This is a genomic window from Mangrovibacter phragmitis (assembly GCF_001655675.1).
GTDB lineage: Bacteria > Pseudomonadota > Gammaproteobacteria > Enterobacterales > Enterobacteriaceae > Mangrovibacter > Mangrovibacter phragmitis.
The window spans coordinates 229462-287132 of sequence record NZ_LYRP01000043.1; the positions used below are offsets into that span (position 1 = coordinate 229462).

At 52.1% G+C, this 57671-nt stretch carries 46 protein-coding genes, 1 tRNA gene and 1 other annotated feature (2 of these 48 only partly in view); of the genes, 24 read left to right on the top strand and 23 right to left on the bottom strand.

Annotation, left to right across the window (positions count from 1 at the left end; all coding sequences use genetic code 11):
• Positions 1 to 114 carry the 5' portion of a pyrimidine utilization protein A gene (gene rutA / locus A9B99_RS18700; RefSeq protein WP_064600130.1) on the bottom strand. 978 nt of this gene lie to the left of the window's left edge, so the window shows 114 of its 1092 coding nt (coding positions 1-114); it begins with the start codon at positions 112 to 114; the stop codon falls past the left edge of the window.
• Positions 115 to 400: 286 nt separating this feature from the next.
• On the opposite strand from rutA, the gene rutR reads away from it, so the two are divergent.
• Together rutR and A9B99_RS18710 are read left to right on the top strand one after the other, a co-directional pair.
• The gene (rutR, locus tag A9B99_RS18705; RefSeq protein ID WP_064600133.1) at positions 401 to 1039 is read left to right on the top strand and encodes an HTH-type transcriptional regulator RutR; all 639 of its coding nucleotides are present in this window, start codon (positions 401 to 403) and stop codon (positions 1037 to 1039) included.
• A gap of 403 nt (positions 1040 to 1442) precedes the next feature.
• Complete coding sequence (locus tag A9B99_RS18710) at positions 1443 to 4049, top strand: bifunctional diguanylate cyclase/phosphodiesterase (RefSeq protein WP_064600135.1); 2607 nt, start codon at positions 1443 to 1445, stop codon at positions 4047 to 4049.
• A 125-nt stretch (positions 4050 to 4174) separates the two neighbouring features.
• On the opposite strand, the gene A9B99_RS18715 is transcribed toward A9B99_RS18710, so the two are convergent.
• The 10 genes from A9B99_RS18715 to hisL form a co-directional block, all read right to left on the bottom strand.
• On the bottom strand, positions 4175 to 6175 hold the full coding sequence (locus A9B99_RS18715; protein ID WP_064600138.1) for a methyl-accepting chemotaxis protein: 2001 nt from the start codon (positions 6173 to 6175) through the stop codon (positions 4175 to 4177).
• A 933-nt stretch (positions 6176 to 7108) separates the two neighbouring features.
• Entirely contained in the window at positions 7109 to 7720 is a 612-nt protein-coding gene (gene hisIE, locus A9B99_RS18725) for a bifunctional phosphoribosyl-AMP cyclohydrolase/phosphoribosyl-ATP diphosphatase HisIE (protein ID WP_036107974.1), read from the bottom strand.
• Positions 7714 to 8490, bottom strand: a complete 777-nt coding sequence (hisF, locus tag A9B99_RS18730) for an imidazole glycerol phosphate synthase subunit HisF (protein ID WP_064600142.1) — start codon at positions 8488 to 8490, stop codon at positions 7714 to 7716. Before hisF ends, hisIE begins: the two co-directional genes overlap by 7 nt.
• Positions 8472 to 9209 (bottom strand): 1-(5-phosphoribosyl)-5-[(5-phosphoribosylamino)methylideneamino]imidazole-4-carboxamide isomerase, encoded by a 738-nt coding sequence (gene hisA / locus A9B99_RS18735; RefSeq protein WP_064600144.1) that lies wholly within the window; start codon positions 9207 to 9209, stop codon positions 8472 to 8474. The genes hisF and hisA overlap by 19 nt, the downstream gene beginning before the upstream one ends.
• A gap of 5 nt (positions 9210 to 9214) precedes the next feature.
• A complete protein-coding gene (gene hisH, locus A9B99_RS18740) occupies positions 9215 to 9805 on the bottom strand; it encodes an imidazole glycerol phosphate synthase subunit HisH (RefSeq protein WP_036107980.1) in 591 nt (196 codons plus the stop codon).
• Entirely contained in the window at positions 9805 to 10872 is a 1068-nt protein-coding gene (gene hisB / locus A9B99_RS18745) for a bifunctional histidinol-phosphatase/imidazoleglycerol-phosphate dehydratase HisB (protein WP_064600147.1), read from the bottom strand. The genes hisH and hisB overlap by 1 nt, the downstream gene beginning before the upstream one ends.
• 2 nt (positions 10873 to 10874) lie before the next feature.
• The gene (gene hisC, locus A9B99_RS18750; RefSeq protein ID WP_064600150.1) at positions 10875 to 11960 is read right to left on the bottom strand and encodes a histidinol-phosphate transaminase; all 1086 of its coding nucleotides are present in this window, start codon (positions 11958 to 11960) and stop codon (positions 10875 to 10877) included.
• 10 nt (positions 11961 to 11970) lie between these two features.
• Entirely contained in the window at positions 11971 to 13287 is a 1317-nt protein-coding gene (gene hisD, locus A9B99_RS18755) for a histidinol dehydrogenase (RefSeq protein ID WP_064600297.1), read from the bottom strand.
• A 5-nt stretch (positions 13288 to 13292) separates the two neighbouring features.
• Positions 13293 to 14192, bottom strand: coding sequence for an ATP phosphoribosyltransferase (hisG, locus tag A9B99_RS18760; RefSeq protein ID WP_064600154.1), 900 nt, complete (start codon positions 14190 to 14192; stop codon positions 13293 to 13295).
• A gap of 45 nt (positions 14193 to 14237) precedes the next feature.
• Positions 14238 to 14362: a sequence feature (His leader region), on the bottom strand.
• Positions 14338 to 14388, bottom strand: a complete 51-nt coding sequence (gene hisL, locus A9B99_RS23950) for a his operon leader peptide (RefSeq protein WP_110025554.1) — start codon at positions 14386 to 14388, stop codon at positions 14338 to 14340. Its footprint overlaps the feature before it by 25 nt.
• A 341-nt stretch (positions 14389 to 14729) precedes the next feature.
• Between hisL and A9B99_RS18765 the strand changes: the two genes are divergently transcribed.
• Positions 14730 to 15554, top strand: a complete 825-nt coding sequence (locus tag A9B99_RS18765) for an SDR family oxidoreductase (protein WP_064600158.1) — start codon at positions 14730 to 14732, stop codon at positions 15552 to 15554.
• A 359-nt stretch (positions 15555 to 15913) separates the two neighbouring features.
• Positions 15914 to 17263, top strand: coding sequence for an APC family permease (locus tag A9B99_RS18770; RefSeq protein ID WP_064600160.1), 1350 nt, complete (start codon positions 15914 to 15916; stop codon positions 17261 to 17263).
• A gap of 88 nt (positions 17264 to 17351) precedes the next feature.
• Here the strand turns inward: A9B99_RS18770 and sbcB are convergent, their stop codons facing one another.
• A complete protein-coding gene (sbcB, locus tag A9B99_RS18775; RefSeq protein WP_064600163.1) occupies positions 17352 to 18776 on the bottom strand; it encodes an exodeoxyribonuclease I in 1425 nt (474 codons plus the stop codon).
• A gap of 393 nt (positions 18777 to 19169) precedes the next feature.
• On the opposite strand from sbcB, the gene A9B99_RS18780 reads away from it, so the two are divergent.
• The 8 genes from A9B99_RS18780 (at position 19170) to A9B99_RS18815 (ending at position 27842) form a co-directional block, all read left to right on the top strand.
• Positions 19170 to 19871 carry a hypothetical protein gene (locus tag A9B99_RS18780; protein WP_156519098.1) on the top strand — a complete coding sequence of 234 codons (702 nt, stop codon included), beginning with the start codon at positions 19170 to 19172 and terminating at the stop codon, positions 19869 to 19871.
• A gap of 23 nt (positions 19872 to 19894) precedes the next feature.
• Positions 19895 to 20386 carry a CS1 type fimbrial major subunit gene (locus A9B99_RS18785; protein ID WP_064600168.1) on the top strand — a complete coding sequence of 164 codons (492 nt, stop codon included), beginning with the start codon at positions 19895 to 19897 and terminating at the stop codon, positions 20384 to 20386.
• A gap of 81 nt (positions 20387 to 20467) precedes the next feature.
• Positions 20468 to 22972, top strand: a complete 2505-nt coding sequence (locus A9B99_RS18790) for a TcfC E-set like domain-containing protein (protein ID WP_197499297.1) — start codon at positions 20468 to 20470, stop codon at positions 22970 to 22972.
• Positions 22969 to 24078: a CfaE/CblD family pilus tip adhesin gene (locus tag A9B99_RS18795; RefSeq protein WP_064600173.1), complete on the top strand. Its 1110-nt coding sequence runs from the start codon at positions 22969 to 22971 to the stop codon at positions 24076 to 24078. Before A9B99_RS18790 ends, A9B99_RS18795 begins: the two co-directional genes overlap by 4 nt.
• Positions 24079 to 24183: 105 nt before the next feature.
• Positions 24184 to 25365 (top strand): serine-type D-Ala-D-Ala carboxypeptidase DacD, encoded by a 1182-nt coding sequence (gene dacD, locus A9B99_RS18800; protein ID WP_064600176.1) that lies wholly within the window; start codon positions 24184 to 24186, stop codon positions 25363 to 25365.
• Positions 25366 to 25570: 205 nt separating this feature from the next.
• Complete coding sequence (gene sbmC / locus A9B99_RS18805) at positions 25571 to 26053, top strand: DNA gyrase inhibitor SbmC (protein ID WP_064600178.1); 483 nt, start codon at positions 25571 to 25573, stop codon at positions 26051 to 26053.
• A gap of 221 nt (positions 26054 to 26274) precedes the next feature.
• Complete coding sequence (locus A9B99_RS18810) at positions 26275 to 27333, top strand: FUSC family protein (RefSeq protein ID WP_064600184.1); 1059 nt, start codon at positions 26275 to 26277, stop codon at positions 27331 to 27333.
• Between the two features lie 176 nt (positions 27334 to 27509).
• A complete protein-coding gene (locus A9B99_RS18815; protein ID WP_064600188.1) occupies positions 27510 to 27842 on the top strand; it encodes a DUF496 family protein in 333 nt (110 codons plus the stop codon).
• Positions 27843 to 27990: 148 nt separating this feature from the next.
• Here the strand turns inward: A9B99_RS18815 and putA are convergent, their stop codons facing one another.
• A complete protein-coding gene (gene putA / locus A9B99_RS18820; protein ID WP_064600194.1) occupies positions 27991 to 31953 on the bottom strand; it encodes a trifunctional transcriptional regulator/proline dehydrogenase/L-glutamate gamma-semialdehyde dehydrogenase in 3963 nt (1320 codons plus the stop codon).
• Positions 31954 to 32371: 418 nt separating this feature from the next.
• On the opposite strand from putA, the gene putP reads away from it, so the two are divergent.
• The 5 genes from putP (at position 32372) to phoH (ending at position 38822) form a co-directional block, all read left to right on the top strand.
• On the top strand, positions 32372 to 33883 hold the full coding sequence (gene putP / locus A9B99_RS18825) for a sodium/proline symporter PutP (protein ID WP_064600196.1): 1512 nt from the start codon (positions 32372 to 32374) through the stop codon (positions 33881 to 33883).
• A 290-nt stretch (positions 33884 to 34173) separates the two neighbouring features.
• Positions 34174 to 35007, top strand: coding sequence for an iron uptake transporter permease EfeU (efeU, locus tag A9B99_RS18835; protein WP_064600202.1), 834 nt, complete (start codon positions 34174 to 34176; stop codon positions 35005 to 35007).
• Positions 35008 to 35048: 41 nt separating this feature from the next.
• A complete protein-coding gene (gene efeO / locus A9B99_RS18840) occupies positions 35049 to 36170 on the top strand; it encodes an iron uptake system protein EfeO (RefSeq protein ID WP_064600207.1) in 1122 nt (373 codons plus the stop codon).
• A gap of 2 nt (positions 36171 to 36172) precedes the next feature.
• Entirely contained in the window at positions 36173 to 37459 is a 1287-nt protein-coding gene (gene efeB / locus A9B99_RS18845) for an iron uptake transporter deferrochelatase/peroxidase subunit (protein ID WP_064600209.1), read from the top strand.
• 574 nt (positions 37460 to 38033) lie between these two features.
• A complete protein-coding gene (phoH, locus tag A9B99_RS18850) occupies positions 38034 to 38822 on the top strand; it encodes a phosphate starvation-inducible protein PhoH (protein ID WP_064600213.1) in 789 nt (262 codons plus the stop codon).
• Positions 38823 to 38921: 99 nt separating this feature from the next.
• On the opposite strand, the gene A9B99_RS18855 is transcribed toward phoH, so the two are convergent.
• From A9B99_RS18855 to lsrA, 8 genes are all read right to left on the bottom strand, one after another.
• Positions 38922 to 39830, bottom strand: coding sequence for an SDR family oxidoreductase (locus A9B99_RS18855; RefSeq protein WP_064600216.1), 909 nt, complete (start codon positions 39828 to 39830; stop codon positions 38922 to 38924).
• A 141-nt stretch (positions 39831 to 39971) separates the two neighbouring features.
• Positions 39972 to 40706, bottom strand: a complete 735-nt coding sequence (locus A9B99_RS18860; protein WP_064600219.1) for a beta/alpha barrel domain-containing protein — start codon at positions 40704 to 40706, stop codon at positions 39972 to 39974.
• A 10-nt stretch (positions 40707 to 40716) separates the two neighbouring features.
• Positions 40717 to 41007 (bottom strand): (4S)-4-hydroxy-5-phosphonooxypentane-2,3-dione isomerase, encoded by a 291-nt coding sequence (gene lsrG, locus A9B99_RS18865; protein WP_064600222.1) that lies wholly within the window; start codon positions 41005 to 41007, stop codon positions 40717 to 40719.
• Positions 41008 to 41068: 61 nt separating this feature from the next.
• Entirely contained in the window at positions 41069 to 41944 is an 876-nt protein-coding gene (gene lsrF, locus A9B99_RS18870; RefSeq protein ID WP_064600225.1) for a 3-hydroxy-5-phosphonooxypentane-2,4-dione thiolase, read from the bottom strand.
• Positions 41945 to 42001: 57 nt separating this feature from the next.
• Entirely contained in the window at positions 42002 to 43024 is a 1023-nt protein-coding gene (gene lsrB, locus A9B99_RS18875; protein ID WP_064600228.1) for an autoinducer 2 ABC transporter substrate-binding protein LsrB, read from the bottom strand.
• Between the two features lie 52 nt (positions 43025 to 43076).
• Positions 43077 to 44075 carry an autoinducer 2 ABC transporter permease LsrD gene (gene lsrD / locus A9B99_RS18880; protein ID WP_064600230.1) on the bottom strand — a complete coding sequence of 333 codons (999 nt, stop codon included), beginning with the start codon at positions 44073 to 44075 and terminating at the stop codon, positions 43077 to 43079.
• Positions 44075 to 45124: an autoinducer 2 ABC transporter permease LsrC gene (gene lsrC, locus A9B99_RS18885; RefSeq protein WP_064600233.1), complete on the bottom strand. Its 1050-nt coding sequence runs from the start codon at positions 45122 to 45124 to the stop codon at positions 44075 to 44077. The genes lsrD and lsrC overlap by 1 nt, the downstream gene beginning before the upstream one ends.
• A complete protein-coding gene (gene lsrA / locus A9B99_RS18890; protein WP_064600236.1) occupies positions 45118 to 46692 on the bottom strand; it encodes an autoinducer 2 ABC transporter ATP-binding protein LsrA in 1575 nt (524 codons plus the stop codon). The genes lsrC and lsrA overlap by 7 nt, the downstream gene beginning before the upstream one ends.
• Before the next feature lie 254 nt (positions 46693 to 46946).
• On the opposite strand from lsrA, the gene lsrR reads away from it, so the two are divergent.
• The 3 genes from lsrR (at position 46947) to A9B99_RS18905 (ending at position 49944) form a co-directional block, all read left to right on the top strand.
• Positions 46947 to 47906 (top strand): transcriptional regulator LsrR, encoded by a 960-nt coding sequence (gene lsrR, locus A9B99_RS18895; protein WP_064600239.1) that lies wholly within the window; start codon positions 46947 to 46949, stop codon positions 47904 to 47906.
• Positions 47907 to 47984: 78 nt separating this feature from the next.
• Entirely contained in the window at positions 47985 to 49577 is a 1593-nt protein-coding gene (lsrK, locus tag A9B99_RS18900; RefSeq protein ID WP_064600241.1) for an autoinducer-2 kinase, read from the top strand.
• Between the two features lie 16 nt (positions 49578 to 49593).
• Positions 49594 to 49944 carry a cupin domain-containing protein gene (locus A9B99_RS18905; protein ID WP_064600244.1) on the top strand — a complete coding sequence of 117 codons (351 nt, stop codon included), beginning with the start codon at positions 49594 to 49596 and terminating at the stop codon, positions 49942 to 49944.
• 502 nt (positions 49945 to 50446) lie between these two features.
• On the opposite strand, the gene A9B99_RS18910 is transcribed toward A9B99_RS18905, so the two are convergent.
• A tRNA-Ser gene (locus tag A9B99_RS18910) sits at positions 50447 to 50534 on the bottom strand.
• Positions 50535 to 50838: 304 nt separating this feature from the next.
• Positions 50839 to 51009, bottom strand: a complete 171-nt coding sequence (locus A9B99_RS23955; protein WP_156519100.1) for a hypothetical protein — start codon at positions 51007 to 51009, stop codon at positions 50839 to 50841.
• A 370-nt stretch (positions 51010 to 51379) separates the two neighbouring features.
• Between A9B99_RS23955 and A9B99_RS18915 the strand changes: the two genes are divergently transcribed.
• From A9B99_RS18915 to A9B99_RS18925, 4 genes are all read left to right on the top strand, one after another.
• A complete protein-coding gene (locus A9B99_RS18915; RefSeq protein ID WP_064600248.1) occupies positions 51380 to 51874 on the top strand; it encodes a DUF2569 domain-containing protein in 495 nt (164 codons plus the stop codon).
• A gap of 184 nt (positions 51875 to 52058) precedes the next feature.
• The gene (locus A9B99_RS24530; protein ID WP_231889215.1) at positions 52059 to 52295 is read left to right on the top strand and encodes a surface-adhesin E family protein; all 237 of its coding nucleotides are present in this window, start codon (positions 52059 to 52061) and stop codon (positions 52293 to 52295) included.
• 362 nt (positions 52296 to 52657) lie between these two features.
• On the top strand, positions 52658 to 54328 hold the full coding sequence (locus A9B99_RS18920; protein WP_156519104.1) for a ShlB/FhaC/HecB family hemolysin secretion/activation protein: 1671 nt from the start codon (positions 52658 to 52660) through the stop codon (positions 54326 to 54328).
• 11 nt (positions 54329 to 54339) lie between these two features.
• Positions 54340 to 57671: part of a hemagglutinin repeat-containing protein coding region (locus A9B99_RS18925; RefSeq protein ID WP_064600253.1), annotated on the top strand (this coding region is incomplete at its 3' end). Its footprint extends 5277 nt past the window's final position; the window shows 3332 of its 8609 annotated nt.

Here is a 57671-nt window from a genome sequence, read left to right on the forward strand (position 1 = left end):
CTCTGCTTTTTGCACAATCGCTTTATTCAGCTCAAACGTTGGCATGTACTGTGGCGCATTGGTTGAAATCAGCCAGCCGTTGTTACCGATAGGAATGAATACACCGATTTTCATCACGAACCTCGCACGTCTTGGTTGAGTAAATGCATGGGCCTGGCATCCTGCCGGCATTTCCTGTCACCACGCTGTAGCGAAAATGTTGCAATTGTGATGCCAAAAATAAAAAGTATTTATTATTAAACAGTTAATAAATAACGCAAAAAAAGTAAGGTTAAAAAAGTGGACTATTTGGTCAAAAATGGTGCACAAAAAAGCACCATCAGAGCGCAGGCCCTTCAAGCTTGTCGAGTGGTGAAGCGGATTTTGTTATGCTGTCTGCATCCATGCAGGGAGAGTAAATATGGCCGGTGAAACGGTAAAAACGACAGGGCGGCGCTCCCGGGCGGTCGCCGCGAAAAAGCAGGCCATTCTGGCCGCCGGGTTAGCCCTTTTTTCTCAATATGGTATTCACGGCACCAGCCTTGACCAGGTGGCAGAACAGGCCGGTGTTTCCAAAACGAATATGCTCTATTACTACCCGTCTAAAGAAGCATTGTATGTGGCTGTGCTTAAAGACATTCTGGAAATCTGGCTGGCACCTTTCAAGTCCTTCAGCGCCGACCAGGAACCGCTGGTGGCAATTGGTGATTATATTCGCAGAAAGCTGGAGGTCTCACGCGATTACCCTCAGGCCTCCCGCTTGTTTTGCCTGGAAATGCTACAGGGTGCTCCTTTATTAATGGCCGAGTTGTCTGGTGATTTAAAACAGCTGGTGGATGAAAAATCCGCGATTATTGCCGACTGGGTTGCCAGTGGAAAACTGGCTCCTGTTGACCCGCATCACCTGGTCTTTATGATTTGGGCCACCACCCAACACTATGCCGATTTCGCCACACAAATAGAGGCGGTAACCGGAAAAAATCTCAGAGACCCACAATTTTTTGCCGAGACTGTGGCAAGTGTCCAGCGCATGATTACCGAAGGCATTCGGGTGCGTTGATGGTCAGGGGGCAGGCAAGCCCGTAGCAACAGGGCTTACCTGCCTGTGTTTCACTGTATACAGAGAGCGACGTTTTACCCTGCGCCTGTTCCAAACCAGACACCGCGCAGTTGCATCAGTTTTTTCAGCGGTGCCCCATTCAGTTATTACTCCACCGTGTGTGTTTCAGTGTATTTTCCCCCTGTTATTAACCATGTGAGCTATCTTTAGTTTTATTCCTGTGGGATATCTGAGGACTGTGACGCATTGCCTAAAGTAACAGCAGTTCGTGCCGATACCTTCAATACCTTTCGGTGCATCCCTCTTGAGCCGTAAATCCAGGTTGCAGCAATGGGTGAATAAAAACCGATGATAACAGTCCGGATGAAGGACGGTTTTGCTTCAAGACGAAAGGGCTGATGCCATGTACGAAAAAACACACAATGCCGGGTCGAATGGGCAGGGTGTTACGCCAGCATTGAGCCAGTTGCAAGCGCTTGATGACGTACTTGCCATTGCTGAGTTCGATGGCAATGGATGCGTGCGCCAGGTGAATGATAATTTATTAAATCTGTTTGGCTACCAGGCCGCGGAGGTAATTGGACGCCACCACAGCGAATTCTGCCTGCCTGATTTTGCCCGCCACCCACGCTACCTTGTGCTGTGGCAGGACTTGATGCGCGGTATTTCTGGCTCAGGCGTGATAATTGCGTTTCACAAAACAGGCCGTCTTATCTGGGTTGATGTGACATGGGTGCCTGTCGCCGATATGAGCGGCAAGATAACGAGTGTGTTGGCGCTGGTTCGCCCGGCAACCGACCAGACCCGCCACGATTTTGAACAACCCGCTCTGATGTACCAACAATTCCAGGTAGCTGAAGTCATTCACACTGCAGTGATGGTGAGTGATGGTGACGGCTATATCCGTTATGTCAGTAAAGGCTTCACACAGTTGCTGGGTTGGGAAATTAACGGGCTTAATGGTATTAACCCGGTTGAGTTGTTGTTGAGTGGGATTGATGAGTCTGCCCGCCAGGCGGTTATTCGTGAACTGAGCGCCGGAGAGCCTCTGGAAGGTGAATACCTGATTCAGGACAAAAACCAGCACAGGCACTGGGTGAGGCTGGTTTGTTACCCGATAGTCAATACCCATACCCGACAAGTGTCGCACCAGGTGTGGATGGTGCACAGTGTCACACACAGTAAGATTTATGAAACGCTGCAGCAGCAGGTGCTCGAAGCGTTGGTACAGGAGCGCCCGCTGGTGGATGTGCTTGAGTTGATTTGTAACGAAGTCGAGCGTATCGCCCCGGATATTACTGCTACCATTCTTGAACTGGATAACCATGGGCGCCTGTTCCCTCTGGCAGGCCCCGGGATGGCAAAATCTTTCTCACGCCAGTTAGAAGGGTTACAGATTGGTCCTGACGTGGGTTCCTGTGGCTCTGCTGCCTGGTTTAATCATCCCGTGCTTGTTACTGATATCGCAACAGATCCTCGCTGGGAGCCGTTTCGCGACCAAATTTTGCCGTTGGGTTATATCGGTTGCTGGTCGACGCCTGTTTGTAACAACCAGGGCAAAGTGATTGGTACCTTTGCCTTCTATTTCCGCCAGCCGCTAACAGAACGCATCTCGCTGCTGCACCAGTATCTGATTGATGTCTCGACCCACTTATGTTCACTGGCGTTGACTCGTGAGCATGCGCGCCAGCGTATCAGTCAGTTGGCGTTTTACGATAGCCTGACCGGGTTGCCAAACCGCAGTTTGTTACAGGCCAAACTGGACCAGGAAGTCGAAGCGGCAGCACATCGTAACGAAGCGGTTGCCGTGCTCTTTATTGACCTTGACCGCTTTAAGCAGATTAATGACTCATACAGCCATCAGTTAGGTGATGATGTCCTGGTACAGGTCGCGCAGCGCCTGCAATGTGCATTACGTGTAACGGACATTGCAGGCCGCCTTTCCGGTGATGAATTTTTGGTGGTGATGCCACAGTGCGACAAAAACCAGGTTCAGGAAGCGGTCTCCCGTTTACAGGCGGTGCTACATGAGCCGCTGGAATTGTCAGGTACATCGCTGTCAGTCACGGCGACTGTGGGTATCGCCATGTTTCCGAACGATGGTAAAACAGTGGATGAGCTGATTCAGCATGCCGACCTGGCAATGTCTCAGGCCAAAAGTTGTGGCCGCGGACAGTGGGCATTTTTCAGCAACGACATGGGGCAAACAGCGCAGGAACGTATGAGGCTGGAAAGTGCTTTGCGCCAGGCAGTAAAGCAAGGCGGGTTGCAGCTCTATTACCAGCCACAAATTACGCTACATGATAACAGTATATATGGCGTTGAAGCCCTGGCCCGCTGGTATCACCCTGAGTTTGGTATGGTGCCGCCTTCGCGTTTTATTCCTCTGGCGCAGGAGTGTGGGTTGATTGCTGAGTTAGGCATATGGGCGATGGATACAGCCTGCGCACAACTCGCCGAGTGGCAGACTCAGGGCATTCCCATACCAGCGGTGTCGGTTAATCTCTCTTCCACCAGCTTTCATGACCTGTCATTGCCAGATACCGTGGCGAAGATCCTCGAAAAACATGGTCTGGAGCCTCATCACCTTACGCTGGAACTGACAGAAAGTGTCTTACTGGACAGCAACGTCAATACCGTGACATGCCTGAATGAGGTCAATGCGCTGGGGGTTCGCTTATCAATGGATGATTTTGGTACTGGCTATTCCAGCCTGAGTTATTTGCGCCGGTTACCGTTCAGTGAGTTGAAACTGGACCGCAGCTTTGTGGCTGACCTGGAAAATGATGAAATCGCCTGCTCACTCAGTAAAGCAATTATGGGCATAGGGGAAAGCCTGCACCTGACTGTGGTTGCTGAAGGGGTGGAAACCTGTGAGCAGTTTAACCGTCTGCGTGACCAGGGTTACCCGGTAGTACAAGGGTATTTGCTGGCCCGGCCAATGGCACCGCAGTCATTGCTCGCCTGGCTGGATGAACGCCAGGTGATAGCCAGTTTACAGGGTAATTAATCTGTACATTCCGGGAGTTTTCGTGCCCGGAAAAAAATAAAGGAGCCTGGTAACTGGCCCTCTTGATATTTAGTGTGTGGCTATGCCGTACAGTTTATGGCACTTCCTTGTGCCATTCATGTGGATTAGACCGGCACAGGCAGAGCAGACACCTGTACAGACCTTACCTGAGGAACGGGGGATTCAGGTCCCCGTTCACTCACACGAAATACAGCAATTTCGCTGGCGAGTTCCTGTGCTTCCTGGCGTAACAGTGCGGTGTTATGGGCTGTCTGGTTAATCGTGGCCAGGTTTTCTGCTACGGTCTGTTCCATTTGAGTGACAGCCCGGGTAACTTCATCAATCCCTTTGCTTTGTTCATCACCAGCAACACGTATTTCCGCCATAATGTTTTTCACCTGGTCAACATCATTGACCAGTTGCGCCAGTTGTTTTCCGGCGTTATCGATAAACTGGCTTCCAGCTAACACATGGTTGTTAGAATCATCAATCAGGGCTTTTATTTCATGAGACGCAGTGGCACTGCGTTGAGCCAGTAACCGCACTTCTCCCGCCACAACGGCAAAGCCGCGCCCTTGTTCCCCCGCACGGGCGGCTTCCACCGAGGCGTTCAGTGCCAGAATGTTAGTCTGGAAGGTAATGTCATCAATAACACGCAGGATCTCACCCACCCGGCCGGAAGCCTGACGAATGTTATTCATGGAGCTGATAACCTGCTTCATTACCTGGTCATTTTGCTGTGCGGTACCCGCTGTTTTTTCGGCCAGTTGGTCGGCAATACGCACATTGTCGGCATTCTGGCGCACGGTGGCATTCAGTTGCTCCATTGCGGCCGCACTTTCTTCCAGAGCAGCGGCCTGGCCGGCGATTTTATCCGCCAGCCCACTGTTGTTGTCTGCCAGTGAGGTCGCCCCCCGGGCGACAATTTCGCTGGTGCTTTGGGCGCTACGTACCACACTGGCGATTTTATCGGCAAACTGGTTAAAGGAGTGTGCAATCCCCGCTAATTCATCTTCACCGTTATCGTCGAGCCGACGGGTCAGGTCGCCATCGCCGTGAGCAATTTCGTATAATGCCTGCTGTGTGGCATTCAGCCTGCGTGTAATAGTTTTACTGATTACCCAGAACCCCAGCATCAGCACAGCCAGAACGGGAACCAGGATAAACAAAATGCCGTGAGTGATGGTGGCGGCCAGACCCGATACTCTGGCATCGGGGGTGACCAGGCCGATTACCCAGCCAGTCCCCTTCATGCGAAACAGGCTGACCTGCGCATGTTCCCCCAGTAATGGGTCTTTCAGGTCGGTCACGGCGGTAACACTGGTGTCATTGTGAAACTGGTTAACGGCGTTATTTACCGGTGCGAGCCAGGGTTGTTTTTCCGCCAGTTGCGCCAGCGACATCAACTGTTTTTCGTGTGCGGCAGGCGAAAAAATAAGTTGTTTGGTGGCGTCCAGTACAAAGGTATAACCGCCGGTCACCGTACCGCTTTTTTGCAGGTAGGCACCGAGATTATCAAGCTGGACGTCAATGGTGGCGACCCCGGCAAACTGGCCTGCTGCATTATGGTAAGGCACACTGCAGGTAACCATATTCACGCCAGAGACCGGGTCCTGGTATACTTCAGACCAGGTACACTGGTTACCCGGTGCGCTTTTCACCGCGGTGTACCAGCTTTCGTTATGGTAATCCGCAGTGGAAGGGTCGTTATAGCCATTGGAAAAGGTCAACTTACCGTCACTTCCCCGTGCCCAGAAAAAGCTGTGCCGGGCCTCACCTTCGCTGAAGGCATTTGGCTCAGGCCAGATACCGCCCCCCGCAATGGTGTCGTTTTGCTGGGCATCTATCATTCCCGGCAATACGTCTTTGTAGAGCGCATCCTGGTGGGGAAGTTGTTCCGCCATGCGGGCCATACTGATAGCCTGGCCTTCAATTTTTTTCAGTTGCTGGTCAATATTGGCGGTCAGGTTATTTCCCGCCTGGAGAATCAGTTCGTTGCTGGCATCAATGATTCGTGGCTGGGCGAACCACTGCATGGTGAAATACACAATCAGGACTGTGACGGCCAGAATGATGACACCACCGGAAAGCAACTTCCCGGATAAACGCGCCGGAATTAATCGCATACAGACTCCTTAACACTCAAATAGAACACTTGCGCACAGCGGCCAGGGGCCAGAAACGGCTAATGCGCTTCTGTGCCGGTGGGAGCCAGAAAGTTATGCAGGGTAGTGATGCTGGTTTTTTTATTGAATCCTGAAACTGCTATCGGCAATGGCGCAGTAAATCTGAGGGTTATATTTGAGGTATAAGTATTTACTATGGAAGTGGTTCGGGGCTTATAGATAACGGGTGGCTTGTGGCCCGGGAGTCACCGGGCTTTTGGGCTTAGCTTAGTAATAGTAGAATTTAAGCTGTCTGAATAATTTTCTTTGGCACCAGAGCTCGTTGAATAAAACTATCGCCACCATGATGCTATAGAAGGCTAACACACTAAAAATCCAGGAGGCAGGCATATTGCCATTTTCAGTCCCCGCAAAAAAGATAAAGTGGAATACGTTACAGGCGAGGTAAAACGGACTGTATAACGAAACGACTCGCTTAGTGCCTCCTGCCCGGTGAATGACTCAATATCTGTTTCAATGGTGATACGTTTAAACAGCAGTAAATACCGGTTGAGCGTACCTGACTGAATTTGTTGGTGCTTCTGGGATGTGTGCGCCACCTGATCTTTCCCTGATAATTGCGCTCATGAATGTTGGGAAGAGTAAGGCAGGAAGAAAATGGGGTAAACACGCTATTTCTATAGTTGTTTATCAGGAAAAATAATAAGTTTTCCCGCAAACCTGCAAGGAGGTGTGCTGCCAGGGGGGGCGTATTTTTAATACCAAATGCTGGCACTGAATAATTATAGCGGCGCATTTTAGTGTTTATTATGTTGTTAACAGTATGATTAACACCAACACCTGGGTTCAGTACGTTTTTTGCTGCGCGGTATATTAAGCCAAATAAAACGCCGCAGTTACGGCGTTTTATGGGAGCATGGAAAACAGCAGGAATTATTTATGCCGTGATTTCAGGTTATCAATCACCGTGCCTAAATCCAGTTCCTGATCCTGCAACAGAACCAGTAAATGGTACATCAGGTCAGATGCCTCATTCGTCAGTTCATGTTTATCATGCACGGTGGCGGCCAGTGCGGTTTCCACACCTTCTTCACCCACTTTCTGGGCAATGCGTTTGGTGCCGCTGGCATAAAGTTTTGCCGTGTAAGAACTGGCCGGGTCCGCGTGTTTGCGCTCTGCCAGCAGGCTTTCCAGTTCGTACAGGAAATGCCACTGATGGTGGGTATCACCAAAACAACTGGAAGTCCCTTTGTGGCAGGTGGGGCCAATGGGGTTAGCCATTACCAGCAGGGTGTCGTTGTCGCAGTCAGCGGTAATACTGACCACATTGAGAAAATGGCCGGAGGTTTCGCCTTTGGTCCACAACCGTTGTTTGGTGCGTGACCAGAAAGTCACTTTGCCATTTTGCTCTGTTTGCGCCAGAGCTTCCTGATTCATATAACCCAGCATCAGGACTTCACCGGATACGGCGTGCTGCACGATAACCGGTAACAGGCCATCGGTTTTTTCCCAGTCCAGTTGCGCACGTTGTTGTTCTGTTAACACACTCGAATCTCCACACCTTGCTGCGCCAGATACGCTTTCAGTTCACCAATATTGATTAACTGCTTATGAAACACGGAGGCGGCGAGCGCACCATCCACGTTAGCGTCACGAAATGCCTCGAGGAAATGTTCCATTGTGCCAGCACCGCCAGAAGCAATCAGCGGAACATGGCAGACCTCACGCACTTTTTTCAACTGAACCAGGTCATAGCCATTACGCACACCATCCTGATTCATCATATTCAGGACTATTTCGCCGGCACCGCGTTGTTGCACTTCCTGCACCCAGTCAAGCGTTTCCCATTGGGTGACGCGGGTACGGCTTTCATCGCCAGTATACTGGTTAACATGGTATTTCCCGGTTTCACTGTCAAACCAGGTGTCAACACCTACTACAATACACTGAACGCCAAAGCGGTCTGCCAGGCGAGTGATCAGCGTCGGGTCTGCCAGTGCCGGGGAGTTAATCGAAATTTTATCCGCCCCGAACGACAGAATCCGTGCCGCGTCTTCCAACGACTTAATGCCGCCAGCCACACAAAATGGAATGTCGATGACTTCTGCAACTTTGGCTACCCAGCTTTTATCGACCACACGGCCATCACTGGATGCGGTGATATCATAAAAAACCAGCTCATCTGCGCCTTCGGCTGCATAGCGCTGGGCCAGGGGGACAATATCGCCAATAATTTCATGGTTGCGGAACTGCACACCTTTTACAACCTGGCCGTCTCGTACGTCCAGGCAGGGTATTATCCGTTTTGCCAGCATTCGATTGCCTCCGTTACGGTAAATTTACCTTCCAGCAGGGCGCGGCCAACAATCACACCTTCCACACCACTGCCGCGCAAAGCGGCGATATCTGCCAGGCCGCCAATGCCGCCAGAGGCCTGAAAGGCCACCTGGGGGTAATGTGCGCACACATCACGGTACAGGCCGACATTAGAACCTGCCAGGGTACCGTCACGGGAAATATCAGTGCACAGTACATGTTTCAGGCCAAAAGGCAGAAAGCGCTCGACAACATTCTCCAGAGACTGGCCGGTGGTTTCCTGCCAGCCACTGACCGCAACCTGCTTGTTACCCTGGCCGTCAATGCGCACATCCAGAGCCAGCACCAGCGCATCAGCGCCGAATTTAGTGAACCATTGCTCAACCGTTTCTGGGGATTTTACGGCGGTTGAGCCTACCACTACCCGGGTTGCGCCAGCGTCCAGCAGGGCGGCTACGTCGTCTTCGCTGCGCACACCACCACCAACCTGAACCGGAACATCAACACCTGCCAGCAGGTTTTGCAGTAAAGGAATCTGGCGTTTTGCCGGGTCTTTCGCGCCGGTTAAATCAACCAGGTGCAACACTTGCGCACCCATACCCGCGTAAGCCTGCAGGCGGGGCAGTGGATCGCTGCCGTAGTCGCGCTGCTGCCCGTAATCGCCCTGATGCAGGCGAACCACTTTGCCATCAATTAAATCCAGTGCGGGAATAATCATCTCGCTTACATCTCCAGAAAGTTTTTCAGCAACTGCGCACCGGCGGAACCAGAACGTTCGGGGTGAAACTGCACGCCGAAGAAGTTGTCTTTTTGCACGGCGGCGGTGAAGGCTTCGCCGTAACTGCATTGTGCAATGGTGTTGGCGCATACGGGCATCGCATAACTGTGAACAAAATAAAACCAGGCACCCGGTTCGATGCCACGAAACAGACGGTCACCGGCTTTAGGGTAAACCTTGTTCCAGCCCATGTGAGGCAAGGGCAAGCCAGCATCCTTCATTTTAAGTACCGGCTGGTCAACCAGCCCCAGGGTTTCCACGCCGTTATTTTCATCACTGGCGGTACCGAGTAGCTGCATACCCAGGCAAACCCCCAGCAAGGGTTGAGTGGCGGTTTTCACCAGTTCCACCAGGTCGCGTTCACGTAACTGATCCATGGCAGCCTGAGCCGTGCCCACGCCGGGCAGGATCAGTTTATCCGCCTGGCGGATAACATCTGCATCTTTACTGATGGCTGGCTCATAACCCAGGCGTTGTACCGCAGAGCGTACAGACGACAGGTTGGCACACCCGGTATCAATAATGACGACATTCATTACAACACTCCTTTTGACGAAGGCAGTGCATCCCCTTCCACGCGAATGGCCTGGCGCAGTGTGCGGCCAAAGGCTTTGAACAGGCTTTCAACGCGGTGGTGATCATTTTTACCTTTGGTTTTCAGGTGCAGTGTCACGCCCATGGTATAAGAGAGCGAACGGAAGAAGTGCTCGACCATCTCGGTGCTCAGGTCGCCCACGCGCTGATAATTGAACTCAGCTTTATATTCCAGGTGCGGGCGACCGGAGATATCCATTGCGCAGCGCGCCAGGCATTCATCCATGGGCAGCACGAAACCAAAGCGCGCAATACCACGTTTGTCGCCCAGTGCCACACGCAGTGCTTCACCTAAGGCCAGGCCGGTATCTTCAACGGTGTGGTGGTCGTCAATGTGCAGGTCGCCATGGACTTTAACGGATAAACGGAACCCGCCGTGGGTGGCAATCTGGTCCAGCATATGGTCGAAGAAACCCACGCCAGTGTTAATGGTGCTTTCACCTTCGCGGTCCAGCCACACTTGTACGTCAATTTGGGTTTCCCGGGTATTACGCTCAACCCGCGCGTAGCGGTCGCGCTGGGTAAGTTTGGTGCAGATATCGGCCCAGTTGAGGTTATCTGGCGCATATTGCAGCCCCTGAATACCCATATTGTTCGCCAGTGCGATATCGGTTGCGCGGTCACCAATCACATAGCTATTGGCGGCATCCATTACCCCGCGAGCCAGGTATTTTTCGACCAGGCCGGTTTTGGGTTTACGGCAGGCGCAGTTGTCCTGCTGGAAATGAGGGCAGATAAGAACTTCTTCGAAATTCACACCCTGTGAGCTGAGAACCTGCATCATCAGGTTGTGCGGGCCATCGAAGTCTGCCTGTGGGTAGCTGCTGGTACCAAGGCCATCCTGGTTGGTGACCATCACTAACTGCCAGCCCGCTTTTTGCAGTTGCAGCAGCGCGGGAATAACGCCGGGTTCAAAGGCGAGTTTGGCATAGCTGTCCACCTGGAAATCTTCCGGCGGTTCGGTAATCAGGGTGCCGTCCCGGTCAATAAAAAGATACTTCTGGCTCATACTTACTCCGCTGTGATGCTGGCTGACAATGCGTACAGTGCGGCCACAACACGCTGGCATTCTGCTTCAGTGCCAATGGTGATGCGCAGGCAACCGCCAAGACCAGGTTGTTTACTCTGGTCACGTAAAATAATGCCTTGATCCCACAGGGATTTAAAGACAACACTGCACTCACTTAACTTGAATAACACATAGTTTGTGTCAGAAGGGTAGACCTGTTCCACGCCAGGCAGCGCCTGCAATGCACTGACCAGTTCGCGCCGGTTGCGTAAAATTTCTGCCACCCGGCCACGCATGGCGGTTAAACCCGCTTCACTTAATGCCTGGGCTGCAATATCAGCAACCGGCGTGCTCAGAGGATAAGGCGCAATAACTTTTAGCAGCAGGTCGATAACCGGTTTGTTGGCGAGCGTAAAGCCGCAGCGTAACCCGGCCAGAGCAAACGCTTTTGACAGAGTGCGCAGCACAACCAGGTGTGGGTAATCCTTTAACCAGGAGGTCAGTGTGGCTTGTGGGCAAAACTCAATATAGGCTTCATCGGCAACCACAATGGCGCGGTCACGGGTCATTTCCAGCAGCGATTTCAGGTCTTCCGGGTTAATCACCTGGCCGGTCGGGTTGTTCGGGCTGCACACAAACACAACTTTCACGCCATCCAGTTGTGCCTGCATGGCGGGCAGGTCAAGCTGCCAGTTGGCGAGGGCCGGAACTTTGCGGCACTCCACACCAATGGTTTCCGCACTCACACTGTACATGCCATAGGTGGGTGGGCAAATCATAATGGCGTCCTGGCCGGGTTCACAAAATGCCCGCACCACCAGTTCAATACCTTCATCGGCTCCGCGGTTAACCAGAACCTGGTCTTTATTCAGTCCGGCGTAAGCGGCATAGCGGGTGATAACCGCTTCAGGCTGGCATTCCGGGTAACGGTTCAGGGTTTGCTGAGTCAGTTCGAAAGGTACCGCTGTAGGGTATTCGTTGGCATTCAGCCAGACATCACCTTTGCCGCCTAAGCGGCGGGCTGACTGGTAAGGTGTTAACTGGCGAACATTTTCGCGTGCCAGTGCTTCAATAGACTTGCTGCTCATTGTGTTTCCCTCAACCCTGTTTGTTGTTTTGCGCCAGTGCGGCAACACGCAATGTCACGGCATTTTTGTGTGCGGTTAATTGTTCCGCTGCGGCAAGCGTTTCAATGGCTTGCGCCAGGCTGGCAAACCCTTGCGGCGACAGTTCCTGCACTGTCATACGTTTTTGAAAATCTGCCAGGCCAAGGCTTGAGCAGGTGGCGGTATAACCGTATGTGGGCAACACATGGTTGGTTCCGGATGCATAATCGCCGGCAGATTCTGGTGACCAGTCGCCCAGGAATACTGAACCGGCGCTGGTGATGTCATTAACCAGGCTGCGTGCTTCGCGGGTTTGAATAATTAAATGTTCCGGGCCATATAAATTGGATATTTCCACGCACTGGGCAAGGTCGCGCGCTACAATCAGGCGGCTTGCAGACAACGCCTGGCGTGCAGTTTCTGCCCGCGGCAATTCAGCCAACTGGCGCTCAACCGCTTGCGCCACACGGCTTGCGATATCACGGTCGGGTGTCAGCAAAATGACTTGTGAATCCGGGCCGTGTTCTGCCTGAGAAAGCAGGTCAGAGGCAACAAAATCCGGGTTGGCGCCGCTGTCGGCAATCACCAGCACTTCTGAAGGCCCGGCAGGCATATCAATGGCTGCACCATCAAGCCGTTGGCTGACCTGGCGTTTGGCTTCGGTAACAAACGCGTTGCCCGGGCCAAAAATTTTATCCACCGCAGGCACAGTTTCGGTACCGAATGCCAGCGCGGCAATGGCCTGCGCCCCACCGGCCTGGAAGACTTCTTTCACCCCACACAGGCGCGCAGCATAGAGTATTTCATCAGCAATTGGCGGCGGGGAACACAACACCACACGGCGGCAACCGGCAATACGTGCCGGGGTTGCCAGCATTAATACTGTTGAAAACAGGGGCGCTGAACCACCAGGAATGTAGAGGCCAACCGCCGCAACCGGGCGGGTGACTTGCTGGCAACGCACGCCTGGCAATGTTTCGATATCTACCGTTGCCAGTTGCTGGGCACGGTGGAAGGTTTCAATGTTTTTGACCGCTACAGCCATTGCCTGTTTAACGTCATCGCCCAGGCGTGCCACTGCAGCATCAATCTCAGCTTCGCTGACGCGTAATTCACTGACGGCGGTTTTGTCAAAGCGGGCGCTGTATTCGCGCAAGGCTTCATCACCACGATTTTTGACGTTATCGAGGATTTCGCTCACGGTGCGGGTGATGCTGTCAGAGGCAGAAATTGCCGGGCGCATCAACAGTGCGCGCTGTTGTTCAGCATCGCACGTATTCCAGTCAATCAGGGTATCGAAGCGGCTCATGGTCATTACTCCATCATTTTTTCAATGGGCAGGACGAGAATGGAGCTGGCACCCAGCACTTTCAGTTTTTCCATGGTTTCCCAGAACAGGGTTTCGCTGCTGACCATGTGCATAGCAACACGTTGTTTGTCACCAGCCAGCGGCAGAATGGTGGGGCGCTCAGCACCTGGCAGCAGGGCAATCACTTCTTCCAGACGGTCGCTTGGCGCATGCATCATGATGTACTTGGATTCACGAGCCTGAATCACACCCTGAATACGGGTCATCAGGCGGTCAATTAACTGTTGTTTGGCGCTGTCCATTTCGCCATCACGCTGAATCAGGCAGGCTTTGGAGCGGTAAATCACTTCCACTTCACGCAGGCCGTTTGCTTCAAGCGTCGCCCCGGTAGACACGAGGTCACAAATCGCATCAGCAAGGCCGGCTCGCGGAGCAACTTCAACGGAACCATTCAGTAAACAGGATTTGAACTGAATGTTTTTTTGGTCGAGATAACGTTTGAGCAGGTGAGGATAAGACGTGGCGATACGTTTGTTATTCAGGGCAGCCGGGCCATCCCAGGCTTCATCAACCGGCAGGGCCAGTGAGAGGCGGCAACCACCGAAATCGAGGCGGCGCAGTGTGAAGTAACGTGGGTCTTCACCTTGTGCCCGGCGAGTCAGCAGTTCTTCTTCCAGCACATTCTCACCAATAATCCCCAGGTCAACAACGCCATCCATAATCAGGCCCGGGATATCGTCATCGCGTACACGCAGAATATCGACAGGCATATTCTCAGCCAGCGCTATCAGGCGTTGTGTGTGCAGATTCACTTTAATGCCGCAACGGGCGAGCAGTTCGCGTGAATCATCACTTAAACGGCCTGATTTTTGAATAGCTATGCGTAAACGTGAATTATCTAACATTATGTTGTTACCTCTTAACCTGTTTAACTCTGCCCGAAAAACGTAATAAAAAAGCCCCCGGAAGTGCGACCTTCCGGGGGCTTTTCATTGCGTTCATGCACCACTGGAAGATCTGAATGTCTTCCAGCACACATCGCCTGAAAGACTAGTCAGGATGATGGTGATGATGGTGGTGTTTAAATTGAACGCTTTTCATAAAATTCTCTGTATGAATGACTATTCATTAAGTGGTTCTTACCGTAAACCAGGTTAAGGGCTGAACGCAAGCCCTTTTTTTACAAGATTAAGAACTTTCATTTTCATCCTGACATTGTTGGTAACCGGAGACAGGCGTAGCGTAGTACTATGATTAAGCCAACGGGCAGGATTAAGCCAACGGGCAGGATTAAGCCAACGGGCAGGATTAAGCTGGCAGGGGAGTTAAGCAATATGAGCCGGGTAACTGGCTAAGTGGTAACATTGCACAACAAGCTGGTGGGCTTATCAGGAAAACCCTGATTAATACCTAAGATGTGAACACCGTTAAGGAGAGCAGGCATGAAAAAGGTCGCCATTGTTGGTCTGGGCTGGCTGGGAATGCCTTTGGCATTGTCACTTATGGCGCAAGGGTGGGAAGTGAAGGGCAGTAAAACATCACAGGATGGCGTGGAAGCAGCGCGCATGTGTGGTGTCAGTTGCTGCAAACTCCAACTTGAGCCTGAATTAACCTGCGATAACGATGCGCTGGATGAATTACTGGATGTCGATGCGCTGGTCATTACGTTACCAGCCCGGCGAACAGGAACGGGGGATAATTTCTACCTCAGGGCAGTCCAGGAACTGGTAGACAGTGCTCTGGCGCGCCATGTACCCCGTATTTTGTTAACCAGCTCAACTTCGGTATACGGTGAAGTTGATGGCAGTGTTAAAGAAAGCACGCCGTTAAACCCGTCTACGGCAAGTGGCAAGGCGTTACAGGAGCTTGAACGCTGGTTGCATAATTTGCCCGGGACTTCGGTGGACATCTTACGCCTCGCAGGCCTGGTGGGGCCACAACGTCACCCAGGTCGTTTTCTGGCCGGGAAAACGGTATCAGGTGGCAACAATGTGGTAAATCTGGTGCATCTGGAAGATGTGGTGGCGGCAATCAGCCTGTTATTGCAGGCCCCTAAAGGTGGGCATATCTATAACCTCTGCGCACCCTCGCACCCAACCAAACGCGAGTATTACCCCATGATGACTGAAAAGCTGGGTGTGGCCGGGCCGGTATTTACTGATGAACCGGGGCAACCTGGTGGCAAGAAAGTAGACGGAAACCGGATTTGCAATGAACTGGGGTTTGAATACCTCTGGCCGGACCCGTTTGTTATGCCGGTAGAGTAATCTTAAGAGCTTTTAAAGCCATTTATTATCATTGTGTTACAGTTGTATTGGCAGCGGGGCTGTAACCCGAGAAACACATCCCTGAACTGAATGTGCGCTTTCATTCATATCAGTACCTGGTCAGCTTGATTTTACACTCCGCAATGTGCAGAATACGCGCCCTGTAAAAAGATGATTAACCGACGTTTCTTTCACGTCGGTTATTTTTTGCATAAAAAAACACTCCGTTTAAATAAGAGGCCGGGCTTCGTTCCGGATAGATAGTCACTTTCAGATTTCGACCGTCGTGTCGCTCAAGGATACCAATATGGGGCAATTTATTGCTTTTGCGATGGTTCACGCCGTAAGAGGTAACGCTCATGTCGCATAACGTCACTCCAGGTGCAACCCCTCGTGTGGGCTTGCGTAAAACGCTTACCCTGATCCCTGTAATTATGATGGGTCTGGCGTATATGCAGCCTATGACCCTGTTTGATACGTTTGGTATCGTATCGGCGAAAACCGATGGTCACGTCGCCACGGCTTATGCCTTTGCATTAATTGCTATTCTGTTTACTGCGCTGAGCTATGGCAAACTGGTGCGCCGCTTCCCATCTGCGGGCAGTGCCTATACCTATGCGCAAAAGTCTATCAGCCCGGTGGTTGGGTTCATGGTGGGCTGGTCTTCACTGCTGGATTATCTGTTTATGCCGATGATCAACATCCTGCTGGCGAAGATCTATTTTGAAGCGCTGGTGCCCAGTATTCCTTCCTGGATTTTTGTTGTGCTGTTGGTCGGTTTTATGACGATATCCAACCTGCGCAGTATTAAGGCTGTCGCTAACTTTAATACTGTGATTGTCACGCTCCAACTGTCGCTGATGGCGGTAATCACCGGGGTATTAATTTATGGTGTATTCCACGGCCAGGGGGCAGGTACACTGGCAAGTAGCCAGCCTTTCTGGAATAGCAATGCGCACGTAGTGCCCATGATTACCGGCGCCACGATTCTGTGCTTCTCTTTCCTGGGCTTCGACGGTATCAGTTCACTGTCTGAAGAAACCAAAGATGCTGACCGCGTCATTCCGAAAGCGATTTTTCTGACTGCGCTGATTGGCGGTGTGGTGTTTATCGTGGTGTCTTACTTCCTGCAGCTGTGGTTCCCGCGTATCGCTGAAGAGGCGACACAGCCAGATATTATGCTGGCAGTTGCTGGTAAAGGCTTCCAGTTTGGTGTGGTTGTGTTCTCTACGGTGACCGTACTGGCATCGGGAATGGCCGCGCATGCCGGGGTTTCTCGCCTGATGTATGTGATGGGGCGTGATGGCGCATTCCCTTCGCGCTTCTTCGGTTACCTTCACCCGGTATGGCGTACACCGGCAATGAACGTCCTGTTAGTGGGCGCCATTGCACTTTTAGCGATTAAATTCGATCTGGAAACCGCAACCGCGTTAATTAACTTTGGTGCGCTGGTGGCGTTTACCTTTGTTAACCTGTCGGTTATTTCACAGTTCTGGATCCGTGAAAAACGCAACAAGACACTGAAAGACCACTTCCAGTACCTGGTTCTGCCTGTACTGGGTGCGCTTACTGTTGGGGCGCTGTGGGTAAATCTGGAAGAAAGCTCTATGATCCTCGGCCTGATTTGGGCGGCAGCCGGTCTGGTTTATCTGGCCTGCGTGACCCGTGTCTTCCGTAATCCAGTGCCGCAATACGAAGATATTGCCTGAGATTAACCTGACTCAACTGTAATAATAAACGGCCCCAGAATTGTTGCTCTGGGGCCGTTATTGTTTACGAGTTGCCCTGCCTGAACTATCAGTTCACCAGTTCCTGCACATATTGGTAGAGTGCTTTCAGCAGTTGCTGTTTGTCTGTCTGGCCTTCGTACTGTTGCCAGAGTTGCGCCAGCTCACTGGCATAATTCTCCAGGTTTTCTGGGGAGAATACCTCGCGGCGATGTGCCAGCCAGCGCTGTTGTTCGGCTTCATCCAGTGTGCCGGGGAAGTTGCGCGCGCGGTAGTTAAACAACAGTTTTTCAATTCTTGGGTCGCCAAAAGTAATATCCAGCGCCGGTAAATTTTTCGGCTCGGTTTCCTGAATAATCTTCATGCCATTACGGTCGGCATCACTGAAAAAGCCGTTGTAGAGTTGGGCATCAACATTTTCTGGCGGAGTAAAGGGCTCCGCTCCGGCAAACAATAACACCACTTTCTCCCGCACGTCCGGGTTGGCCTGAAGCAGGCGCAGGTTTGCCAGGCACAACTCCCGGTCAATATTCAGCCGTTGTGCATCTTCCGGGCGTAATGTACGCGCCTGCGCCAGTACCGGGCATTTATTCAGGTGTACCAGTTTAACTGGCACGGGCAGGTTATCGCCCAGTTCTGCTTTCGGCGTATATAACCTCTCACGCAGGGTATCGGCATCCAGTTCCAGCAGTGGCGAAACATCCGCGGCCAGGTCCACCATAATTACGGCGTTGCGGTTATCCGGGTGCCATGCCAGTGGCGCCACCCAACTGGTATTACCCCGGCTGGCACCAAACATGCCGGAAACATGCACCAGAGGGGCCATTTTCGGAATATCAATCAGCGTCATCAGCTTTTGCTTGCTGCGGTACTGCCACAGGTAATCAAACAGCCGTGGCTGATGTTTTTTCACCAGTTGTGCCATGGCGATAGTTGCCCAGACATCAGCCATGGCATCGTGCGCATTACTGTGTTCAATACCATTGGCGACAGTCAGGTGCTCCAGGCGGAAACTGGGCAGCCCATCTTCATTCTCTGGCCAGTTGATGCCTTCCGGGCGCAGGGCATAACAGGCGCGCATCACATCCAGCAAATCCCAGCGTGAATTGCCGTTTTGCCAGCTCCAGGCATACGGGTCATAAAAATTACGGTAGAAAATATTACGGGTGACTTCATCATCAAAACGTACATTGTTGTAGCCCACAATACAGGTCTTTGGCACGGTGAAAATATCGTGAATACGCCGGGCGAATTGCGCTTCGTTTTCACCTTGTTCCCGCGCCTGCTGTGGTGTAATCCCGGTAACCATTACTGCTCCGGGTTGAGGCAGGTAGTCATCCGCTGGCTGGCAGAAGAACACTTCCGGTTCACCAATGGGGTTGAAATCGCTGTCTGTGCGTATTGCTGCGAACTGCGCTGGCTTGTCCAGCGCCGGGTGCGTGCCGAAGGTTTCGTAATCATGAAACAGGAAGGTTGGTTGAGCGGCGTCAGTCATTGCAGGTAGTGTCCATCTTCGGTCAATACAATTAACCAGTAATTATGGCGAGTTCGGCATGTAATCACCACCCTTATCTGGTGGGGAAGTTGCTTCAGGAAGTGTTGTTCAGAATAATGGCACGCAATTGCCATTTTCTTTACTCCATTAATAAATAAAAAGACAAACATTTAATTAACTTGTTAATTATTTTCGTTTGGCGTAACTAATGAGAATTTTCACGCGAAAAATAAATGGATTGAATGTTTTTGGTGGCTATAATTTCCGGCGAAAATAATTTTTATTTATGTTTTTTATTATCTCTTGTTTATGTTTTTTGGTAATGAGTGTTTGGGGTTTGGTTGTGCATGGTCGTTATTAAATTATAAGGATAATGATTCAGAGAGGTTGGTAGTGAAAAAGGTTGAATATAGTCTGTTGATTGTGCTGGGGTGTTTATTTAGTATGGCCTCAAGCGCAAGTATCCAGGTTGAGCCAATGCGTGCTGAACTCGATGCTAAAGGGAATGCCATTATTAAAGTCAGATCAACAGGGAGTGATACAGCTTATATTCGTGCATCACTTAAACAAGTCATGTCCCCTGCAACTGCGAGTGAATATGAGCAGGATGCAGTTATTTGGGATAATAGCGGGCTAATGTTGACGCCTCAGAAACTAATTATCCCTGCAAATAGTCAACGTACGCTCCGGTTGATCAGCATGAAACCACCGGAAAAAGAAACTGTGTATCGCGTGATGGTTGAATCCGTTTCAGCGGAGGGCTTTCCTCTGGCAAGCAGTCATGCTCTGTCAGCTGGCTTTGGTATGAACATTATTTGGGGCGTTGTGGTTAATGTGCCACCTCGTCAACCCAGCATTGCTTTTGATTTTAACCGGCCCTTAAAGAGAATTAGCAATAAAGGTACTCAGCGAATTATTTTTCGTAAAATTGAAAGCTGTAACAGTGAATTAACGAAATGCCAGTCTCATGAAATAAAACGCACTCTCTACCCTGACCAGCAATGGGTTATAGAAAATGATGTGGTCACAGGAAATAAAACAAAATTCACAGTCTATGACTGGATAAATAAAAAAGAAGTTGTCTTTGTTAAATAATTAACCCATAAGGAAATCAAGAAATGAAAAAGCTTTTAGTCACCTCTTTAGCATGCACGCTGGCGGTTGCATTTAGTGCCAGCGCTTTACAAAAAGACATTACGGTAACGGCTGCGGTAGATGCCAACCTTGAAATGACGCTGGCTGATGGAAGCGCATTACCAACCACCGTAGCAATGCAACATATGCCTGGGCTGGGTTTATCGCCTCATACATTACAAACCAGGCTATTCAGTAATGCCCCGGAAAGTAATGTCATTGTGCGTCTGGTTGCCAGCCCGGAACTAACGGCAGCGGAAAGTAATGCATCTGTTCCTCTGTCTGTCACCCTTGGGAACAAAACACTGTCTACATCCGACACCGTATTTAATACAACTGATTTATATCCTGGCGGAGACAGCAGTACTGGGTCGATGCCTCTGCCATTAGTTATTTCACAGGCATCCTCAGGCTCATTGACGAGCGGCCACTATAACGGTCTGGTCAGCATGTACATGACGCTGTCCGCAGACTGATACCCTCCTGTTTTGAGACACAACGCGGCATGGTTCTCATGCCGCAAGAATATTTATAGCTGCATGAAAGGGTATTCATCGGTGAAAAATACGCATTATTATGGCCTTCTGGGGCTATGCTGCTCTTATGCGGCAATGGCATCTGTTCCGGCTGGTTTTGAAGAATTGCTCCAGGAACAACCTAATGCAATTGAAGTGAAGGGCAGTGGTGGGGCCAGTTTGGGCATCCATAATGTAATGATCAGCCATGACAGGCTGCGCTTCACGGATCCCGAAAAACTGCTGGCGCAGTTCTCATTATCTGATGTTGAGAAAGAGCATCTGAAACAACAGCTTGTTGATGGCGTTGCCTGGCGCCACCAGGCTGCGACTGAAACGGAAACGGCCACACCATTATTTCGCTTGCGCTATGATGAACAAACCAGCCAGGCCTGGGTAACTGTGCGCTCAGAAAAGCGAGCACAAGGAAATTACCACCAGATTGCAGAAGATGCGCAGTCAGCATTAATTCACCAGCAACGGATAAACTTTTTAAAAACGAACAATTATCAAAACATGTCGTTAGCCGGAAATGGTGCACTGGGGGTTTTTGCCAATAGTTATTTATCATTAGACTGGGATGCCAGCCTTTCAGACTACCGTGGTGGGCATGATACTCACCGCAATATCAATGATTTTTACTACCGACATGACATCAATCCACGTCACTATGTCCAGTTTGGGCGCATGGATCGTAAAGATTTGGGAAGCCCAAAAGGGGGAAGCTTCCAGTTTTACGGATTACCATTGGATGTTATTGAAGGTATCCGGATCGGGTCTTCGCAGGGTTACCGGGATGACAGTGAAAACGCATTAGCCACTCCGGTGATGATTTTATTGACTCAGGACGCTCGTGTTGATGTGTACCGGGAAGAGCAATTGTTGGGCTCGTTTTATTTACAGGCAGGGTCACATGAGCTGAATACGCGGTTGTTTCCTGTCGGTAGCTATCCATTGCGTCTGGCTGTCTATATTAATAATCAACATGCTTATGATGAACGTGTTGCTTTCACTAAAATTGGTGGTGGGCAGGTATCACAGGAGTATTTTATTCAGGCCGGGCGGTCTGTCAGTAAAAATTCTGTCAGTGTTGCCCAGGCAGGTGTAGCCACCCCTTTACCGGCCAATACAACAGCAACGTTAGGTGCAGCAAGCATAGATAACAACGCGATGCTGGAGGCAGGGCTTGCCTGGCAGGCGCCTGTAGTTATTGGTCCTCTTGCCGGGAATGCTACCGCGAACTATGCATGGTTTCGCAGCCAGTCCGGGGAAAGTAAGTCTGTCAGCCAGGCAAGTTACCAGGATCGGGTTTCATTGACCTGGTACCATACACGCACACGCTCTCCAGAATGTACTTACCGTTCATCATCGCAGGATTACTATGCTTTTGGTTGCGGTGACTCTTCACTGTTTTCTGCTTCAACATCGCTCGCTGGTTGGGGCGTGAGTGCCAGTTATACCCAAAACCGTAATCAAACGGCATTCACTGTCTTTGAGCATGGTGTACTTAACCGTAATCATAGCCAGTCACGCCAGGTAAATTTGTCGAAGGGGTTCCGTTGGGGGCAGGTCAATACATCACTCTCGGCTAACCTGTACCGCAGTAATACGTTTCAGGAAAAAAAAGATACGGGTGGTTTGGTGACACTCAGTTTCTATTTTAACGGCCAGAACCATACTCGCTGGTTATCAAACCAGGTACAAAACAGCCGCTATGGTCAGAGCGATGCCGCTATACGTGCCGGGGTGGATTTCCTTCCGAAAGGGCAGAGTACACAGAATGTTAGCTTTCAGGCCGGTCAAGACCGCCATAATACCCAGGCTTCTGTTCTGGCATCGGGCACCACACAAAAAGGCGCCTGGTCTCTGGGGGCGTCGGATAGCTTTAACCGCAAAGAGCAACATCATTACTACGGCATAACGGGAAGCCACGATTCTACGCTGGCATGGGCTAAAAACGCGTTTAGTCTTGGTAAAAACCACGATGGTACGCCTGCATCCGGTGTGTTCCTCAAAGCACATGGGGAGTCAGAAGGGCTGGCGGGTGTGCAATTGACAACAAAGCATAGCGGTAAGCTTAACGCTGAGATGAATTCAACACGCTTTATGCCATTACAGGGGTTCCGGGCTGAGCAATTTGGTTTGCAAAACGATGTGAATTACACAGACAGCGACAGCATTTTCGAAAGTGACCACGGGCATGAGCCTGTGTTTCTTACACCAGGGCATGTTGTCACCCGCACTGTAAGGGTGGAGAAGCACTACACGCATATTGGCCAGTTGATTAATTCACAGGGTGATGCTATTTCCAGTTTTACCATCCCTAATATGCTGGATTACAGCGTACTGGGTGGTGGGGGATTCTCATTTACTAATAACAAAGCCTTATCCAGGTTCTTTGTGCATGACGGCATGAAGTACTACCAGTGCACAGCGCCAAAAACTGAACAGCAACAGAGTATTCGCTATCTGGGGCAGGTTGTATGCCACCCGGCAGCTCAGGCAGAGCTGGAGACAAATAATGGATTTCAGGAAGGCAATGTATGAAATGGACAACCGGTTTTTTCTTCATAATGGCTTTTGTTACCTTACCGGCTCAGGCTATTCAAACACTCCCTATGGCTGACCATACACAACCACGGTCATTACGCTTTGATATTTCAGCCCGTCCTTCTGCTCCCTTTTTTATGTCTACAACCAGTGACGGTATTATTTCAGTCACTGATCCGGCAGCGAATACCGGTTCAATCCAGCAACCGCGTATGTACTGCTTCGATAACAGTAATGAAAGCCGGGGGGCTTGTGATAACGGCACAGCAGCGGGGGTGTTTACCGATATTCGCCTGCGTTTTACAGAAAAGCATTCCGGGCAGCAAGTCACCCTGACTATGCAGGGAAAGCGCATGACCTATGCCAGTTCACCATATACATCGTGGGGCCAAATATCGTTTACACCACCTTTTTACTCTGTGGGGTATGCCCCTTTTTATTATGCTATCTCGCCAGAAGAAATGGCGAAGATTCCATCGGGTGGCATATGGCAGGCGACCCTGCAGTTAAGGGTACGTTCAATGATTACTAACCAATATTATGTGTGGCAATGGCCGATTACCTTCGATGTCACGGATGAACAACGAATGGATATTCTGTTCCCGGACAGTAATAGCCATAACCCTAAGGTTGACTTGAATATTCGCCCTCTGCCCGGTGTTCCTGCTCCTGGTGGTTTAAGCTCCGGGCGTGCTCACCTGAATATGTGTTTGTACGACGGCTATAACGGGCACAGCAGTAACATTGAGATGCGCATTACCGGGCAACAACGGCCGGCAGGTATCAGTAATGATCTTTTTTCTATTTATCATACAAGTGCTGGTCTGAATCCGGAAGAAGACCGGGGGCGTCTTGATTTTCGCATCAACGTTCAGAATCCGGTCACCAAAACCTGGGAAGCCGTTCAAAATGGGGAAACTTTCATTTGGCAAAACACTGCACAACGCAGCTCGCTGGTGCCGGTAGTACTGTCATCGGGTTTGCAAGTGTTGTGCTGGCCAACGGTTATGGAATTTACCACGCCGGGGTTTCGGGCTTCAGAGAAAATGGCCGGGTTGTACCAGGGAATAGTGACAGTCGTATTTACACCTTCACTGCAGTAAATTTGCGGCTGTCACATTTTCTTGCAATTTCAACAGGAAACGACACGCCAGTTTCCGTAAAAAGAGCGGCGAGAGAAATAATTGACGTTGAATGAGGAAATTGCGTTGAAGCTCCGTTTATTAACTATTGCCACATTACTGGCTACGTCCGTCGGCACGGCATCCGCGGCAACGGCCCAGATACCGGATTTGTTCTCTGGTCCGATAGCGCCGCCTGCTATTCAGGCGGCTTCATGGGTGTTAATGGACTACACCACAGGCCAGGTGCTGACTGCGCACAACGAGCATCAACAACGTGATCCGGCCAGCCTGACCAAACTGATGACGGGTTATGTCGTCGACAGGGCCATCGACAGTAAGCGGATTACCGCTGATGACATGGTCACCGTGGGCAAAGATGCCTGGGCGAAAGGCAACCCGGTGTTTGATGGTTCTTCGCTGATGTTCCTCAAACCAGGCGACCGTCTGTCTGTCCACCAGTTAAGCCTCGGGCTGATTGTTGATTCGGGCAATGACGCATGTGTGGCACTGGCCGACTATGTTGCAGGCGGCCAGCCTCAGTTTGTTTCGCTGATGAATCAGTATGTTCAGAAATTACACCTGAATGACACGCACTTTGAAACTGTTCATGGCCTGGACGCACCCGGTCAGCACAGTTCAGCCTATGACCTGGCGGTGCTTTCGCGCGCCATTATTCACGGTGAACCTTCGTTCTACCAGATGTACAGTGTGAAAACACTGAGCTGGAACGGCATTACTCAAAACAACCGTAACGGCCTGCTGTGGGATAAATCCCTGAATGTCGATGGGTTGAAAACCGGGCATACTTCGGGGGCTGGTTTTAACCTGATTGCCTCCAGCGTTAATGGTAACCAGCGCCTGATTGCTGTAGTGATGGGGGCTGACAGCTCCAAAGGGCGTGAAGATCAGGCCCGGAAACTGCTTACATGGGGTCAGCAGAACTTCCAGACTGTGGAAGTGATGCACAAAGGCCAGAAAGTGGGTGATGAGCGTGTCTGGTACGGAGATAAATCATCAGTACAGGTAGGTACGGACCAGGATCACTGGATGGTATTACCCAAAGATGAACTGAAAAACATCAAGGCAAAATATAGCGTCACTCAACCAACCCTTGAAGCGCCATTACAGGCCGGTTCAACTATTGGCCAGATAACGTTATACGACAAAGATAAAGTACTGGCTCAGTGGCCACTGGTGGCGCTTAACTCAGTAGAAAAAGGCGGCATGTTCTCTCGCCTGAGTGACTGGGTTCACCTGAAACTGTAACCTGTCAACATTCAACCAGCAGGTCTGTATAAACTTGCTGGTTGTTCCAGTCTGAAATTGTCTCAGCCAAAAAGTTTGTTAACCCGAATATCCCTCTCTGTTTTAAAAAGCGATGGTCCTCATGGTTTTCATCGCATCAGGTGGTGATTTGCTGAACATTTGCTTAACTCAGTGGCAGGTGTATTGGGTTTAACAGGAGAGTAGCATGTACCAGATTCGTGATGTGCCTGTGCGCCATGTTGCTGGTTTTCATCTGGTTGGCCCCTGGGATGTCATGGTAAAGCAAGGTTTTGATCAACTCATGCTGTGGGTGCGTACCCAGCAGCTCGACCCGGAAGAATGGGTTGCCGCTTACTACGATAACCCTGATGTGGTCCCGCCAGAGAAATTGCGTTGTTCCACTTTTATTCGCGTGAACGCTGATTTTGTTGTTCCACCAGCAAGTGAAGGCGTAATTTGTACTGCGCTGGCCGGAGGGACTTATGCTGTGGCTTCCGTTCAGGTCGAAAATAATGACTTCGAAACACCGTGGCGGGGGTTTTTTACGCAACTCTTACAGGACAACCATTATCAAATGGATGCCAAACCCTGTTATGAAGTTTACCAGAGCGATGGTTCTCAAACGGGCACCTGGATGATTGATATGTATATCCCGGTAAAGAGTAAATCTGCGCCAGCAGAACGTTGAATGGCCAATACCTGGTAACGGTGATTACACTGTTGCCGGGTGAAAATTTTATCAGAAAGGCCCAACTGACTGTTTGTTCGTAAATCTGCCTTTTTTTAACTACAAAACCCCGCCGCGCGGTTAATTTCGGTTGCAAAAAATATGCTGCTGTTTGTAACAATGGGGATGAGCATTGAGAAAAAGAGAGTACAATTGCGCTTTTTGTATTCTGGAGAGCGGGTGTGCGTCCCGACAAGTCATTAACACCATTTGAGATTCGTATCTACCGCCACTACCGCCTGGTGCACGGCATTCGTATTGCTGTCGCTTTTGTGCTGGCTTTTATTCTGGTTCGAATGCTGAATATCCCGGAAGGCACCTGGCCTTTGATTACGCTGGTTGTGGTAATGGGGCCAATCTCTTTCTGGGGAAATGTGGTGCCGCGCGCATTTCAGCGTATTGGTGGCACAATATTTGGCGCAACACTCGGTCTGGTAGCCCTGAAACTGGAGCTGTACTCACTGCCATTGATGTTTTTGTGGTGTGGTATGGCGATGTTTATTTGTGGTTATCTTGCCCTGGGGAAAAGGCCGTACCAGGCACTGCTTATCGGCATTACGCTTTCTGTTGTTGTGGGGGCGCCTCCGGGAGATATGGCGACTGCACTGTGGCGCAGTGGCGACGTCATCTTTGGCTCGCTGTTGGCGATGCTGTTCACCAGTTTGTACCCGCAGCGGGCATTTATTCACTGGCGTATTCAGATGGCTGAATATATTCATACTTTCAGTAAACTGTACCAGACCAGTGTCTCGCCGAACTTAGTTGAGCGGCCCCGGCTCGAACGCCACCTCAACCAGATGCTGAATAATGTAGTGAAGTTCCGCGCACTGATAACGCCCGCCAGTAAAGAGACCCATATACAGAAAAGTATTTTTGAAGCCATTCAGACTATCAGCCGCAATATGATTTGCACGCTGGAGTTACAAACTAATGCTCACTGGGCTTCCCGCGAAAGCCATTTTTTGATGATTAATTCACGCAAGTTGCGTGACACTCAGGCACTGACCCTTACCACGCTCACTTCGATTTCGCAGGCGTTATATGAGGGCAACCCTTTGCCGGTCAAAGCCAACAGTGAACGTCTTACGGAAATCATTGCCGAACTGCGCGAGCTGATGCAGCAACAATCACCAGGTGCACTGCAGGAGACATCGATTCATGGTTATGTCTGGCTAAACCTGGAACTGGCGCGCCAACTGGAGTTGCTGTCGCAATTAATCTGTAAAGCATTGCGCAAATAACCCGCAACCAGTCGTAAAATAGTGGCAGCTTGTTTCGATTCAGCACTATTTGCGGTTATGATGGCTTAAAGAGGGTGAACCCGTAAAAGCATTGTCATCGACGGCCTCAGTCAGTATTTTAAAGGCAAGGCGGTCGTTCTTAACGAATCCGAGACTTAATTATTAGGGGTGTGAAAATGGAAAATACCAAACCTTCATTCCAGGATGTGCTGGAGTTTGTGCGTCTGAATCGTCGTAAAAACAAGCTGCAACGTGAAATCCAGGACGTTGAGAAGAAAATCCGCGACAACCAAAAACGTGTCTTGTTGCTTGATAACCTCAGTGATTACATCAAACCGGGTATGAGTGTTGAAGCTATTCAGGGCATTATTGCCAGCATGAAAAGCGACTATGAAGACCGTGTTGATGACTACATCATTAAAAATGCGGAAATCTCTAAAGAACGCCGTGATATTTCCAAAAAGCTCAAAGCGATGGGTGAGCTGAAAGAAGCTGAACCTAAAGCCTGAACCTGAAAGGCGCAAGTGCGGCCTGAGTGAAAACAGATAAATAAAAACGCCCTCAAATTCTGAGGGCGTTTTCGTTTTAAACGCTGGCTGGTTACTTTGCACCCTGGCTACAACACGTTGCAGCTCAGGGTTCACGGACAACCCGCAGTTAGCCAATAGTCATCAGGCTGGCATTTCCCCCGGCCGCCGCAGTATTGACGCTTAGTGAGCGTTCCACATACAGGCGTTCCAGCAGAATGTTGGTTTCCCCACGGGCAAAACCCTGTACCGAAACAATCGCCCCGGTACGGTTGGCAACAGTGACACAGAGGTCACGTAGTTGGTCCGAGTCACCGTGGAAAATTACTGCATCATACTGAGCATCTGTCAGAGTATCTGCACGGGTGAGAGTGATATGCGCTGCAACTTCTTTAGGCAACTGTTTTACCAGTTGCTGGTGCAATGCATCATCCGGCCACAACACCTGGCAACCCACACTGGTGACCGCTGCCAGTTGCACAAGTGCATCCTGTTCATTATCTGCCACACATAACACGGTATCCCGCGGCAGCAACAAATACGCATTGCGCTCACCCGTAGGCCCGGGTAACAGGCGACGGGTACCACTCTGGGCCTGTTCACCAAATTGCGCACAGAGGGCCGCCAGTTCAGGCCTGCTCGCCGCCCATTCAGCCAGTACAGTATGTACCGCCTGCACAGCCGGTTTGCTGCCTGCTTCGATAGTCAGCTGCGTGTCCTTGCGCGAAAGTGTTGCCAGTACGGCAGTTTCCGGTCGGTGAGACAACAGCCGGTACAGGTACAACGGGCCACCCGCTTTGGGCCCGGTACCAGACAACCCTTCGCCACCAAATGGCTGAACTCCCACCACTGCACCCACCATGTTGCGGTTGACGTACATATTCCCGACATGGGCAGATCCTGTTACCTGCGCAATCGTTTCGTCAATACGGGTGTGCACTCCTAATGTCAGGCCATAACCGGCGGCATTAATTTGCTCAATCAGGCTGTTGAGGTTATTTCGGTTATAGCGCACCACATGCAGAACTGGCCCGAAGATCTCGCGTTGCAGCTCATCAAAACTGTTGAGTTCAATCAGTGTCGGTGGAACAAATGTGCCACTTTGCCATTCGCGGGCGTCATCGCTGTTGTGACGTACCGCCTGGTAAACAGTGTGGCCTTTACTGCGCATTGCCTGAATATGTTGTTCAATATTGGCTTTGGCTTCAGCATCAATCACCGGCCCAATATCGGTAGTCAGGCGGCCCGGATTACCCATACGGCATTCTGCCATCGCACCTTTGAGCATGGTCAGCGTGTGTTCGGCAACATCTTCCTGCACACACAGCACACGCAGAGCTGAACAACGCTGGCCTGCGCTGTCAAACGCGGAAGCAACCACATCCATCACTACCTGTTCAGTCAGGGCGGATGAGTCAACAATCATGGCATTCAGTCCACCGGTTTCGGCGATCAGCGGCGTCGGGCGGCCCTGAGGATCTAGCCGGGTGGCAATGCTGCGTTGCAACAGGCTGGCGACTTCGGTTGAACCCGTAAACATGACTGCACGAACACGGTTATCTGCGGTGAGCTGAGCGCCGACGCGCTCACCACTGCCTGGCAACAACTGCACCACACCGGCAGGTACACCCGCCTGCAACAGAATTTGAATGGCCTGGGCTGCAACCAGCGGTGTCTGCTCAGCGGGTTTTGCCAGAACACTGTTGCCAGCCGCCAGGGCAGCAGCGATTTGCCCGGTAAAAATTGCCAGCGGGAAGTTCCACGGGCTGATACACACTACCGGTCCTAACGGACGGTGGGTTTCATTATCGAAATCATGCTTCACCTGGTCTGCGTAATAACGCAGGAAATCCACGGCTTCACGCACTTCAGCAATTGCGTTGGCAAATGTTTTACCGGCTTCGCGTACCAGAACCCCCAGCAGGGTTTGTAGCTGATCTTCCATCAGCACCGCGGCACGCTCGAGAATAGCCGCACGCTCAGCAGGTGGCGTGGCAAACCAGATAGGCGCATTATTGACGGCGTTATTCAGTGCCTGCTCTACTTCTTCTGTGCTGGCTTCGTGCACATAACCTACAGTGTCAGCAGGCTCTGCCGGGTTAATTACAGGCTGAAGCGCCCCTTCTGCTACATCGCCTTCCAGAACTGGCAGTGCGCGCCATTTTTCATTTGCGGAGCTCAGCAGGGCAGACGAGAGGGATGCCAGACGGTGTTCATTTGCCAGGTCCAGCCCGTTCGAGTTATGGCGGTTTTTACCATAGAGATCACGCGGCAAGGGAATTTTAGGGTGAGGTAAGCCTGGTACACCTTCCTGGTGTGCCAGTTTCTCAACAGCTTCTACCGGGTCGGCTACCAGGTCATCAATCGGCAGCGTGGTATCGGCAATGCGGTTAACAAAGGAGGTATTGGCTCCGTTTTCCAGCAGGCGGCGTACCAGGTAGGCCAGCAGTGTTTCATGGGTGCCGACGGGCGCATAAATACGGCATGGGCGGTTAAGTTTGCCGTCAGCAATTTTGCCCACAACCTGGTCATAAAGTGGTTCACCCATGCCGTGCAGGCACTGGAACTCATATTGCCCCGGGTAGTAGTTCTGCCCGGCCAGGTGATAAATGGCTGAAAGTGTATGAGCGTTGTGAGTTGCGAACTGCGGATAAATCAGATTCGGTACAGAGAGTAACTTCCGGGCACAGGCCAGGTAAGAAACATCGGTGTACACTTTGCGGGTATAAACTGGGTAACCTTCCAGCCCGTCGAGCTGTGCACGTTTAATTTCACTGTCCCAGTAAGCGCCTTTTACCAGACGAATCATCAGGCGGCGACGGCTGCGGGTTGCCAGATCTATCAGGTAGTCAATAACAAACGGGCAGCGTTTCTGGTAGGCCTGAATAACGAAACCAATACCATTCCAGCCAGCCAGTTCCGGTTCAAAACAGAGCTTTTCCAGCAAATCGAGTGAGATTTCCAGCCGGTCTGCTTCTTCGGCGTCAATATTAATGCCGATGTCATACTGGCGCGCCAGCAGGGTGAGGGACTTCAGACGCGGGTACAGCTCTTCCATCATCCGGTCATACTGTGCACGGCTGTAACGCGGATGCAGGGCAGACAGTTTGATTGAAATCCCCGGGCCTTCATAAATACCACGGCCATTGGAAGCTTTACCAATGGCATGAATCGCCTGTTGGTAGGAAACCATATAGGCCTGCGCATCGGCTTCGGTCAGTGCGGCTTCACCCAGCATGTCATAGGAATAACGGAACCCTTTCTCTTCCAGTTTACGGGCATTGGCCAGTGCTTCAGCAATAGTTTCACCGGTAACAAACTGTTCGCCCATCAGGCGCATCGCCATGTCCACACCTTTACGCACCAGCGGCTCACCACTTTTACTGATAATACGGTTAAGGGAGTGGGAAAGATTCGCTTCGTTATGCGTGGCAACCAGACGGCCGGTGAACAGTAACCCCCAGGTGGCGGCATTAACAAACAGTGACGGGCTGCGGCCCAAATGAGAATGCCAGTTACCATTGCTGATTTTATCGCGGATCAGCGCATCACGAGTGGCTTTGTCCGGAATACGTAACAACGCTTCAGCAAGGCACATTAATGCCACGCCTTCCTGGGATGAAAGAGAGAACTCCTGAAGCAGGTTTTGCACCATTCCGGCGCGCCCACTTGCACTCTTTTGGTTGCGCAGTTTATCTGCAAGCTGCCAGGCAAGCTTGTGTACCTGACCGGAAAGTTCACCAGATAACCGTGCCTGTTCCAAAATCATTGGCACGGCGTCGGTTTCCGGACGCCGCCATGCTGCGGTAATTGCGGCTCGCGTCACAGATTGTGGTAATATTTGCTCGGCAAATTCGAGGAAGGGTTGATGCTGGTCATCACCACTTGCGGACGGCTCTTCGCTTTCGTTCGCAGCGCCCGCCAGTAAAGCCGGCAGTTCAGGCAACTCATCGTTGTTCTCCAGCCGTTCAAGGTAATTAAAAATTGCCTGCTTAATGAGCCAGTGAGGTGTGCGATCAATACGTGACGCAGCGGTTTTGATGCGTTCGCGGGTTGCTTCGTCCAGCTTCACCCCCATAGTGGTGGTTCCCATACCCTCAACTCCTGTGTTTGCATTGTTCGGTTATTGTTAGTTATCAGGCAATATCCTCCATGTTGCAACTTTGTGCAACCATGTTAAATGTGACTTTGGTTGCAAGCTTAAAAAAAGCGAATTTGTTAAAACTAAAAAACAGGTATGTTTATTGCTTAAAATTACTTCGAAGTCTGTTTTATGTGCTTTGTACAGCAGTTTTGTAAGGTGCAACTCGTAAAAGTGTGAGCGAGTGCAACCAGGTAGCAAAAAAGTACCTGGCCAGGGGTGAAATAATTGTAATCACCGTGTTAAATCATTTGTGAACACAACAATGCCTGCTGCGTTAACAATGTTGCAGAGTGATAACAAGGGTTGCGACCACGTTCCGGCGCAACCACCCGGGGTATAACCCGGCATAATAATCAGGAGAACTTTAATGTCTATGAGTACACCAATGCTGGTGACTTTCCTTATCTACATTGGCGCAATGCTGTTGATAGGGTTTATTGCCTGGCGTTCGACGAAAAACTTCGACGATTACATTCTGGGTGGCCGGAGTCTGGGGAGCCTGGTTACCGCGTTATCCGCCGGCGCTTCAGATATGAGTGGCTGGCTGCTGATGGGGTTACCGGGGGCCATTTTCCTGTCCGGAATTTCAGAAAGCTGGATTGCCATCGGCCTGATTCTTGGTGCCTGGGTTAACTGGAAACTGGTGGCAGGGCGTTTACGTGTCCATACCGAGCATAATAATAACGCTTTGACTTTACCGGACTATTTCACCGCACGTTTTGAAGATAACAGCCGTACACTGCGTATTATCTCTGCACTGGTCATTCTGCTGTTTTTCACCATCTATTGTGCCTCCGGCATTGTCGCTGGTGCGCGCTTGTTCGAAAGTACCTTTGGGATGAGCTATGAAACCGCACTGTGGGCGGGAGCTGCCGCTACTATTCTCTATACCCTGATTGGGGGCTTCCTGGCAGTAAGCTGGACTGACACTGTTCAGGCATCACTGATGATCTTTGCATTGATCATTACGCCGGTGATTGTGGTGGCGTCTGTTGGTGGCCTGAGTGATTCACTGGAAGTGATTCGCCAGAAGAGCATCGAAAACGTCAATATGCTTAAAGGACTGAATGTTGTTGCCATCATTTCGTTGATGGGCTGGGGGCTTGGGTATTTCGGACAGCCGCATATTCTGGCGCGTTTTATGGCTGCCGATTCACACCACACTATTGTTAAAGCACGCCGTATTGGTATGGCATGGATGATCCTGTGCCTGGCTGGTGCGGTTGCGGTTGGCTTCTTCGGTATTGCTTACTTCCAGAACAACCCGGCTCAGGCAGGGGACGTTAACCAGAATGGTGAGCGCATCTTCATTGCGTTGACGCAAATATTGTTTAACCCCTGGGTTGCCGGGGTGCTGCTCTCAGCCATTCTGGCTGCGGTGATGTCGACATTAAGTTGCCAGTTACTGGTATGTTCCAGTGCGATTACCGAAGACTTGTATAAAGCATTCCTGCGTAAAGGCGCCTCGCAGCGTGAACTGGTCTGGGTAGGGCGGTTGATGGTGCTGGTGGTGGCGTTGGTAGCTATTGCACTGGCGGCAAACCCGCAAAACCGCGTGTTGGGGCTGGTGAGCTATGCCTGGGCTGGTTTTGGCGCGGCATTTGGCCCGGTGGTTCTGTTCTCTGTCATGTGGAACCGTATGACGCGTAACGGCGCGCTGGCCGGGATGATTATTGGCGCTATTACTGTTGTGGTCTGGAAACAGAACGCCTGGCTTGATCTGTACGAAATTATTCCGGGCTTCATTTTTGCAAGTGTCGGGATAGTGGTGTTCAGCCTGCTGGATAAAGCGCCTTCCAGTGCAATGGCAAAACGCTTTGCCGAAGCAGACGCACAGTACAAAGGCGATACACCTGTTTCCCTGCAAACGGACAGCTAATCTACACCACCGCTTTCTCCACTGAGTTCTGGCCCGGCAGCATTTCGCCGGGCCTGTTTTTAGCTGGCTCAGTTCCTCTGTTTTCCTGCTCTCTGATTCCTGCCAGCACGTTAGTTGCAGATAACCACATCGTCAGGGCGAATTTTGTTAAATGACAAAATTTTTCTGCCTCCGGCCAGGTTTTATTAACATTCACACTTGTTTTTTGGTTAAGACTAATGATAATCACTATCAATGCTATTTACTTTTCTTTACTGCAAAGATTCGTTTCTTCACACCGGGAGTGATTCATGTTTGTCCCTTTTTTGATCATGCTGCGCGAAGGGCTGGAAGCCGCCTTGATTGTGAGTCTGATCGCCAGTTATCTGAAACGTACCCAACGTGGAAATTTGCTGGGTGCCATGTGGGCAGGTGTTATCCTGGCGGCCGGGTTGTGCCTGGGGCTGGGTATTGTTATTAACGAAACCACTGGTGAATTTCCACAAAAGCAACAAGAGCTGTTTGAAGCGATTGTTGCGGTGATTGCAGTGGTCATCCTCACCTGGATGGTGTTCTGGATGCGCAAAGTTGCCCGTAACGTCAAAGTCCAGCTTGAGCAGGCCGTTGAAGTGGCGCTGAAAAAACAAAATGGGCAGGGCTGGGCACTCATACTGATGGTGTTTTTCGCTGTGGCGCGCGAAGGACTGGAATCGGTGTTTTTCCTGTTAGCCGCGTTTCAGCAGGACCTGGGTATATGGCCGCCGTTAGGTGCCATGCTCGGCCTGGCTACCGCGGTGATCCTTGGTTTTATGATTTACTGGGGCGGTGTTCGCCTGAACCTCGCCGCGTTCTTTAAGTGGACCAGCCTGTTTATTTTACTGGTCGCTGCAGGGCTGGCTGCTGGGGCCATTCGTGCCTTCCATGAAGCGGGCATCTGGAACTACTTCCAGAATATCGCATTTGATATGAGCGGCGTGCTCTCCACGCACTCACTGTTTGGCACCTTGCTGGAAGGTATGCTCGGTTACCAGGAAACACCCAGTGTGAGTGAGGTGGTGGTGTACTTCCTCTATTTATTACCAGCACTGTTTTTCTATTTTCTCCCTGCACGCCCGGCAGCTCAGCCTGCCCGGAGCACGCGTTAATCTTACTTTTTTGCACACTGACTTTGATAGGGACGGGTTTGATGAAACGTTTTCGACACAGCACTCTGACACTTTCTTTGGCCACGCTGTTTTATTCCGCAACTTCCCTGGCGGCGGATATTCCTCAGGTGAAAGTTACCGTGAACGATAAACAATGTGAGCCAATGAGCATTACGGTAGATGCGGGTAAAACGCAATTCCTTATTCAGAACCACAGCCAGAAAGCACTGGAGTGGGAAATCCTGAAGGGGGTGATGGTGGTAGAAGAGCGGGAAAACATTGCCCCGGGCTTTAGCCAGAAAATGACGGCCAACCTGCAACCCGGTGAATATGAAATGACCTGTGGCTTGCTGACCAACCCGAAAGGGAAGCTGACGGTACGGGGAAACGGCGCGGCACAGCCAGTCGCGAAAGATAATATCCTGGCGTTGGGCAACGCTATCACTCAATACAAAGCCTGGGTGACGTCTGAAACTGCGGCGCTGGTTACTGGCACTAAGGCCTTTACCGATGCGGTGAAGGCCGGTGATATAGAGAAAGCACGGGCACTGTATGCGCCAACCCGCCAGCACTATGAGCGCATTGAGCCGATTGCTGAATTGTTCTCTGACCTGGATGGTCGCATTGACGCCCGTGAAGATGACTATGAGAAAAAGGCTGAAGACCCGAAATTCAGTGGGTTCCACCGCCTGGAAAAAGCGCTGTTTGGCGACCATTCCACCAAAGGTATGACCCCGTACGCAGACCAGTTGTATAAAGACGTACTGGATCTGCAAACCCGCATTTCTGAACTGGCATTCCCGCCAGGCAAGGTTGTCGGTGGTGCGGCAGACCTGATTGAAGAAGTGGCCTCCAGCAAAATCAGTGGTGAAGAAGACCGTTACAGCCGCACCGACTTGTGGGATTTCCAGGCCAACGTCGATGGTTCCCAGAAAATTGTCGACCTGTTGCGTCCACAATTGAGCAAAGCAAACCCGGAACTGCTGGCAAAAGTGGATGATAACTTTAAACGAGTGGATACCATTCTGGCGAAATACCGTACCAAAGATGGCTTTGAAAGTTATGAAAAACTGACCGATGCCGACCGCAGGGCACTGAAAGGCCCGATTACCGCACTGGCGGAAGACCTTGCACTGCTGCGTGGCGTACTTGGGCTGGATTAATCATGGCTGATAAACATTTAGCCGCTGGCGCCGAACCCGGGCGTCGGCGCTTACTGAAAGGGCTGGGGATGCTGGGCGGCGCGCTGGCGATGGGCGGTTGCCCGGTGGCTCATGCGGCACCGGCAGCACAACGAGCGGAAAAAACGGCTGATGACGAAGATGCCCGCAAACAGTCGGTGGATTTTTATGGTGAACACCAGGCCGGAATTCTGACTCCACAACAGTCTTCCATCATGCTGGTGGCTTTCGACGTGCTGGCAGTCAACAAAGATGACCTGGTGCGCCTGTTTAAGCTGCTGACCAAACGGATTGCTTTTCTGACCCATGGTGGTTTAGCACCCGCCACGCCAAACCCGCAAATGCCGCCACTGGATTCCGGTATTTTAGGTGCGCATATCTGGCCGGATAACCTGACCATTACTGTTTCAGTTGGCAGTGCATTGTTTGATGAGCGCTTTGGCCTGGCGGCACAGAAGCCTAAAAAGCTGCAGGTCATGACCCGTTTCCCCAATGATTCCCTGGATGCGTCTTTATGCCATGGCGATCTGCTGCTGCAGATTTGCGCCAACTCAGTAGATACCGTGGTGCATGCCGTGCGTGACATTATCAAGCACACGCCTGATTTGTTAAGTGTCCGCTGGCGGCGCGACGGTTTTATTGGCGAGCATGCCGCACTGAGCAAAGGGAAGGTGACGCCAGTTAACTTACTGGGCTTTAAAGATGGCACTGGCAACCCGGACAGCAAGAACCAGCCGCTGATGAATGAAGTGATTTGGGTGACACCCGGCCAGCAGGAACCGGCCTGGACTCATGGCGGCAGCTACCAGGCCGTGCGCATCATTCAGTTCCATGTCGAGTTCTGGGACAGAACGCCGCTGCGTGAACAGGAGAACATCTTTGGCCGCGATAAAATCACCGGTGCGCCGTTGGGGATGAAGCATGAGCATGATGTGCCAGATTACGCCAGCGACCCGGAGGGTAAAATTATCCCGCTGGATGCGCATATGCGCCTTGCCAACCCGCGCACAGCGCAAACGCAGGACAGCCTGATGATGCGTCGTGGGTACAGCTATTCCCAGGGGATCACCGGTTCCGGGCAACTGGATATGGGCCTGCTGTTTGTCTGCTACCAGCATGACCTGGAAAAAGGTTTTATCGGGGTACAAAAACGCCTGAATGGTGAGCCGCTGGAAGAGTATATTCGCCCGATTGGCGGTGGTTACTTTTTTGCCCTGCCGGGTGTGGTTGATGCACAGCACTACCTGGCACAGCCACTTCTGGAAGCCTGATTTAAGCCCGCCAGGTTATGCTCTTGTGCCTGAACGCAAGAGTGTAGCCTGGTTTTTATCCCGGTAATGAATACCTTGCTACTTCTCCAGCTAGTTTTGCCATTCGGTCATCAGAATTTACTATGAGTTTTTTACTGTTATAAAACGGTAATATTTCTGTGCAATAACATTCACAGTGAATGGATGTGCTGCAGTAAGTAAAACGTAAAATAAATGTTGCATTTGTAATAGTTTTTGGTGTACTTAAAACATAGCGTAACTCAACGAAGTGCGTTTTTACGCCGGAGATCGCGAATGGTTGTAGCGTCCTGTTATGGACTAAGTTGTAGAAAACACAGCCTTCTTCACAGGCCCGGGGCATCCGACCCGGTAAAAGCCGTCACCCCTGAATACTCCCTGATTTTCAACTCTGAACCTGTTTCCACTGGTCTGCCTTGTACAACATATCGCACGGCAGTACCTGCTCCTCAGGCAATCTATGGCTTACAAGGAAGCCAACAACAAACCTCAACGTTAGTTAAAATCGTGTCTGTGCGCCAGATACGGGAATTGAAACCAACAGAAGGTGCCATCCATGGGAAGACAAAAAGCAGTGATCAAAGCTCGTCGCGAAGCCAAACGTGTGCTCAGACGGGATTCACGCAGCCATAAGCAACGTGAAGAAGAATCGGTCACCTCGCTTGTGCAAATGAGTGGTGTTGAAGCAATTGGCATGGCGCGGGACAGCCGGGACAGTTCGCCAATTGCTGCGCGTAACGACGCTCAGGCGCAGTACCTGCATGCTATTGACAACAAACAGCTGATTTTTGCCACCGGTGAAGCTGGTTGCGGAAAAACCTGGATTAGTGCCGCTAAAGCTGCAGAGGCCCTGGTTCACAAAGAAGTGGACAGGATAATTGTCACCCGCCCGGTATTGCAGGCCGATGAAGACCTCGGCTTCTTGCCAGGGGATATATCAGAGAAGTTCGCACCCTATTTCAGGCCGGTTTACGATGTTCTCGTCCGGCGTCTGGGGGCCTCATTCATGCAGTATTGTTTGCGGCCAGAGATTGGTAAGGTGGAGATTGCGCCCTTCGCCTATATGCGCGGGCGGACGTTTGAAAATGCGTTCGTCATTCTTGATGAAGCGCAGAATGTTACAGCAGCGCAGATGAAAATGTTCCTGACCCGCCTGGGGGAAAATGTCACGGTTATCGTTAACGGGGATGTCACCCAGTGCGATTTACCCCGTGGTGTGGCTTCCGGGTTAAGTGATGCGCTGGCGCGCTTTGCTAACGACGACATGATTGGCGTTGTGCGGTTTGGTAAAGATGACTGTGTGCGTTCTGAGTTGTGCCAACGCACACTGCAGGCTTATGACTAACCCGGAATAACACCCGGTCATCAGCCTGGTAAAACCTCTCCCTGCCGGGAGAGGTTTTTTATACTTTGTGTTTCTTCGGTTGCGAATATGGTCTGCGTTTTAGCGCGCTTCGCCATTAAGCGCCGGTAAGTTCAGGTGTTGTAAATCTGTCAGTAGCCCCGGGCCTGCAGGTAACCAGCCTAATTGTTGTTGTGTCCAGGTGGCGCTTGCAGTCAGGTTCATACCAACAAACATTGCGAACCAGCCAAAATGGGCTTCTGCCTGTTCCGGTGCCAGTGAGGTAAGGGGGAGTGCCAGACGGGCGGCAATGGCTGCTGCCAGCGCATGCATCGCCACACCTTCTTCGGCCACCGCATGGTAGCGTTTACCCGCTTCCCCTTGTTCCAGCACCAGGCGGTATAACCGCGCAACATCTGTAACATGGCAGGCAGAAAAGCGGTTTGAACCATCGCCGGTATATGCCACTGTGCCTTTTTCCAGCGCTAACTGTATCCACGGCGTTAGCAGTCCTTGCTTGTGGGTGTCATGCACCTGAGGAAGGCGCATGACCCGCACATCAATACCCTGTTCCAGTAACTGGTTGCCGGTTTGTTCTGAAATAATGCGTGGGTTTGGGTGGTTGAAATTCTGCACTGCTTCGGTAGCGGGCTGCCCGTTTCCTGCATCACCCAGACCCACGCCAGAAGTAATTACCAGTGGGCGACGGGTGCCCCTGAGTGCACTTCCCAGCGCTTCAATTACCCGCCGGTCTTTCTCACAATTGGCGGCAAAATGGGTGAAATCATGGTCGAACGCGGTGTGAATCACCGCATCAGCCTGGGCAACACCGGGTAGCAGGCTGGCCGGGTCTTCTAAATTTCCCCGCACCACGTCCGCCCCCCTGGCACGCAAAGCCTGCTCGCCATTGTCTGAACGGGCAAGGCCCGTCACCTGATGGCCTGCAGCCAGCAGTTCAGTAACAATCCGGGAACCAATAAACCCTGTGGCACCGGTAAGGAATACACGCATAGTCAGTCTCCTTTATGTTCGAACACTGAGTGTGGCGTGAAATGATATGCGCGAACAGCCGTGAGGTTATCAGGGTATAAGGACTAACAGGTTAAGCCGTAAACGGGAGTAAGGCCTGCCATAACGGCAGGCACAAAGTTGTCAGCCAGGGGTTAATACAGCAAGCCAGTCAGTCAGGTTTTTATCCAGCATATTTCCCCTGAACAAGGCACTGCCTGACACCACACGATCGATACCACTGGCACGCAGACCAGCGACATCCTGCAAAAGCAGTGCGCCATCTACCGCAATGAGCTTATGCTCCCGCGCATTACCCAACAACCGTAGCAAGTCAGCCAGACGCTGTTTCAGCACCGGAACGGCGAGTTTGCTGCCATAACCTGGGTTAACCGCGAGGAGCTGAATCACTTCAACCTGGTCCAGCAGTGGAACCAGTGTTTCCAGTGGTGTGCCCGGGCTCAGGCTGATACCGCGAATCACCGGCATTTCCCCGCCATCCACTGGTACCGTTTGCTCGCCCAGCCAGTGCAATACCGCATGCACATTACCGGGGGATTCGGCTTGTAACGTAATGCAGTGTGCGCCTGCTGCCACGCAAGCCTGTGCAACGGGGAAAGGGTTATTCACCATCAGGTGCGCATCTTTCAGCCACTCTTGTGGCAACTGCTCCACCGCCCAGGGGCCGACAGTGAATTGCGGACAAAACTGCCCATCCATGATGTCAACATGGAGTAATGGTTGTTCCCGTTGCCGGAGTACCTGCAAATGGTCATTGAGGTGTAGCCACTGCCCGGCCAGAATACCGGTACTCAGCGGGTAACGCCGCAGCAACTGGACGCAGGCGGCTCTGCTCAGCCCGGCAAAGTGTGCGTTCATTGCCGGCTCCTTAGGGCAAAATGCCAATAAAAGTCGTCTTTTTGCGTGGGCCGGTCATTAGTGGTTCAAGGGCTGCCACGCAGGCCAGGTAATGTGGGGTGGTTTTATGAAAGGCCACAGCCTGTTCACTGGCGTAGGCTTCATAGATATAAAATCGTGTGGGTACTTGCGGGTCCTGCAGAACATCAAAGCGCAGGTTGCCTGGCTCCTGTACCGAACCGAGGTGATTCAGCCGGAATACCTCCAGAAACTGTTCGACTTTGTCTTCATGCACATTAATTTCAACCAGTGTGACATGCATATTCTTCCTCCTTCAGGACGGGGCCAGCCAGGAGACTGTGCTGACCCTTATCACCGGTTTTTCAGCCTTTTTCACTCAGGAAAAGTTCATAGGCCTGCTGGACTGTGAAACCATTATGCACAATGGCATGCACGGCTTTGATCATGGCGACCGGGGCATCAGACTGGAAAATATTACGCCCCATATCCACACCACTGGCACCCTGATCAATAGCGCGGTAACACATATCCAGTGCATCACGCTCTGGTAGCTTTTTCCCGCCTGCAATCACAATGGGAACCGGGCAACCTGCGGCAATGCGTTCAAATCCCTGTTCCACATAGTAGGTTTTGATAACCTGCGCACCCATTTCCGCCGCAATACGGGTGGCGAGCGAGAAATAGCGCTGATCACGCGCCATATCTTTGCCCACACCCGTGACTGCCATGGTGGGCATGCCCACCCGCAAACCGGCATCCACTAACTGGATAATGTTTTTGATGGACTGGTGCTCGTGCTCACTGCCAATGTAGACCTGAGCGGCAACCGCGCAGCTGTTCAGGCGCACGGCATCGTCCATAGCGACGGCGACTGCTTCATTGCTGAGTTCGGTCAAAATCGAGTTGCCCCCGGAAGCCCTCAGTACAACAGGCTTGTTGGTTGCCGGCGGGACAACGCTGCGTAACACACCACGGGTGCACATCAGCACATCCGCATGTTCAAACAGCGGGGCAATCGAAATATCAATACGCTCAAGCCCGGTTGTCGGCCCCTGAAAGTAGCCATGATCAAAAGCCAGCATCACGGTTTTGCCCGTTTTCGGGTTAAAAATCCGCGACAGGCGCGATTGCATGCCCCAGTCCAGCGCGCCACAGCCTTTCAGGGAAAATACTGTGTTACGCTGCGCCTGGTCGGTGTGAAAATTCTTGCCATCTTTGATGTCGTCTAAGTCAGCCATTTGTTCACTCCATCGGATAATAAATCGGTAAAACCACGCCACAGGCGTGCCGGGAAGTTAAAAATCGTATTTATCGATATTGTCTTTGGTAAACACCACACGTTCGGGCAGCAGGACAATGCCGTTGCCTTTTGCTTCGTAGCTGTAGCCCTGCACACTATTTGGCGAGACCTCCACCTGGCCGACACCGGGAATATCTAGTTTGTCGCCGGTGTTCAGTGCGCCTTTTTTCAGCAGAGTATCAGCAACGTAAACGGCAATTTTCCCCTGGTTGACGACATCCCACAGACCAAAGGCCTTAACGGTGCCGCGCTTAACATAGGGGCGCATAACATTAGGGGTGCTGAAGCCGACAATAGCGATATTGTTGCGTTTGAGGTTTTCTGCCGCCTGAGCCGCTGCGGGAAGCGCATTGGCATCCGGGGCGATAATTGCATCCAGGTCTGGCCACGCCTTGATAATCCCTTCGGCAGTTTGCAGTGATTTAGTGGCATCGTTATAGCCAAACTGGGTGGTGACGATTTGCCAGCCCGGGTGCTCACTGGCAATTTTTTTCTTCGCTTCATTCACCCACTGGTTCTGGTCAGTTACCGTTGGGCTGGAGTAAAAGAAGGCCACTTTGGCTTTTTCTTTCTTCACTTGCTGTGCAGCCATATCCACCAACATGCCGCCCAACTGAGTAGGCGTCCCCTGGTCGATATAATAAGAACGGCACTCAGGGCGGGTATCTGAATCCCAGGTGAGCACTTTAACGCCTCGCTGCATGGCGCGTTTCAGGGCAGGGCACAGGCCGTCAGGTGAGACGGCCGAAATGATAATGGCGTTGTACCCCTGGTTAACGAAGTTATTAATTAACTGCACCTGGCCAGACACGCTGGGTTCTGTTGGCCCGTCGTAAGTGACATCCACACCGAGTTCTTTCCCGGCTTCTTTGGCACCATTCCCGCCACTGGTGAAAAACCCTACACCAACCAGCTTGGGAATAAATGCGATGCGCTCAGCAGCCTGCACAGACAGGCTCAATGTTGCCAGGCCGACAGCCCCCAGCCAGGCGATTTTTTTGATGCTTTGCATAGTCATTGTTTCTTCTCTCCGAATAGTGCGTTGCATTGGCCGTAAAAAGTGGTAATCGTCAGTGCAGCCAGGCTGCCTGTGTACGCCGCAGCCAGTCGCGAATCTGCCCGCGATGGAGGCTCACGGAACGCCCGACGACGACAATAATGAGCAGCGCGCCAGACAGGGCGCTGGAAATTTGGTTGGGTACCCCCGCCATTTGTAAACCCTGCTGCAGGAAGCCCACCAGCAAAGTCGCCAGCGCCGTGCCCAGGATAGAGCCGGATCCACCGTAAATATTGGCGCCACCCAGTACCGCCGCAGTAATCGCGGGCATTAGGAAGGCGCTGCCCAGATCAGAGCGGGCGGAACCGAAATAGGAAACCTGTAAAATGGCTGCGATGGACGCGGCAAACCCGGTCATGGCGTAAAGCAAGAACAGAGTGCGGTTAACCGGTGTGGCACTGTACTGGGCGGCGCGGGCGTTCTGGCCGGTCAAAAACACGTTACGCCCCTGGTGGGTGTTATGCAGCCAGGCCCAACAGAGCAGTACACTGAATAAAAAGAACAGCAGAGGAACCGGCAGCCCCAGTACGGACAGGTTAGCGAAGTTGGTGAAACTGTCCGGGAAACCGCCAATGCCTTCATAGCCAGTGGCACCAGCCAGCCCGGAAAGCAACAGTGCGCTGCCGCCAAACAAATACATTGTGCCGAGTGTTATCACCAGTGGGTTAATTCCGGTGTAGATAATCAGCGCTGCGTTAATAAGCCCACATACAGTGCCCGCCAGCACGGTGAGCGCAATCGCCAGCGGTAGTGGAACGCCTGCATGAAACAGCATCCCGAACGTAATGGCGCATAACCCAATGGTGGAGCCAAATGAAATATCAATACCGCCACTGATAATCACCATAGTAAGCGGCAGGGCAACAAGGCCAATGCAGATAAAATCGCTGGTGCTGAACAACAGGACATTGATATTAAGCATTTGCGAATTGGCTGCGCCAAACCCGAGAATTTCAATTACCAGCAGCGCTGCCAGTGCCAGCTCCCAGCCATAATGTTTGAGGTTATTCATCAGGCTACCCTCCGTTTTTTGTCATGAGCGGTTATTTCAGGCGGGCTTATCGCGTTTTTGCTGACCGGAGGCTTTGGGGAGAAACGTGCATATTTCTGTTTGCGAATATTACGGGCAAGCGCCATACGTAACCGGCCATCAAAGACCAGTACGCCCAGCAACACCAGCCCGGCAATAAAATCATTCCACCAGGCGGGGATACGCAGCAGCACCAGTACGCTGTCTATTTGGGTGAGAAAATAAGCGCCGAGAACCGCGCCAATAATGCTCCCGGAACCACCCAGCAGGCTGACACCACCCAGCACACAGGCAGCAATAGCTTTCATTTCCAGCCCGGTACCTGCCTGGTTGGGGATAAAGCCAATTTGCGAGGCGAAGACAATCCCGGCAAGTGCAGCCATCATGCCATTAAACGCGAAGGCGGCCAGACGCACAGATTCTGTACGCACGCCCAACTGGCGGGCCCCCTGAAGGTTATCTCCCGTGGCGTAAAAGTTGCGGCCAGTTTGTGTTTTTGCCAGGAGCCACGCGAAGCCCAGCGCGAGGAAAATAATCACAATACCAATCGGGGAAAGGCCCGGAATAACCGGTTCGGAGAGGTTTTTTAATTCCGGTGGCAGGCCTTCAATCCATTTACCGCCCGTCCAGAGCAGCATAATGCCGCGATACAGCCCGAGGGTTCCCAGTGTGGCGACTATCGCCGGAATTTTCAGCCAGGCAACCAGAATGCCATTAACCAGGCCCGCGCACAGCCCCAGCAACAAAGTGGCGGCAATGGCGGCAGGCAGACTGTAACCGGCGTTAAGCATCAGCCCCAGTAATACTGCGCACATTCCGGTGATGGAACCCACGGAAACATCAATATTGCGCGTCAGCATCACCAGCGCTGCTCCCATCGCCAGCAGCATCAGAATTTGTGCGCTGCTGAATACCATGGTGACGGTGCCAATACCAAAGTAATGGCTGTCGAGCGCACCGGGCAGAGCAAACAAACACAGAATGGCGATAAACGCGGTCACTTCCCGGTTCTGCTGGATAAATTTCAACATACATGTTTCCCCTGTGTGCTGGCTAAAGAGTCAGATCGAGGCTGGACTGCGGCGCTCCCTTCGCCAAAGGCGAGGCGCATAATAGTGTCGACACTGATGTCTGCACCGCTCAACGGCGAGGGGTTGATTTCCCCCTGGTGCATGACATAAACCCGGTCGGCCATCATGCTGATTTCCTCCAGGTCGGAAGAGATAAACAGGATGGCGACATTCTGGTCGGCAATGCTACGGATCAACTGATAAATATCGTTGCGGGCGCCCACATCGACACCGCGGGTGGGTTCATCCACAATCAGAATTTGCGGCGAGGCTTCCAGGCACTTCGCAATCAGGATTTTTTGTTGGTTACCGCCGGACAAGGTCCGTACTGGTTGTTCGGTATCGCTGAATTTAATGTCCAGTGCCCGCCGGTAGCGTTCCAGCGTGGCGTTATCACGTTGCGAATGAGACCAGAACCCCTGCTGGTTGTGGGTGAGGGAACAGACATTCCACACCAGCGAAGCATCCAGATACAGACCGGAGGATTGCCGGTCTTCAGGCAAATACACCAGGCCGTGCGCCAGCCGCTGTCGGGTATTCAGGTGAGTGATATCCAGCCCGTTAAGGCGAATCAGCCCGGCGGATACCGGACGCAACCCGTACAGTGTTTCCGCAAGCTCAGTACGCCCGGCACCAACAAGGCCGGCAAGCCCCAGAATTTCGCCTGCGCGAACCTCCAGCGCAATATCCCTGAAACCCTCACCGCTCAGTTGCTCAATTGCCAGCACGGTGGTGCCTTTTTCAACATCCGGGCGGGAGCCAGGAACGCTGAGCCACAGTTTCTGCGTGGGCGACAGCGCTTCATTACGGGCTGCAGGTGTGATGGCCTGAATAATGGCGTCAGTGGAGAGTTCCTGTGTTTTGCCATTCAGGGCAATTTTGCCATCGCGCATCACGCTCACGACATCGGCAATCTGGCGGATTTCGGGGAGCTTGTGGGAGATAAATACTGTACCCACACCTTTGCGTTGCAGCTCCCGCACCCGGGAGAACAAGCGTTCAGTTTCAGCAGGGGTTAATGAAGCCGTGGGTTCATCAAGAATAAGAATGCGGGAATCACGCATTAGCCCGCGCATGATTTCCACCATTTGCCGGTCGGCGACATCCAGCATGCCAGCCGGGCTGGCAGTATCGAATTTACAACCGAGCTCATTCAGTAACAGAGTCATTTTTGCAGTGGTGGCCTGTGAACCTTTCAGCCCAAACAGAATGTTTTCTTTTACTGTCAGGCTGGGGAACAGCAACGGCTCCTGAGGAACAAGGTAAATCCCCAACTGGTGTGCTTTAACCGGGGTTAACCGGCTGCATACTGTGCCATCAATAGCAATGGTGCCTGAATCCTGCGGTGTGACCCCGGCAATGATTTTCATCAGGGTGGATTTTCCCGCTCCATTGCCACCGAGTAACGCGTGTACTTCACCCCGTTGCAGGGTGAAATCTATCTTTTTAAGCACATCGACACCGGAAAATTGCTTGCATAACTGGCTTACCTGCAAGAGTGGTGGGGCTGTCAGGTGACTGGTTTGCATTACGCCTCCGTCCGGATCTCAACTCAGTAGAATTGAACAAATGTGTTTTAGAAAAATAATTGTTCATAAACATAGTTGCGGGGCGGCGATAAAACCTCAGTGCGGATCACGTTTCTGCAATATTTGTATTTTTATTTTTTATTTGTTCATCAAGAAAGTGAGGTATGTGGTATATGTCACAGATATTAGTTGTCGCAATGAGAACAATTGTGTTTAAAATTTAAAAATGTTCACAGTGAAGCGAAGAAACCACAATGAGTGAAACAACCTTTATTCCTGGTAATGAAATGAGTGAAGAGGAGCTGGTGGCACGGATCGCCTGGTTCTATTATCACGACAGCTTAACCCAAAGTGAAATCAGCGAACGCCTGGGGCTGACCCGCCTTAAAGTTTCCCGTTTACTGGAGAAAGGGCACCAGTCGGGCATCATTCGGGTGCAGATTAATTCGCGCTTTGAAGGGTGCCTGCAATATGAAGACACACTGAAACAGCACTTTGACCTGCGCCAGGTGCGGGTGCTCCCGGCGCTACCCGATGCCGATATTTGCGCCCGGCTGGGGATTGGTGCCGCGCATATGTTAATGGAGTCGCTCAGTGCGCAGCAGTTGCTGGCGGTGGGGTTCGGCAAAACCACCATGAGCACACTGAAACGCCTGAGTGGTTTTATCTCTTCACAACAAATCCGCCTGGTGACGCTGTCTGGCGGTGTGGGCCCTTATATGACCGGAATAGGCCAGCTGGATGCCGCCTGTAGCGTGAATATTATTCCTGCACCCTTGCGGGCATCGTCAGCGGATATCGCCAGAACACTGAGAAATGAAAACAGCGTGCGTGATGTGTTGCTGGCAGCGCAGGCTGCCGATGTGGCCGTTGTCGGTATTGGCTCCATCAGCCAGCGGACGGATGCCACCATTCTCCATTCGGGCTATATCACCGAAGGCGAACAACTGATGATTGGCCGCAAAGGCGCGGTGGGCGACATTCTTGGGTATTTCTTTGATGCGCAGGGGCAAATTGTGCCAGACATGCGTATTCACAAGGAATTAATTGGGCTCAGCCTGGATGCATTAACCACGATCCCCCTGGTGATTGGTGTGGCGGGGGGAATAGAGAAAGCCGAAGCCGTTCTTGCCGCCATGAAAGGCGGTTATATCAACGCACTGGTCACGGACCAGAATACTGCAGCAGAAATACTGAAACTGATTGAAAAATAAATATTTTAATAATGAACACTTACCCTGATACATGGAGCAGTCAACGGCAGGAAGCGACATAACGCCGAGGATCTTTTTATGGCCCGACTCTGTACTCCTAACCTTTCACCACACTACCTGATGGCGCTGGATGCCGGTACAGGAAGTGTCCGCGCCGTTATTTTTGATTTTGACGGCAATCAAATCAGTGTCGGCCAGGCTGAGTGGCAACACCTGGCCGTGCCCGACGTGCCGGGGTCAATGGAATTTGACCTCAATAAAAACTGGCAACTCACCTGTAACTGCATTCGTCAGGCATTGCATAACGGTAATGTTGCTGCGGAATCTGTCGTTGCGGTTTCAGCCTGCTCTATGCGCGAAGGCATTGTGATTTATGACAGCAATGCCACGCCAGTGTGGGCCTGCGCGAACGTTGATGCCCGGGCCGCCCATGAAGTTAGTGAACTGAAAGAACTGTACGACTACACATTTGAAAACGAGGTTTACCGCTGTTCCGGGCAAACACTGGCTCTGAGCGCCATGCCGCGTTTGTTGTGGCTGGCGCACCACCGGCCGGATATCTACCGCAAGGCTTCCACCGTAACAATGATCAGCGACTGGCTGGCCTTTATGCTCAGTGGCGAACTGGCGGTGGACCCTTCCAACGCGGGTACCACGGGTTTGCTGGACCTGGTAACCCGTGACTGGAAACCCGGCCTGCTGGAAATGGCCGGGTTGCGCTCTGACATTCTTTCGCCAGTCAAGGAAACTGGCAGTTTACTGGGGGTTGTCACGGCTGACAGCGCAGCAGCCTGTGGCCTGAAAGCCGGTACGCCAGTGGTGGTGGGCGGTGGGGATGTGCAACTGGGTTGCCTGGGGCTGGGGGTGGTGCGCCCGGCACAAACTGCTGTGCTGGGTGGCACTTTCTGGCAGCAGGTAGTTAACTTGCCTGAGCCGGTCACTGACCCGAATATGAATGTGCGTATTAATCCCCATGTTATTCCCGGCATGGTGCAGACGGAATCCATCAGTTTCTTTACCGGGCTGACTATGCGCTGGTTCCGTGATGCATTCTGCGCGGAAGAAAAGCTTATTGCGGACCGGCTGGGGATTGATGCGTATACCCTGCTTGAAGAGATGGCGGGCCGTGTGCCTGCAGGTGCCTGGGGCGTAATGCCCATCTTTTCAGACGTGATGCGGTTTAAAACCTGGTACCACGCTGCACCTTCGTTTATTAACCTGTCGATTGACCCTGAAAAATGCAATAAAGCCACGTTGTTCCGTGCTCTGGAAGAAAACGCAGCCATTGTCTCGGCCTGTAACCTTAAACAGATTGCTGAATTCTCCGGCGTGGAAGCAGATTCGCTGGTATTTGCTGGCGGAGGCGCGAAGGGCAAACTCTGGAGCCAAATTCTGGCGGATGTCACCGGCCTTACGGTACGGGTTCCGGTAGTAAAAGAGGCGACGGCGCTGGGCTGTGCCATTGCCGCAGGCGTAGGCGCTGGCATTTACCCATCCCTTGCTGAAACCGGTGAGAAACTGGTGCGCTGGGACCGGGAACACCAACCAGACCCGGCCAACTATGCGGTGTACCACGAAGCACGGGAGAAGTGGCTGGCGGTTTATCAGGACCAGCGCGGGCTGGTGGATCATGGCTTAACCACATCAATGTGGAAAGCTCCTGGTTTGTAATATAAGAGGGCGCATCATGCTGAAAACTAACGAGCAACAGCACCAGTACCGTTTTGGGGATAACGGGCCCAAGTACCTGGTTCGTGGCCCACAGTGCGATATGGGTGTTGTGGTACTGAATCCCGGGCAGTCATTTCGCAACCACCGGCACAAAGAAGCCTGTGAGGTTTTTTATACGCTAAGCGGTGAAGTGTGCCTCTACCTGGAAGGGGTGTTGCATGTGTTGCAGGAAGGGGATGTTTTGCAGTGTGAACCAGGCGAAGCGCATTACCTGGTTAACCGTGGTGATGTGCCCTGGAAAGGAGTGTTTGTTAAATCCCCGCATTTAATGAATGACAGCCACCCGGCAGAACCGGAAGCCTGGTAGCAAGCCGGGTGAGAGTTATATGGGTTGTTACTTCACGGCAGAAATGAAGGCACCACGCTGGGTGCGAACGGCCCAGGGGGGCAGAGTATTGATGACGTCCCGGTCTGAATAACGGCATACTGAAAGAGCCAAAGCCTGCAAATGGATGCAGGCTTTTTTGTTTGTGCAATGCGCTACTTATTATGCTGGTATGGCCCGGCAGGGCGAAGTCTGTATGGAATGGCGAGTGGGGTGATTATTCAGGTTTTATAACTTCCAGCACAAGGTGTTGTTTATAAGCCACATTCAGTGATGGATTCCCCAAAATAATTCGCCGTGCAGGAAGGCGGCAGCGCAGGGAGTTGCCGGGAGCTTACTGGAGTAAGTGACCGGTGCGAACGAGCACAGCCAACGCACCTGCGTGGTGAATTATGCAGGGGAATGACGAGGGTTCTTACCCTCCCTCTGGGAGTTTCGGGTAATAAAAAAGCCTGTACGTGAGTACAGGCTCTTCTATGAAAGATGGCGGTGAGGGAGGGATTCGAACCCTCGATACGTTGCCGTATACACACTTTCCAGGCGTGCTCCTTCAGCCTCTCGGACACCTCACCAAATTTTTGCGCCACTGCGTGAGCAGCAACGGGGCGCTACTATAGGGAGTCATCCCCATACGGTCAAGAAGAATTTAGGGTTTATATACCGTTCGGTTAAAGCGCGAGCAAGTCGCCGTTTATTTGAATTTATTAAGCAACCTGCCAGGAGAGCGAAACAGAACAATGCCAGCAAAAAGACAAAAAGATAATGGGGCGGGGAATAAAAAATGGGCGATATTCGTGCAGGAAAACGTTCACGAACCCTCGCCCGGTGTTATTAACAGGAAGTGATTACCGGTACGCAGTAATCTGTTCTGGCTGGCTAATCATCATAAAAACCATGCAGGTCTTCGACGGGCTGAGTGGATTCTTCACTCCAGAGCGTCAGCCTTAATTCCCGTATTTTCATTGCCAGTGCTTCCGCTTCGTCATCCATCACGGTATCCGGAAACTTGTCGGTACAGTACTTGCCTGGGATTGCAGGAAAAAACATCTCATAGTCCTCCGCAGATCACTGGAAGGGTTAGCATGGCAGGGTTATGTGTGAAAACGATGACAGCAAGATGACGGTTTAACTGAGCCTGCCAGTACGGCAGAGATCTGCTTTAAGAGGAATACAAGTCTGGCTGGGATGATATTCACCATAAATTTGCATAATATTTTTATTATATTCTGATATTTTAATTTAAATATTATTAATCAACTTATTGTGGAGAGTTATTAGTATCAGTATGTACATATGGCTTACGAAGTCGATAAAGCTGATTTGCATCGTGTTAAGTACACAAGGTTTCATGTGTTACCGGTGCAATACATACCTGCTTGTAATTGAGTTTCTGGTTTTCATAAAGGAATAGCGAATAATGAAATGCATTCAATGCAATGGGCTTGAGTCAAATAAAGAATCCGGGCTATGTGATAGCTGTGAACAAAAAGAGTTACGCAAAATTAATGGGCTGCTGTATCTACCCGCGCTGGGGCTCATTTCCGGTTGTACGCTGGGTTTGTTTGATCTCTATACCTATATAGATGCTGTTGTCAGTTATTTCAGAAAAACAGGGTTTATTTCGTACTATGCAATGGGGGCAGTTGCATTTCTGCTGGCAGGGTATGTTATCTCGCTCGGTGCCTCATGGTTCTTTTTCAGGTGTAAGTCTGGCATCCGAAAAATCATGGTCATTAATTATGTCATACGGTTGCTTAGCGCACTCTATTTAACAGTGCTCCCCATCCTTTGGTTTCAGGCACCATTCGATTCATATGGTATGAGAGCCTTAACAGGCGCAGCAGTTGGGGTTCTGGTCTGGATCCCTTATTTCTTGTTTTCGAAAAGGATCGATACGGTTTTTTGTAAATAGGCGCACACTCATGCTCACCGGGAAGGCGGGTACAAAAATAAAATGGTGTCTTATTTATGGTATTTTTCTATTAAGGAGTTTTCATGAAATATCGCATAGCGCTGGCATTTGCTATCGGAGTGGTGGGTACAGCATGTGCAGACACGCTTCCCGGAAGCCTGTTTATGTTGCCAGCTCAACGGTAATAAATGTTGTTAACTGTGACACTCATCAGAGAGCGCAGTTTGAACGCATCTATTTCTCTCAGTATTGGGGGAAAGGGGATGTTATCGCTAAAAGAAGCCCGACAGGGCAGTGGAAAGACATTCCAGAAAACTCATTAGCTGGCATTATGGGCAATGCAGTGTGCCAAATTGATCCCACGCGATTGAAGCCTGAACCCCCGAGAGATACTCGCCCACCTTTGACTTGGCGAGTTTGACTAATAACAATCACTCTTGAGTTACAGATTGCATTCATTCAGGGCGCTACAGGTAATTCAGCGCCCTGGATGGCATTGTGCTCGATTGGGTTTTACATGCTATTAGCGATTTGCTTTTGTCATTAATTTCTTTTTTTCAAGGTGTTACTAAGTGACCAGAATATTAATCTGTGTTCTGGAAAAAATTTGCTTCAGGGGATAACAATGTACGTCACTTTGTTTTAAGTCATGCGTAATGCGTGAAATTAAATAAGCAATAAACTTTTTCCTAAATATATTCATCCAGCTTCCGATATAGCGTCCGTTAACATTCTTATTATTACTTCTAATTTAATTAGTCTGATATTGACAGGTCAGGGATGATGCCAGCTTTACGCAAGGTTTTTTTGCTCACATTGTTTTTCATTATAGCCTTTCCATCCGGTGCTGCACCGCTGTCTCCGGCAGACAGAAATAATATTCAGCAACGCCAGCAACAGTTACTGCAACAAAGCCAGCAGCAGCGCGATGAGCTGGATAAAAGCATCTCCATTACCGGGCAACAACCTTCCTTCGCCGGGCCAGCAGGTGCAGGCCCGTGTTTTGTTATTCAACATATTGTGTTGCAGGGCAGCACGCTGATTTCCCCCACAGCGCAGCAAAAGCTGGTGGCTGGCTGGCAAGGTAAGTGCCTGGACATCAGGGGGATTACCGCTGCTGTCAACCAGGTATCAGACTGGTATATCAGCCGGGGATACATCACCAGCCGCGCGTTCCTGACACCACAAAATCTGGCAACAGGCACACTGCGAATTGTGGTGCTGGAAGGGAAACTGCGCGCCATACATCTCGATGGTAAAACCCCCCTGATGCTGAAAATGGCCTTTCCCGGCCTGGTGGGGAGGGTGCTCAACCTGCGCGATATTGAGCAGGGTATGGAGCAAATAAACCGCCTGCGCACATCACCTGTTCAGATTGAAATCTTACCCGATACAACCCCGGGGTATTCCGTCGTCAACCTGACGGCCAGACCAGAGTTTCCGCTTACTGCCAGTGTTTCGCTGGATAACAGCGGGCAAAAATCAACCGGCGAAAAACAGCTTACAGGTGTACTCACAGGCAATAACCTGCTGGGTATTGCCGACAAGTGGTTTGTCAGTGGTGGGCGCAGCAGTGATTTTGCCACCGGGTATGATGCGCAAAGCTTACAGACGGGTGTCAGTGTTCCCTGGGGTTATGGCCTGCTCGATTACACATGGAGCTGGAGCGATTACCGCACCACTTTTATCAACAACGGGTTTGACTGGGTATCCACAGGCAGCACGCAAAACCACCGGCTGAATGGCTCCTGGGTGGTGTTCCGCAATGGCGATATCAAAACCGGAGTTACCGCAGGCTTAACCCATTATACCGGCCGCAACTGGCTTAACCACGCCCTGCTCAGTACCAGTTCGCGCAAACTAACCAGTATCTCTTTAGGCATTAACCATACCCAAAAAATTGCCGGTGGGGTGGCAACTTTCAACCCGGTTTTCAGCCGGGGTATGCCCTGGTTTGATGCTGAAAGTGACGCCGGAAAAAGGGGTGACCTGCCGAAAGCACAGTTTCGCAAGTGGAGTGCCAGTGCCAGTTATCAGCGCCCACTGAACGACCGTTTATGGTGGCTCACCAGCCTCTACGGGCAATGGTCGCCAGACCGCCTGTACGCCAGTGAGCGGCTGACACTGGGGGGCGAGAGCTCGGTACGCGGCTTCAAAGAACAGTATATCTCCGGCGATAACGGGGGCTACTGGCGTAATGAACTGAATTACGCACTGGGGTCGCTCCCGGTTATTGGCCAAATCAGTGCCACCGTGGCACTGGATGGCGGCTGGCTGGAGAAAGACCACCCCGACCAGCAGGCTGCCGGCACACTGTGGGGCGCTTCTGCGGGTTTAACTACCGGCGGGCGCTGGTATGCAAGCCAGATATCTGTTGGCACTCCGTTGCACTACCCGGACTGGCTTGGTCCGGATCACCTTGTTGTTAACTGGCGACTGACTTTCATGTATTGAAGGAGTATTCCGTGGATAACCATCAACCGCCTGTACCCGTTTTTAAACGTGTTCTGTGTTGGCTTATCAGTGGCCTGCTTATCTGGCAGCCCGTTGCGCCCGCTTTTGCGGCCGCACTGACTCCACAGGGCCCAACCAGTAAAGACACGGCAGGAAATGGTGTCCCGGTTATCAACATTGCCACGCCCAACAGTGCCGGGGTGTCTCATAACCAGTTTCATGATTATAACGTTGGCCCGGAAGGACTGATCCTGAATAACGCCACCGGACAGCTGAACCCGACCCAGCTTGGCGGGCTGATTCAAAATAACCCTAATCTGAAAGCCGGGCATGAAGCGCAGGCCATTATCAATGAGGTTAATGGCGGCAACCGTTCGCAGCTCCAGGGCTATACCGAAGTGGCAGGGAAAGCAGCCAGTGTGATGGTTGCCAACCCGTATGGCATCACCTGCAACGGGTGTGGGTTTATCAATACACCAAATGTCACGCTGACCACAGGGAAACCGCAGTTCGATGCCAGTGGCAAACTGATTGCTGTTGAAGCCACAAAAGGGAGCATTACTGTAGAAGGTAAGGGGCTGGATGCATCCGACAGCGATGCGCTGACGCTTATCTCCCGGGCGACAGAAATCAATGCGGCTATTCATGCCAGAAATTTAACGGTGGTGGCCGGGGCTAACCGGGTGGGCAGCGACGGAAAAGTCACGCCTGTTAGCGGTGAAGGCAGTACGCCTGCTGTTGCAGTTGATACCGGCGCGCTGGGTGGCATGTATGCTAACCGGATCCACCTGGTCTCCAGTGATAAAGGCGTGGGCGTGAACCTGGGTAATCTGGTGGCGCGCCAGGGGGATATCACCCTTGATGCCAGTGGGCAGTTGCGGATGAATAACAGCCTGGCTTCGGGCAGCCTGACCGCAAGGGGTGGCAGTGTGATCCTGTCGGGAGAGCACAAAGCGGGTGGTGCGGTGAATGTGAACAGTGCAGGTGACCTGACACTGGACAACACGATCCTCGCCGGGGACGGCAACCTGCAACTGACCAGCGCCGGGCAACTGGAGTCTGCCGGCAGTACTCTGATCAGTGGAGGAAGCCTGGGTCTGAGCGGCCGTCAGGTGACAACAGACAGCGCCAGCCAGGGCAGTAGCGCCGGGGACCTGCATCTTACAGCCGATACCTTCACCAGCCAGGGCCAGCTCACTGCGGGCGGCGGCGTCACCCTGAATGCCGGGCGCTTTAGCAACAGTGGACAGATACAGACGGTCGGACGCGCCATCATTCAGGCGGACAGCCTGATCAACACCGGCACCCTGCAGGGCGGTGGCATGGATCTGCGCGGCACACAGTTTACCAACCTGGGGCAGTTGCGCAGTACCGGCAACCTGGCTGTCACCGGCGTCACGCTGGACCAGCAGGGTACGCTGGGCAGCCAGGGGAATACCCGACTGACCCTGAGCGACCGCCTCAGCGACGGCCAAAACGCACAGGTGCTCAGTACCGGCAGCCTGGCTGTTAATGCGGGCACGATCGTACAGCTGGGAACATTCTCCGCTGGCCAGGGCCTCACCCTGCAGGGGGACAACCTGATCACCGGACAGAGCAGTTACCTTGTCAGCGGCGGGGACATGACGCTGGGCGCGGGCAGTATGAACCTGAGCGGGCAGGTTTCTGCCGGGGGCAACCTGGGGATCACCGGCACAGCGTTAACCAGCAACGCGGATGCACGGATACAAAGCACTGGTGACCTGCAACTGACGGGCGATACCCTCACACTGGGCGGAGCGCTTCACGCGAACGGTAACTTCAGCGCGTCGGGTACCAACCTGACCACAGGTACGGATGCGCAATTGCGCAGCGGTGGCAATATGTCGCTGACAGCCGGGCAGCAGATGGTACTGGGCGGTACGCAGGTGGCGGGCGGCAGCCTGAGCGCTGGTGCACGGCAACTGACTCACAGCGGCCAGTCCGGAGCACAGCATATTCTGATGACCACGCCGGGCACCCTGACCAACATCGGCACCCTGACGGCAACGCAACTGGCGATTCACAGTAGTCAGGTCAGTAACAGCGGACTGCTCCAGGGGATGGACGGGGTGGATATGCAGACCGGGCAGCTGGATAACCTGGCGGGCGGCACCCTGCACAGCGGCGGGGATGTCACTCTCGCCATCCCGGTGATAAATAACGCCGGACTGATTACCGGCGATGGTGCACTGATACTGAATAACGCCACCCTGCAGAACAGCGGGGAGATGAATGCCGCCACGCTGGGCGGTCATTCTGGCGCGTTCACTAATACGGCAACCGGGCTGCTGTATGCCCGCGGGGCACTGACCCTGAGTGGCGATACCCTCAGCAATACGGGGCAGCTTGCCGGAGACCAGGTGCAACTGACTGCCACCGGGCGACTGGAAAACCAGGGAACGCTGCAGGGCACCCACGGCGTGAGCGCCACCGGCGACACGCTGGTCAATGGTAACGGAGCAAAATGGCTCAGTGGCGGCATGCTGTCGCTGAACGCCGGGCAACTGCTGACCGACGGCACCCTGCAGGGCGGGCAGACCTATATTACTGCCGGGCACTGGACCCATTCCGGCTCCCTGCTGGGACAGGGTGGCCTGACGGCCCGTGTGGATGACACCCTGATTAACCGTGGCACCCTGATGAGCCAGGGCGATATGGTGTTGCAGGCTCCCGGGCTGGAAAACCACGGCCAGTTGCTCAGTACCGGCAACCTGACCCTGCAGGGCGTCACGCCAGCCAGTCCGCTGAGCGCCAGCCTGCTGGCTCTACCCTCAGTACCCGCCGCCATGGCGCTGACCAACCAGCAGGGTGCAGCCCTTCAGACGGGCGGAACGCTGGCCCTGACGGGAAACACCCTGAGCAATGCAGGCACACTGTCCGGCCATACAGTGCAACTGACGGCAGATTCCCTGAATAACACCGGCACGCTTTCCGGCCAGACCGTACAACTGACCACCGACAGCCTGAACAATCAGGGTAATCTGCAGGCCGGAAGCCTGGCCGTCAGCGGCACGGACCTGACCAACAGCGGCCTGATTCAGGGCGACAGCAGCCTGACACTCTCCCCTTCCGGCACCCTGACCAACACCGCTGGCGGCACCCTCAGCGCCGGGCAGAGCCTGACGCTGACTACCGGCAGCCTGCAGAACGATGGCCTGATTCAGGGCGCGGGCGACGGGCAGATTACGGCCGCCAGCCTGGCCCGTAACGACGGACGAATACTGGATGGCACGGCACTGACCCTGAGTACGCCGCAGTTCAGCGGGGGCGGCTGGCTCCAGGCCGGTACGCTGACCCTGAATGCAGACCGCGCCACGGGCAG

Bases quoted from the DNA above. Each gene is read 5' to 3' on its own strand.
- A9B99_RS18905 (WP_064600244.1), top strand. From the start codon at position 49,594: ATGCTGAAAACTAACGAGCAACAGCACCAGTACCGTTTTGGGGATAAC.
- lsrB (WP_064600228.1), bottom strand. From the start codon at position 43,024: ATGACTATGCAAAGCATCAAAAAAATCGCCTGGCTGGGGGCTGTCGGC.
- hisB (WP_064600147.1), bottom strand. From the start codon at position 10,872: ATGAGCCAGAAGTATCTTTTTATTGACCGGGACGGCACCCTGATTACC.
- A9B99_RS18765 (WP_064600158.1), top strand. From the start codon at position 14,730: ATGAAAAAGGTCGCCATTGTTGGTCTGGGCTGGCTGGGAATGCCTTTG.
- hisA (WP_064600144.1), bottom strand. From the start codon at position 9,209: ATGATTATTCCCGCACTGGATTTAATTGATGGCAAAGTGGTTCGCCTG.
- A9B99_RS18770 (WP_064600160.1), top strand. From the start codon at position 15,914: ATGTCGCATAACGTCACTCCAGGTGCAACCCCTCGTGTGGGCTTGCGT.
- efeU (WP_064600202.1), top strand. From the start codon at position 34,174: ATGTTTGTCCCTTTTTTGATCATGCTGCGCGAAGGGCTGGAAGCCGCC.
- lsrD (WP_064600230.1), bottom strand. From the start codon at position 44,075: ATGAATAACCTCAAACATTATGGCTGGGAGCTGGCACTGGCAGCGCTG.
- hisD (WP_064600297.1), bottom strand. From the start codon at position 13,287: ATGAGCCGCTTCGATACCCTGATTGACTGGAATACGTGCGATGCTGAA.
- lsrR (WP_064600239.1), top strand. From the start codon at position 46,947: ATGAGTGAAACAACCTTTATTCCTGGTAATGAAATGAGTGAAGAGGAG.
- hisH (WP_036107980.1), bottom strand. From the start codon at position 9,805: ATGAATGTCGTCATTATTGATACCGGGTGTGCCAACCTGTCGTCTGTA.
- hisG (WP_064600154.1), bottom strand. From the start codon at position 14,192: ATGTTAGATAATTCACGTTTACGCATAGCTATTCAAAAATCAGGCCGT.
- lsrF (WP_064600225.1), bottom strand. From the start codon at position 41,944: ATGGCTGACTTAGACGACATCAAAGATGGCAAGAATTTTCACACCGAC.
- efeB (WP_064600209.1), top strand. From the start codon at position 36,173: ATGGCTGATAAACATTTAGCCGCTGGCGCCGAACCCGGGCGTCGGCGC.
- hisF (WP_064600142.1), bottom strand. From the start codon at position 8,490: ATGCTGGCAAAACGGATAATACCCTGCCTGGACGTACGAGACGGCCAG.
- A9B99_RS18920 (WP_156519104.1), top strand. From the start codon at position 52,658: ATGCCAGCTTTACGCAAGGTTTTTTTGCTCACATTGTTTTTCATTATA.
- efeO (WP_064600207.1), top strand. From the start codon at position 35,049: ATGAAACGTTTTCGACACAGCACTCTGACACTTTCTTTGGCCACGCTG.
- putA (WP_064600194.1), bottom strand. From the start codon at position 31,953: ATGGGAACCACCACTATGGGGGTGAAGCTGGACGAAGCAACCCGCGAA.
- A9B99_RS18815 (WP_064600188.1), top strand. From the start codon at position 27,510: ATGGAAAATACCAAACCTTCATTCCAGGATGTGCTGGAGTTTGTGCGT.
- putP (WP_064600196.1), top strand. From the start codon at position 32,372: ATGTCTATGAGTACACCAATGCTGGTGACTTTCCTTATCTACATTGGC.
- sbcB (WP_064600163.1), bottom strand. From the start codon at position 18,776: ATGACTGACGCCGCTCAACCAACCTTCCTGTTTCATGATTACGAAACC.
- A9B99_RS18855 (WP_064600216.1), bottom strand. From the start codon at position 39,830: ATGCGTGTATTCCTTACCGGTGCCACAGGGTTTATTGGTTCCCGGATT.
- A9B99_RS18785 (WP_064600168.1), top strand. From the start codon at position 19,895: ATGAAAAAGCTTTTAGTCACCTCTTTAGCATGCACGCTGGCGGTTGCA.
- lsrK (WP_064600241.1), top strand. From the start codon at position 47,985: ATGGCCCGACTCTGTACTCCTAACCTTTCACCACACTACCTGATGGCG.
- A9B99_RS18860 (WP_064600219.1), bottom strand. From the start codon at position 40,706: ATGAACGCACACTTTGCCGGGCTGAGCAGAGCCGCCTGCGTCCAGTTG.
- A9B99_RS18715 (WP_064600138.1), bottom strand. From the start codon at position 6,175: ATGCGATTAATTCCGGCGCGTTTATCCGGGAAGTTGCTTTCCGGTGGT.
- lsrA (WP_064600236.1), bottom strand. From the start codon at position 46,692: ATGCAAACCAGTCACCTGACAGCCCCACCACTCTTGCAGGTAAGCCAG.
- rutR (WP_064600133.1), top strand. From the start codon at position 401: ATGGCCGGTGAAACGGTAAAAACGACAGGGCGGCGCTCCCGGGCGGTC.
- lsrG (WP_064600222.1), bottom strand. From the start codon at position 41,007: ATGCATGTCACACTGGTTGAAATTAATGTGCATGAAGACAAAGTCGAA.
- lsrC (WP_064600233.1), bottom strand. From the start codon at position 45,124: ATGTTGAAATTTATCCAGCAGAACCGGGAAGTGACCGCGTTTATCGCC.
- phoH (WP_064600213.1), top strand. From the start codon at position 38,034: ATGGGAAGACAAAAAGCAGTGATCAAAGCTCGTCGCGAAGCCAAACGT.
- A9B99_RS23955 (WP_156519100.1), bottom strand. From the start codon at position 51,009: ATGTTTTTTCCTGCAATCCCAGGCAAGTACTGTACCGACAAGTTTCCG.
- sbmC (WP_064600178.1), top strand. From the start codon at position 25,571: ATGTACCAGATTCGTGATGTGCCTGTGCGCCATGTTGCTGGTTTTCAT.
- hisC (WP_064600150.1), bottom strand. From the start codon at position 11,960: ATGAGCAGCAAGTCTATTGAAGCACTGGCACGCGAAAATGTTCGCCAG.
- A9B99_RS18710 (WP_064600135.1), top strand. From the start codon at position 1,443: ATGTACGAAAAAACACACAATGCCGGGTCGAATGGGCAGGGTGTTACG.
- A9B99_RS18915 (WP_064600248.1), top strand. From the start codon at position 51,380: ATGAAATGCATTCAATGCAATGGGCTTGAGTCAAATAAAGAATCCGGG.
- A9B99_RS18795 (WP_064600173.1), top strand. From the start codon at position 22,969: ATGAAATGGACAACCGGTTTTTTCTTCATAATGGCTTTTGTTACCTTA.